This is a genomic window from Nocardia otitidiscaviarum NBRC 14405 (assembly GCF_000308635.1).
In the GTDB taxonomy this organism is placed as follows: domain Bacteria; phylum Actinomycetota; class Actinomycetes; order Mycobacteriales; family Mycobacteriaceae; genus Nocardia; species Nocardia otitidiscaviarum.
On sequence record NZ_BAGD01000043.1, the window covers coordinates 1 to 55,874 of the forward strand.

At 69.1% G+C, this 55,874-nt stretch carries 58 protein-coding genes and 1 rRNA gene (1 of these 59 running past the window's edge); 38 read left to right on the plus strand and 21 right to left on the minus strand.

Annotated features, from left to right (window positions below; translation table 11 throughout):
• The first annotated feature begins 30 nt into the window (after nt 1–30).
• The 3 genes from rrf (at nt 31) to ON31_RS35470 (ending at nt 1,256) form a co-directional block, all read left to right on the plus strand.
• Nucleotides 31–147: ribosomal RNA gene (gene rrf, locus ON31_RS07270) — 5S ribosomal RNA — on the plus strand.
• Between the two features lie 119 nt (nt 148–266).
• Nucleotides 267–944: an endonuclease NucS gene (gene nucS / locus ON31_RS07275; protein ID WP_039810709.1), complete on the plus strand. Its 678-nt coding sequence runs from the start codon at nt 267–269 to the stop codon at nt 942–944.
• Between the two features lie 9 nt (nt 945–953).
• A complete protein-coding gene (locus tag ON31_RS35470; RefSeq protein ID WP_081592280.1) occupies nt 954–1,256 on the plus strand; it encodes an Rv1322 family protein in 303 nt (100 codons plus the stop codon).
• Nucleotides 1,257–1,393: 137 nt separating this feature from the next.
• Here ON31_RS35470 and ON31_RS07280 read toward each other — a convergent pair whose 3' ends face one another.
• Together ON31_RS07280 and mce are read right to left on the minus strand one after the other, a co-directional pair.
• The gene (locus ON31_RS07280) at nt 1,394–2,386 is read right to left on the minus strand and encodes a coiled-coil domain-containing protein (RefSeq protein ID WP_029926480.1); all 993 of its coding nucleotides are present in this window, start codon (nt 2,384–2,386) and stop codon (nt 1,394–1,396) included.
• An 86-nt stretch (nt 2,387–2,472) separates the two neighbouring features.
• Complete coding sequence (mce, locus tag ON31_RS07285) at nt 2,473–2,943, minus strand: methylmalonyl-CoA epimerase (protein ID WP_029926482.1); 471 nt, start codon at nt 2,941–2,943, stop codon at nt 2,473–2,475.
• 114 nt (nt 2,944–3,057) lie between these two features.
• On the opposite strand from mce, the gene ON31_RS07290 reads away from it, so the two are divergent.
• The 3 genes from ON31_RS07290 to ON31_RS07300 are packed head-to-tail and all read left to right on the plus strand — an operon-like array spanning nt 3,058 to nt 5,619.
• Nucleotides 3,058–4,236, plus strand: a complete 1,179-nt coding sequence (locus tag ON31_RS07290) for an acetyl-CoA C-acetyltransferase (RefSeq protein WP_039810712.1) — start codon at nt 3,058–3,060, stop codon at nt 4,234–4,236.
• Between the two features lie 59 nt (nt 4,237–4,295).
• Entirely contained in the window at nt 4,296–4,709 is a 414-nt protein-coding gene (locus ON31_RS07295) for a DUF3817 domain-containing protein (protein WP_029926486.1), read from the plus strand.
• 58 nt (nt 4,710–4,767) lie between these two features.
• Nucleotides 4,768–5,619, plus strand: a complete 852-nt coding sequence (locus ON31_RS07300; protein ID WP_039810714.1) for a tetratricopeptide repeat protein — start codon at nt 4,768–4,770, stop codon at nt 5,617–5,619.
• A gap of 75 nt (nt 5,620–5,694) precedes the next feature.
• On the opposite strand, the gene ON31_RS07305 is transcribed toward ON31_RS07300, so the two are convergent.
• On the minus strand, nt 5,695–5,916 hold the full coding sequence (locus ON31_RS07305) for a hypothetical protein (RefSeq protein ID WP_029926490.1): 222 nt from the start codon (nt 5,914–5,916) through the stop codon (nt 5,695–5,697).
• A gap of 147 nt (nt 5,917–6,063) precedes the next feature.
• Complete coding sequence (glgB, locus tag ON31_RS07310; protein WP_039810716.1) at nt 6,064–8,217, minus strand: 1,4-alpha-glucan branching protein GlgB; 2,154 nt, start codon at nt 8,215–8,217, stop codon at nt 6,064–6,066.
• Between the two features lie 216 nt (nt 8,218–8,433).
• Here glgB and ON31_RS07315 point away from each other — a divergent pair, with 216 nt between their 5' ends.
• Nucleotides 8,434–9,300 carry a class II glutamine amidotransferase gene (locus ON31_RS07315; RefSeq protein ID WP_039810718.1) on the plus strand — a complete coding sequence of 289 codons (867 nt, stop codon included), beginning with the start codon at nt 8,434–8,436 and terminating at the stop codon, nt 9,298–9,300.
• Between the two features lie 23 nt (nt 9,301–9,323).
• Here the strand turns inward: ON31_RS07315 and ON31_RS07320 are convergent, their stop codons facing one another.
• Both ON31_RS07320 and ON31_RS07325 read right to left on the minus strand, forming a co-directional pair.
• The gene (locus tag ON31_RS07320) at nt 9,324–11,327 is read right to left on the minus strand and encodes an alpha-1,4-glucan--maltose-1-phosphate maltosyltransferase (RefSeq protein WP_039810720.1); all 2,004 of its coding nucleotides are present in this window, start codon (nt 11,325–11,327) and stop codon (nt 9,324–9,326) included.
• Nucleotides 11,328–11,385: 58 nt separating this feature from the next.
• Nucleotides 11,386–12,036: a PaaI family thioesterase gene (locus ON31_RS07325; protein ID WP_039810723.1), complete on the minus strand. Its 651-nt coding sequence runs from the start codon at nt 12,034–12,036 to the stop codon at nt 11,386–11,388.
• Between the two features lie 112 nt (nt 12,037–12,148).
• Between ON31_RS07325 and glgP the strand changes: the two genes are divergently transcribed.
• The 3 genes from glgP to ON31_RS07340 all read left to right on the plus strand — a co-directional run bounded on the left by glgP (nt 12,149) and on the right by ON31_RS07340 (nt 16,930).
• Nucleotides 12,149–14,722, plus strand: a complete 2,574-nt coding sequence (gene glgP / locus ON31_RS07330; protein WP_039810725.1) for an alpha-glucan family phosphorylase — start codon at nt 12,149–12,151, stop codon at nt 14,720–14,722.
• Nucleotides 14,723–14,850: 128 nt separating this feature from the next.
• Nucleotides 14,851–16,215, plus strand: coding sequence for an NCS2 family permease (locus ON31_RS07335; protein WP_039810728.1), 1,365 nt, complete (start codon nt 14,851–14,853; stop codon nt 16,213–16,215).
• A 166-nt stretch (nt 16,216–16,381) separates the two neighbouring features.
• Complete coding sequence (locus ON31_RS07340; protein WP_039810731.1) at nt 16,382–16,930, plus strand: DoxX family protein; 549 nt, start codon at nt 16,382–16,384, stop codon at nt 16,928–16,930.
• A gap of 165 nt (nt 16,931–17,095) precedes the next feature.
• Here ON31_RS07340 and ON31_RS07345 read toward each other — a convergent pair whose 3' ends face one another.
• Nucleotides 17,096–19,153, minus strand: coding sequence for an ATP-dependent DNA helicase (locus tag ON31_RS07345; protein WP_039810733.1), 2,058 nt, complete (start codon nt 19,151–19,153; stop codon nt 17,096–17,098).
• 125 nt (nt 19,154–19,278) lie between these two features.
• Here ON31_RS07345 and ON31_RS07350 point away from each other — a divergent pair, with 125 nt between their 5' ends.
• A complete protein-coding gene (locus tag ON31_RS07350; protein ID WP_039810735.1) occupies nt 19,279–20,139 on the plus strand; it encodes a metallophosphoesterase family protein in 861 nt (286 codons plus the stop codon).
• Between the two features lie 126 nt (nt 20,140–20,265).
• On the opposite strand, the gene ON31_RS07355 is transcribed toward ON31_RS07350, so the two are convergent.
• Together ON31_RS07355 and ON31_RS07360 are read right to left on the minus strand one after the other, a co-directional pair.
• Nucleotides 20,266–20,832 (minus strand): nicotinamidase, encoded by a 567-nt coding sequence (locus tag ON31_RS07355; RefSeq protein WP_039810737.1) that lies wholly within the window; start codon nt 20,830–20,832, stop codon nt 20,266–20,268.
• A 96-nt stretch (nt 20,833–20,928) separates the two neighbouring features.
• Nucleotides 20,929–22,242: a nicotinate phosphoribosyltransferase gene (locus ON31_RS07360; RefSeq protein ID WP_039810739.1), complete on the minus strand. Its 1,314-nt coding sequence runs from the start codon at nt 22,240–22,242 to the stop codon at nt 20,929–20,931.
• A 160-nt stretch (nt 22,243–22,402) separates the two neighbouring features.
• On the opposite strand from ON31_RS07360, the gene clpS reads away from it, so the two are divergent.
• From clpS to rdgB, 10 genes are all read left to right on the plus strand, one after another.
• Complete coding sequence (gene clpS / locus ON31_RS07365) at nt 22,403–22,759, plus strand: ATP-dependent Clp protease adapter ClpS (protein ID WP_029926511.1); 357 nt, start codon at nt 22,403–22,405, stop codon at nt 22,757–22,759.
• Nucleotides 22,760–22,781: 22 nt separating this feature from the next.
• On the plus strand, nt 22,782–23,351 hold the full coding sequence (gene aosR, locus ON31_RS07370) for an oxidative stress transcriptional regulator AosR (protein ID WP_039810742.1): 570 nt from the start codon (nt 22,782–22,784) through the stop codon (nt 23,349–23,351).
• A gap of 26 nt (nt 23,352–23,377) precedes the next feature.
• A complete protein-coding gene (locus tag ON31_RS07375; protein ID WP_039810862.1) occupies nt 23,378–24,442 on the plus strand; it encodes a P1 family peptidase in 1,065 nt (354 codons plus the stop codon).
• 86 nt (nt 24,443–24,528) lie between these two features.
• Complete coding sequence (locus ON31_RS07380; RefSeq protein WP_039810744.1) at nt 24,529–24,954, plus strand: M67 family metallopeptidase; 426 nt, start codon at nt 24,529–24,531, stop codon at nt 24,952–24,954.
• A gap of 47 nt (nt 24,955–25,001) precedes the next feature.
• Nucleotides 25,002–25,277, plus strand: a complete 276-nt coding sequence (locus tag ON31_RS07385) for a MoaD/ThiS family protein (RefSeq protein WP_039810747.1) — start codon at nt 25,002–25,004, stop codon at nt 25,275–25,277.
• A 4-nt stretch (nt 25,278–25,281) separates the two neighbouring features.
• Nucleotides 25,282–26,244 (plus strand): PLP-dependent cysteine synthase family protein, encoded by a 963-nt coding sequence (locus ON31_RS07390; RefSeq protein ID WP_039810750.1) that lies wholly within the window; start codon nt 25,282–25,284, stop codon nt 26,242–26,244.
• 64 nt (nt 26,245–26,308) lie between these two features.
• A complete protein-coding gene (locus ON31_RS07395) occupies nt 26,309–26,995 on the plus strand; it encodes a rhomboid family intramembrane serine protease (RefSeq protein ID WP_081592285.1) in 687 nt (228 codons plus the stop codon).
• Between the two features lie 68 nt (nt 26,996–27,063).
• Nucleotides 27,064–27,828 (plus strand): cyclic nucleotide-degrading phosphodiesterase, encoded by a 765-nt coding sequence (locus ON31_RS07400; protein ID WP_039810753.1) that lies wholly within the window; start codon nt 27,064–27,066, stop codon nt 27,826–27,828.
• A 41-nt stretch (nt 27,829–27,869) separates the two neighbouring features.
• The gene (rph, locus tag ON31_RS07405) at nt 27,870–28,637 is read left to right on the plus strand and encodes a ribonuclease PH (protein WP_029926527.1); all 768 of its coding nucleotides are present in this window, start codon (nt 27,870–27,872) and stop codon (nt 28,635–28,637) included.
• Nucleotides 28,634–29,242: an RdgB/HAM1 family non-canonical purine NTP pyrophosphatase gene (rdgB, locus tag ON31_RS07410; protein ID WP_039810756.1), complete on the plus strand. Its 609-nt coding sequence runs from the start codon at nt 28,634–28,636 to the stop codon at nt 29,240–29,242. Before rph ends, rdgB begins: the two co-directional genes overlap by 4 nt.
• Nucleotides 29,243–29,255: 13 nt before the next feature.
• Here the strand turns inward: rdgB and ON31_RS07415 are convergent, their stop codons facing one another.
• The 5 genes from ON31_RS07415 to ON31_RS07435 form a co-directional block, all read right to left on the minus strand.
• Entirely contained in the window at nt 29,256–29,612 is a 357-nt protein-coding gene (locus ON31_RS07415) for a DUF3817 domain-containing protein (RefSeq protein WP_029926529.1), read from the minus strand.
• A gap of 32 nt (nt 29,613–29,644) precedes the next feature.
• On the minus strand, nt 29,645–30,136 hold the full coding sequence (locus ON31_RS07420; RefSeq protein WP_039810758.1) for a glucitol operon activator: 492 nt from the start codon (nt 30,134–30,136) through the stop codon (nt 29,645–29,647).
• Between the two features lie 70 nt (nt 30,137–30,206).
• Nucleotides 30,207–31,082, minus strand: coding sequence for an oxidoreductase (locus ON31_RS07425; protein WP_039810761.1), 876 nt, complete (start codon nt 31,080–31,082; stop codon nt 30,207–30,209).
• Between the two features lie 122 nt (nt 31,083–31,204).
• Entirely contained in the window at nt 31,205–32,632 is a 1,428-nt protein-coding gene (locus ON31_RS07430) for a lipase family protein (RefSeq protein ID WP_255222015.1), read from the minus strand.
• A gap of 123 nt (nt 32,633–32,755) precedes the next feature.
• Nucleotides 32,756–33,625, minus strand: a complete 870-nt coding sequence (locus tag ON31_RS07435) for a sigma-70 family RNA polymerase sigma factor (RefSeq protein WP_039810764.1) — start codon at nt 33,623–33,625, stop codon at nt 32,756–32,758.
• A gap of 73 nt (nt 33,626–33,698) precedes the next feature.
• Here ON31_RS07435 and ON31_RS07440 point away from each other — a divergent pair, with 73 nt between their 5' ends.
• Nucleotides 33,699–34,364 (plus strand): TetR/AcrR family transcriptional regulator, encoded by a 666-nt coding sequence (locus ON31_RS07440; protein WP_039810870.1) that lies wholly within the window; start codon nt 33,699–33,701, stop codon nt 34,362–34,364.
• A gap of 61 nt (nt 34,365–34,425) precedes the next feature.
• The gene (locus ON31_RS07445; protein ID WP_039810765.1) at nt 34,426–36,453 is read left to right on the plus strand and encodes an MDR family MFS transporter; all 2,028 of its coding nucleotides are present in this window, start codon (nt 34,426–34,428) and stop codon (nt 36,451–36,453) included.
• 83 nt (nt 36,454–36,536) lie between these two features.
• Here ON31_RS07445 and ON31_RS07450 read toward each other — a convergent pair whose 3' ends face one another.
• Both ON31_RS07450 and ON31_RS07455 read right to left on the minus strand, forming a co-directional pair.
• Nucleotides 36,537–37,742: an FAD-dependent monooxygenase gene (locus ON31_RS07450; protein ID WP_039810767.1), complete on the minus strand. Its 1,206-nt coding sequence runs from the start codon at nt 37,740–37,742 to the stop codon at nt 36,537–36,539.
• Nucleotides 37,743–37,936: 194 nt separating this feature from the next.
• Nucleotides 37,937–38,608, minus strand: coding sequence for a PadR family transcriptional regulator (locus tag ON31_RS07455; RefSeq protein WP_039810769.1), 672 nt, complete (start codon nt 38,606–38,608; stop codon nt 37,937–37,939).
• Between the two features lie 114 nt (nt 38,609–38,722).
• Between ON31_RS07455 and ON31_RS07460 the strand changes: the two genes are divergently transcribed.
• Together ON31_RS07460 and ON31_RS07465 are read left to right on the plus strand one after the other, a co-directional pair.
• A complete protein-coding gene (locus ON31_RS07460; RefSeq protein ID WP_039810771.1) occupies nt 38,723–39,481 on the plus strand; it encodes an enoyl-CoA hydratase-related protein in 759 nt (252 codons plus the stop codon).
• A gap of 33 nt (nt 39,482–39,514) precedes the next feature.
• Complete coding sequence (locus ON31_RS07465) at nt 39,515–40,123, plus strand: NAD-dependent epimerase/dehydratase family protein (protein WP_039810774.1); 609 nt, start codon at nt 39,515–39,517, stop codon at nt 40,121–40,123.
• Nucleotides 40,124–40,135: 12 nt separating this feature from the next.
• On the opposite strand, the gene ON31_RS07470 is transcribed toward ON31_RS07465, so the two are convergent.
• Nucleotides 40,136–41,023, minus strand: a complete 888-nt coding sequence (locus tag ON31_RS07470; RefSeq protein WP_039810776.1) for a LysR family transcriptional regulator — start codon at nt 41,021–41,023, stop codon at nt 40,136–40,138.
• A 121-nt stretch (nt 41,024–41,144) separates the two neighbouring features.
• Between ON31_RS07470 and ON31_RS07475 the strand changes: the two genes are divergently transcribed.
• The 3 genes from ON31_RS07475 (at nt 41,145) to ON31_RS07485 (ending at nt 42,766) form a co-directional block, all read left to right on the plus strand.
• The gene (locus ON31_RS07475; RefSeq protein WP_039810778.1) at nt 41,145–41,648 is read left to right on the plus strand and encodes a nuclear transport factor 2 family protein; all 504 of its coding nucleotides are present in this window, start codon (nt 41,145–41,147) and stop codon (nt 41,646–41,648) included.
• Nucleotides 41,649–41,825: 177 nt separating this feature from the next.
• The gene (locus tag ON31_RS37415) at nt 41,826–42,329 is read left to right on the plus strand and encodes a hypothetical protein (protein ID WP_039810780.1); all 504 of its coding nucleotides are present in this window, start codon (nt 41,826–41,828) and stop codon (nt 42,327–42,329) included.
• Nucleotides 42,330–42,361: 32 nt separating this feature from the next.
• Nucleotides 42,362–42,766, plus strand: coding sequence for a hypothetical protein (locus ON31_RS07485; protein WP_039810783.1), 405 nt, complete (start codon nt 42,362–42,364; stop codon nt 42,764–42,766).
• Nucleotides 42,767–42,773: 7 nt separating this feature from the next.
• Here the strand turns inward: ON31_RS07485 and ON31_RS07490 are convergent, their stop codons facing one another.
• Entirely contained in the window at nt 42,774–43,499 is a 726-nt protein-coding gene (locus tag ON31_RS07490) for a VIT1/CCC1 transporter family protein (RefSeq protein ID WP_039810789.1), read from the minus strand.
• A 91-nt stretch (nt 43,500–43,590) separates the two neighbouring features.
• Between ON31_RS07490 and ON31_RS07495 the strand changes: the two genes are divergently transcribed.
• Nucleotides 43,591–44,682 carry a calcium:cation antiporter gene (locus tag ON31_RS07495; RefSeq protein ID WP_039810791.1) on the plus strand — a complete coding sequence of 364 codons (1,092 nt, stop codon included), beginning with the start codon at nt 43,591–43,593 and terminating at the stop codon, nt 44,680–44,682.
• A gap of 3 nt (nt 44,683–44,685) precedes the next feature.
• On the opposite strand, the gene ON31_RS07500 is transcribed toward ON31_RS07495, so the two are convergent.
• Complete coding sequence (locus ON31_RS07500) at nt 44,686–44,913, minus strand: hypothetical protein (RefSeq protein WP_039810794.1); 228 nt, start codon at nt 44,911–44,913, stop codon at nt 44,686–44,688.
• A 444-nt stretch (nt 44,914–45,357) separates the two neighbouring features.
• Between ON31_RS07500 and ON31_RS07505 the strand changes: the two genes are divergently transcribed.
• Genes ON31_RS07505 through ON31_RS07545 form a run of 9 tightly spaced genes read left to right on the plus strand, consistent with a single transcriptional unit; the run spans nt 45,358 to nt 53,709 of the window.
• Nucleotides 45,358–46,128: an MlaE family ABC transporter permease gene (locus ON31_RS07505; protein WP_373282973.1), complete on the plus strand. Its 771-nt coding sequence runs from the start codon at nt 45,358–45,360 to the stop codon at nt 46,126–46,128.
• On the plus strand, nt 46,125–46,991 hold the full coding sequence (locus tag ON31_RS07510) for an ABC transporter permease (protein ID WP_029926564.1): 867 nt from the start codon (nt 46,125–46,127) through the stop codon (nt 46,989–46,991). Before ON31_RS07505 ends, ON31_RS07510 begins: the two co-directional genes overlap by 4 nt.
• A gap of 2 nt (nt 46,992–46,993) precedes the next feature.
• On the plus strand, nt 46,994–48,028 hold the full coding sequence (locus ON31_RS07515) for an MlaD family protein (RefSeq protein ID WP_039810798.1): 1,035 nt from the start codon (nt 46,994–46,996) through the stop codon (nt 48,026–48,028).
• Nucleotides 48,025–49,020 carry an MlaD family protein gene (locus tag ON31_RS07520; RefSeq protein WP_039810801.1) on the plus strand — a complete coding sequence of 332 codons (996 nt, stop codon included), beginning with the start codon at nt 48,025–48,027 and terminating at the stop codon, nt 49,018–49,020. Before ON31_RS07515 ends, ON31_RS07520 begins: the two co-directional genes overlap by 4 nt.
• Complete coding sequence (locus ON31_RS07525) at nt 49,017–50,033, plus strand: MlaD family protein (protein ID WP_039810804.1); 1,017 nt, start codon at nt 49,017–49,019, stop codon at nt 50,031–50,033. The genes ON31_RS07520 and ON31_RS07525 overlap by 4 nt, the downstream gene beginning before the upstream one ends.
• Nucleotides 50,033–51,118, plus strand: a complete 1,086-nt coding sequence (locus tag ON31_RS07530) for an MlaD family protein (RefSeq protein ID WP_039810806.1) — start codon at nt 50,033–50,035, stop codon at nt 51,116–51,118. Before ON31_RS07525 ends, ON31_RS07530 begins: the two co-directional genes overlap by 1 nt.
• The gene (locus ON31_RS07535) at nt 51,115–52,176 is read left to right on the plus strand and encodes an MlaD family protein (protein WP_039810809.1); all 1,062 of its coding nucleotides are present in this window, start codon (nt 51,115–51,117) and stop codon (nt 52,174–52,176) included. The genes ON31_RS07530 and ON31_RS07535 overlap by 4 nt, the downstream gene beginning before the upstream one ends.
• Entirely contained in the window at nt 52,173–53,129 is a 957-nt protein-coding gene (locus ON31_RS07540) for an MlaD family protein (RefSeq protein ID WP_039810812.1), read from the plus strand. Before ON31_RS07535 ends, ON31_RS07540 begins: the two co-directional genes overlap by 4 nt.
• Before the next feature lie 13 nt (nt 53,130–53,142).
• A complete protein-coding gene (locus ON31_RS07545) occupies nt 53,143–53,709 on the plus strand; it encodes a hypothetical protein (protein WP_029926573.1) in 567 nt (188 codons plus the stop codon).
• A 13-nt stretch (nt 53,710–53,722) separates the two neighbouring features.
• Here the strand turns inward: ON31_RS07545 and ON31_RS07550 are convergent, their stop codons facing one another.
• Entirely contained in the window at nt 53,723–55,312 is a 1,590-nt protein-coding gene (locus ON31_RS07550; protein WP_051036960.1) for a GMC oxidoreductase, read from the minus strand.
• Nucleotides 55,313–55,421: 109 nt separating this feature from the next.
• On the minus strand, nt 55,422–55,874 hold the 3' portion of the coding sequence (locus ON31_RS07555) for a YdcF family protein (RefSeq protein WP_085996353.1). The gene runs 93 nt beyond the window's last position; only the last 453 of its 546 coding nucleotides appear in the window; its start codon lies off the right edge, out of view; the stop codon is at nt 55,422–55,424.

Sequence of the window (55,874 nt, forward strand, 5' to 3'; positions counted from 1 at the left end):
ACACGATTTTGTGTGACAGTTTCATAGAGTTACGGCGGCTATAGCGGTGGGGAAACGCCCGGTCCCATTCCGAACCCGGAAGCTAAGGCCACCTGCGCCGATGGTACTGCACTCGACAGGGTGTGGGAGAGTAGGACACCGCCGGAACATCCTTCGCGAAGGCCCCGACCACACGGTCGGGGCCTTCCGCGTTTCCGGAGAAAGAACCGTCGAATTCCCCTGCCCCCTGGCATTTCCGGCCGGGTTCGGGCACTAGAGTGGTCCCGGTGCGCCTCGTTATTGCTCGCTGCCAAGTGGACTACGTCGGCCGTCTCACCGCTCACCTCCCGATGGCTCGTCGCCTGCTGCTCATGAAGGCGGACGGTTCGGTGCTGGTGCATTCCGACGGCGGTTCGTACAAGCCGTTGAACTGGATGAGCCCGCCGTGCTGGCTGGAGGAGCGCGACAGCGAGACGGAGGCGGCCAAGCTCTGGGTGGTCACCAACAAGGCGGGTGAGGAGCTGCGCATCACCGTCGCGGAGATCGAGCACGACTCCTCACACGAGCTGGGTGTGGATCCGGGTCTGGTGAAGGACGGGGTCGAAGCGCATCTGCAGGAGCTGCTGGCCGAGCACATCGAAACCCTCGGCGCGGGTTACACACTCATTCGCCGCGAGTACATGACCGCCATCGGCCCGGTGGACATCCTGTGCCGGGACGCCGACGGCGCGACGGTGGCGGTGGAGATCAAACGCCGCGGCGAGATCGACGGTGTTGAGCAGCTGACTCGCTACCTGGAGCTGCTCAACCGCGACCCGCTGCTGGCCCCGGTCACCGGAGTCTTCGCCGCCCAGCAGATCAAGCCGCAGGCCAAGACCCTCGCAACCGACCGCGGGATCCGCTGCCTCACGCTGGATTACGACGCCCTGCGTGGCACCGAGAGCGACGAATTCCGGCTGTTCTAACCTCGGATCATGCCCCGTCGCAAGCCGAGACCCCAGCAGTCGGCGCGGTCCCACCCGGAACCGCGCCCGCTGGGTGATGTCTTCGGCCGCCAGGAGGAGGGGCCGGGCGGGGAGATGTATGTCGTCCGTACCGTGCCCGGCACCCGCGCCGTCAAGCGCTACCGCTGCCCCGGCTGCGATCAGGAGATCATGCCGGGTGTCGCCCACATAGTCGCCTGGCCAGCCTACGGAGGCCAGGACGACCGCCGCCACTGGCACACCGGCTGCTGGAAAGGCCGACATACCAGGCGAATTACCCGCCGTTGGTCCTAGTCGAAGCTGCTACGCGTCCACTGCGCGGTATCTGAAACAACAGGCGGAAACAGGCGCGGAAATAGGCGAGGCCGCCCCGGTGCGGGGGCGGCCTCGGAGTGGATGGGTGTCGCCCGGTCGGCGTCGAATGTGAGGGACTAGCTGGAGACCTCGGCGTTTTCACGCTGTTCTTCGTCGACGTTCTGCTCTTCCTCGGACTCGGACTTGGAGTCCTGGATGGCCTTGCGACCGGACTGCTTGCTCTGCAGTGAGCGCGGCTCCGGGTTGCCGTCGAGCAGTTCGCTCTCGCGGTTGACCGCGGCCAGCATGGCCGGAACCGAATCGAGCTGACCGCGAATGCCCAAGAGCTGAGCCAACACTCGTCCGCGCAGCACCCGCATTTCCTCGGCCAGCTCCTTGGCGTGCGCGATCTTGCGATCGGCCGTGTTGGTGGCGTTGGTGATGAGGCGGTTGGACTCGTCGGTGGCGTCCTTGATGCGCTGGGCGGCCTCGGCGCGGGAGGTGGCCTCGAGCTCCTCCATGGCGCGGGTGAGCTTGGTGCGCCGCTCGGCCATGGTGACCTCGAAGTCCTGCTGCGCGGCCTTGCGCTTGGCCTCGGACTCCTTGGTGATGCGGTCGGCCTCGGCATTGGCGGCGTCGATGATCTTCGCGGCCTCGGCGCGGGCATTGGCGAGGGTCTGCTCGAACTCGACCTCGAGCGCCTCGCGCTTCTCCTTGGTCTCGGAGAGCAGCGATTCGTACTTTCCGCGCATCTCGGCCGCCTGCTGTTCGGCGATCGAGATCATCTCCGCGGCCTCGGCCTGAGCCTGGGCGCGCACCTCGGATGCCTCGTCGGAGGCCAGGCGCAGCATGCGGGAAATGCGGTCGGACATACCTTCCGCGGTGGTCGGCGGCACCGAGAGCCGGTCGACCTCCTTGCGCAGCTCATCGATCTCGTCGCGCGCGTCTTCCAACTGCGCGGCCAGGTTTCGGGCCTGGGCGGCAGCGGCGTCGCGATCGGTAGCGGTTACCCTTAGCTCGGCGTCGAATCGGTCGAAGTAGTTGCGCACCTCATCACGGTCATACCCCTTCCGCACTACGGTAAAGGGCAGAGCGACGAAGCGATTACGATCGGGCTCAGTGGACGACATGCCCCACAAACTACAGCCTGTCGACCACTGATGGTGACCCGACCGCGAATGTTGTTACAGCCTCTTTCCCGTCGTGGATGTCGGTACTAGTGAGTAGTTTTCGCGGCGGGCTCGACCAGTTCGACCAGCACACCGCCAGCATCCTTCGGGTGGATGAAATTGATGCGGGAACCTGCTGTTCCGCCGCGCGGGGCCTCGTACAGCAAACGCAAGCCCCGTGTACGCAGATACTCGGAGACAGCTTCGATATCCGTGACACGGTATGCGAGCTGCTGCAGGCCGGGCCCATTTCGGTCGATGAACTTGGCAATGGTGGAGTCCGCGTTCAGCGGGGCCAGCAACTGGAGAGCACTCGAACCCGCGGGCGCGCCCGGGCACGACAGCATGGCCTCGTGCACGCCCTGGGCCTCGTTGATCTCCCGATGCGTCTCGACCATGCCGAGATTCTCGGCGTACCAGGCGACGGCGGTATCGAGATCGGGAACGGCGATGCCGACGTGGTCGACGGCGGTCACATACTCCGCGGGGACGAATTCGGGCTTTTCGGTGTTGCTCACGTACCGCACGGTAGCGCGCACCTGAGGAAGAGGGGCGGGAGGCAGCGGGTTACCTTTGAGTAGGGCCTCGACTGTGGCAGGGGTCCGATCATCCGACGTAAGCGAGGGCTCATCGTGACCACCACCGTCATCGTCTCCGGCGCCCGCACCCCGGTGGGGCGGTTGCTGGGATCGCTGAAGGACTTCAGCGGCTCCGATCTGGGCGGCATCGCCATCAAGGCGGCCCTGGAGCAGGGCGGCGTGACGCCCGAACAGGTCGACTACGTGATCATGGGCCAGGTGCTGACCGCGGGCGCGGGGCAGATCCCGGCGCGGCAGGCGGCCGTGGCGGCCGGAATTCCGATGGATGTGCCCGCGCTGACCGTCAACAAGGTCTGTCTGTCCGGCATCAACGCCATCGCCCTGGCGGATCAGCTGATTCGCGCCGGTGAGTACGAAATCGTGGTCGCCGGCGGTATGGAGTCCATGTCCCAGGCCCCGCACCTGCTGGAGAAGAGCCGCGAGGGCTTCAAGTACGGCGACGTGACGCTGCGGGACCACATGGCCTACGACGGCCTGCACGACATCTTCACCGACCAGCCCATGGGAGCGCTCACCGAGCAGCGCAACGACACCGACAAGATCAGCCGCGAGGATCAGGACGCCTTCGCCGCCGCCTCGCACCAGAAGGCCGCCGCGGCCTGGAAGAACGGTGTGTTCGCCGACGAGGTCGTGCCGGTCTCCATTCCGCAGCGCAAGGGCGACCCCATCGTGTTCGCCGAGGACGAGGGCATTCGCGCCGACACCACCGCCGAATCGCTGGCCAAGCTGCGTCCGGCCTTCCGCTCCGGCGGCTCCATCACCGCGGGTACCGCCTCGCAGATCTCCGACGGCGCGGCCGCGGTGGTCGTGATGTCCAAGGCCAAGGCCGAGGAACTGGGCCTGACCTGGATCGCCGAGATCGGCGCGGCCGGTGTGGTCGCGGGACCGGACTCCACCCTCCAGGACCAGCCCGCCAACGCCATCCTGAAAGCCTGTGAACGGGAGGGTCTCTCGCCCTCCGATCTGGATCTGGTGGAGATCAACGAGGCCTTCGCCGCCGTCGGCGTGGCGTCCACCCGCAAGCTCGGCATCGACCCGGAGAAGGTCAATGTCAACGGCGGGGCCATCGCCATCGGCCACCCGCTCGGCATGTCCGGCGCCCGCATCCTGCTGCACCTGGCCTACGAGCTGAAGCGGCGTGGCGGCGGCGTCGGCGCGGCCGCGCTGTGCGGTGGCGGCGGCCAGGGTGACGCCCTGATCGTCCGCGTCTAGCACTCCGGCGGACCATTGTGACCACCTCCACTACAAGGTGTCGTAGGTCTCAGGGCACAATGGTCCGCATGGGTGATTTCTTCGATCTCGGCACGGTGGCGAAGCGCTTCCGATTCTTCGCGGTGCTCGAGGCGGTGTCCTGGGCGGGTCTGCTGATCGGAATGGCGTTCAAGTGGATTCCGCGCCTGCTGGACGCCTTGAATCTCGGCGTGACCGATCCGCAGATCGTGGTCGGGGTGAAGATCTTCGGTCCGATCCACGGCGGCGTGTTCATCTTCTACGTGCTCATCGCCCTGCTGGCGGCGCGGGAACTGGAGTGGAGCCGCCGGACCACGCTGTTGGCGCTGGTCGCGAGCATTCCGCCGTTCGCCACCGTCTGGTTCGAGCGCTGGGCCGTCCGTACCGGGCAGTTGGGTGAACTGAGCGCGGGCGCCGCTGCGGAAGGCGCCGCCCCGGCCGCGACGCGTTCGTGACAGACTGGATGTCGTGACTCGACCTGCACGACGACCTTCAGCCGCCGTCGCCGCCGCTATGTCCGGTGCGGTGGATCTGTCCGCATTGAAGCAGCCCGCGGTGAGCGGGGACGCTCCCCAGGGGCATGCCGTCACCGAGGCTGACTTCGAAACCAAGGTGCTGCGCCGCTCCACCCAGGTGCCGGTGGTGGTGGCGCTGTACTCCCAGCGCAGCCCCGGCAGCATCGAACTGGTGAAACTGCTGGAGAAGCTGGCCGCCGAAACCACCGACTGGGATCTGGCCAGCATCGAGGCCGAGGCCAATATGCGCATCGCGCAGGCCTTCGGGGTGCAGGGCATCCCGACGGTGGTCGCGGTGGCCGCGGGGCAGCCGCTCGCCGACTTCACCGGCAACCAGCCGGAGGAGCAGGTGCGGCAGTGGCTCGCCGCCGTCGTGGACGCGGTGCGCGGCAAACTGCCCGGTGTCGGCGAGGGCGGCGAGGGGGAGCCGGAAGCGCCGGAGGACCCGCGCTTCGTGGCGGCCGAAGAAGCCTTGGAGCGTGGGGATTTCGCCACCGCCGAGGCCGCGTACCAGGCCATCCTCAATGCCGAGCCCGGCAATGCCGAGGCCAAGGCCGCGCTGCGCCAGGTGCAGTTCGTGGCCCGGGTCCAGGAGTTGGACCCGAGTTCGGTCGCCAAGGCCGACGCCGATCCGGCGGATCTCGACGCGGCCTTGGCCGCCGCCGATCTGGAAATGTTCAACCAGCAGCCGGAGCAGGCCTTCGAGCGTCTCATCGCGCTGGTGAAGCGCACCGCGGGCGATGATCGCACCCGTGTCCGCACCCATCTGCTGGAACTGTTCGAACTGTTCGATCCGGCCGAGCCCATCGTGGTGACGGCCCGGCGCAAGTTGGCCGCCGCGCTCTACTGACCCGGTCGGTAGCGGCCGCATCGACCAGCACCGGTTCCCCGGCTTCACCCGAAGTGGGGGAACCGGTGCGTTTCATCAGGCGTCCGGCGTCGTGCCCGAGTTGGCGCTCATGGTGCTGAGCGACTTGATCACGTCGACCAGGGCCGAGGACGAGCCGGTGCCGCTCGGGTCGGGCTCGCCGGGCGCGACGACCGGCGCGACGGTGACCGGGACGTCGGCGGCGGCCATACCGGCGCCCGCGCCCAGGAATCCGGCCGCGGCGGCGGCGATGAACATGGCGGTACCCAGCTTCTTCATGGAGATCTGTTCCTCTTCGGTGTATCTGAATGTGTTACGTTTCGGTTGCGACGCCGCACGGTCAAATCCACTACATGCCAACCGATCTCGGCAGACCCGAATGTCCGTGCCCCCGTTTCCGGGGGCCATGAGGGGTAGGCGGGAGACTCACTCCGGGGTGAGCCACAGCGCGCTGTTGGGGGCCAGCGTGACCGCCGCCGACACCGGACGGCCGTGGCGAGGCTCGCCGTCCGCGGACACCCCGCCCAGATTCCCGATTCCGCTGCCGCCGTAGGCTGTGGCATCGGTATTGAGAATCTCCCGCCAGCGCCCGTCGCCCGGTAATCCCACGCGATAGTCCGGGTGCTCGGCGCCGGAGAAGTTGTACACGCACGCGATGATGGTGCCGTCGCTGCCGTAGCGCAGGAACGACAGCACATTGCGGTCGCGGTCGTCGGCGTCGATCCACGAGTAACCGCCGGGTGAGGTGTCCTGGCTCCACAGCGCGCGATGCCCGGTGTAGAGCTCGTTGAGGTCGCGCACCAGCGTGTGGATGCCCCGGTGCAGCGGGTTGTCGAGTTCGTACCAGTCCAGGCCGCGGTCGTGGTCCCACTCCCGGAACTGGCCGAATTCCTGTCCCATGAACAGCAATTGCTTACCCGGATGCGACCACATGTACGCCAGCAGGGCGCGTACGCCGCTCGCTCTGGCGAAATCGTCGCCGGGCATGCGCGTCCACAGGGTGCCCTTGCCGTGCACGACCTCGTCATGGCTGATGGGCAGCACGTAGTTCTCGCTCCAGGCGTAGGTGAGCGAGAAGGTGATCTCGTTGTGGTGCCAGGTGCGGTGCACCGGATCGTGGCCGAGATAGCCGAGCGTGTCGTGCATCCAGCCCATATTCCATTTCATGGAGAAGCCCAGCCCGCCGACCTCGGTGGAGCGGGTGACGCCGGGCCAGGTGGTGGACTCCTCGGCGACGGTGAGCACGCCCGGATGGTGGCCGTGCACGGTGGCGTTCATCTCCTGCAGGAAGGCGACGGCCTCCAGATTCTCGCGGCCGCCGTGCGCATTGGGCTCCCAGCCGCCCTCGGGGCGCGAGTAGTCCAGGTACAGCATGGAGGCGACGGCGTCCACCCGCAGACCGTCGATGTGGAATTCCTCGATCCAGTAGCGGGCGTTGGCGACCAGGAAATTGCGCACCTCGTTGCGGCCGAAGTCGAAAACATAGGTGCCCCAGTCGAGTTGCTCACCGCGACGCGGGTCGGGGTGTTCGTAGAGGGCGGTACCGTCGAAGCGGGCCAGTGCCCATTCGTCGCGCGGGAAGTGGGCGGGCACCCAGTCCAGGATGACGCCGATGCCCTTGCGGTGCAGGTGATCCACGAACCAGCGGAAGTCGTCGGGGGAGCCGAATCGCGCGGTGGGGGCGTAGTAGGAGGTGACCTGGTAGCCCCAGGAGCCGCCGAAGGGGTGTTCGGCCACCGGCAGCAGCTCCACATGGGTGAAGCCTTGGGCGGCAACGTATTCGGCCAGCTGCTCGGCGAGCGCCCGATAGCCGAGGCCGGGCCGCCAGGAGCCGAGGTGCACTTCGTAGACGCTGATCGGCGCGCGGGTGGGATCAAGCCGGGCGCGGGCGCGCAGCCACCGGTCGTCACCCCACTCGAAGGTGCTCGCGGTGATCACCGAGGCGGTGGCGGGCGGTGGCTCGGTGGCGAAGGCCAGCGGATCGGCGTGGTCGACGACCCGGCCGTCGGCGCCGTGCACGCGGTACTTGTACTTGTCGCCCGGACCCAGCCCCGGCACGAACAGCTCCCAGACGCCGGAGCCGCCGAGCCGCCGCATGGGCGCGGTGTGCCCGCTCCACCCGTCGAAGTCGCCGATGACCGCCACCCCGCGGGCGTTCGGGGCCCAGACCGCGAACGAGGTGCCGGTCACCTCGCCGTCCAGCGTGGTGTAGCGGCGCGGATGCGCGCCCAGCGCCGCCCACAGCCGCTGGTGTCGTCCCTCGCCGATCAGGTGCAGATCCAGCTCCCCGAGGGTGGGCAGGAAGCGGTAGCCGTCGGCGTCCACGGTGGTGCGCCCGCCCGGATACGAGGTGACCAGGCGGTAGTCCCACAGCTCCGGGAACGGGACCACGCCCTCGAACACCCCGTGTTCGAGGTGCGCGAGCGGATGGTCGGCGTCGCCGATGCGGGCCGCCACGGTGTCGGCGTGCGGGCGCAGCGCCCGGATCACCGTGCCACCGGGGTGCGGATGCGCACCCAGCACCGTATGCGGGTCCGGGTGGGTGCCCGCCGCCAACAGCATGAGGTCACGACGGTTCATGCGGGGCGTTCCGGGCGAACGGGCTCACGGCTGGCGCACACATCTGCCAACTTACTGCGCGGCACTCGGCGCGGCGGGGTCGAACCGGCGCGCCGAGGCAAGCGGACGCCGCACCCGCAGCGCCGAGCGGGGGCGGGTTCGCCGGTGGGCGGGCCGCGGCGTTTACGATCGAGGGTGGATACGGAACGCTCGAACCACGCTCGGGTAGGAGCGCTGATGTGTCGATTGTTCGGATTGTCGGCCGCGCCGCAGCGGGTGAAGGCCACCTTCTGGCTGCTGGACGCGCCGGACAGCCTGGCGCGGCAGAGCCGGCGGGAGCCGGACGGGGTGGGTCTGGGCACCTTCGCCGCCGATGGCACCCCGCTGGTCGAGAAGCAGCCGCTGGCCGCGTACGAGGACGCCCGGTTCGGCAGGGAGGCGCGGGAGCGGGCGTCGGCCACCTTCGTCGCCCATGTGCGCTACGCCTCCACCGGGGCCGTGGAACCGCGCAACACCCATCCGTTCCAGCAGTTCAAGCGACTGTTCGCGCACAACGGGGTGCTGCACGGTCTGTCCGAGCTGGATGCCGAACTCGGCGCGTATCGCGAACTGGTGCAGGGGGATACCGATTCCGAACGGTTCTTCGCCCTGATCACCAAGCGCATCGACAAGTACGACGGCGATGTCACCGCGGGCATCGCCGACGCCGTCGCCTGGATCGCGGATCGGCTGCCGGTGTACGCGCTCAACCTGGTGCTGACCACCGCGACCGAGCTGTGGGCGCTGCGCTACCCGGCCACCCACGAGCTGTACGTGCTGGAGCGGGCCGCGGGCGGAGCGGGCGGCGACCGGCATCTCGACCATGCGGGCCGCACCGGAATCCGGGCGCGCAGCGGGCATCTCGCGCGGCATCCGGCCGTGGTGGTGGCCAGTGAGCGCATGGATGAGGATCCGGGCTGGCGGTTGCTGCGGCCGGGCGAGCTGCTGCACGTCGACGAGCGGCTGCGGGTGCGCTCCACCAGGGTGCTGAACCGCCCGCCCCGGCATCCGCTGTCGCTGGCACAGCTGGAACCGGCCGCCGCCGCTTCGCAGACCGGAGCCTGAACGCGCGCGGTCGGGTCCGGTGCTCAGTGGAAGCTGTGCCGGTACGCCAGTTCCTGGCGGGCCTGGATCGGCACCGAGGGCAGGTTCAGGATGTGCGCCACCGCGCGGGCGGGATCCAACCGCACGTAATTGGTCTGGCCCCAGTGGTATTCCTCGCCGCTCACCTCGTCGTACACCACCGGCCGGTCGTGCCATTCGCGGCCGATGGCGGGCAGATCCAGCGACACCATGCCCTGCTCGGCAACGAACGGGTTGAGGTTGACCACGATCAACACGGCGTCCCCGGTGGTGGGGTCGAATTTGGAGTAGGCCAGCAGCGCGTCGTTGTCGGTGTGGTGGAAGTGGATGCAGCGCAGCTGCTGTAGCGCCGGATGGGCGCGGCGGATCTCGTTGAGCCGGGTTATCCACGGCTCCAACGATTCTCCACGCGCGGCCGCCTCGGCGAAGCGGCGCGGGCGCAGCTCGTACTTCTCCGAGTCGAGGTACTCCTCGCTGCCCGCGTGCACGGCCTGATGCTCGAACAGCTCGAATCCGGAGTACACGCCCCAGCTGGGTGCGAGGGTGGCGGCCAGCACCGCGCGTATGGCGAACATGCCGGGCCCGCCGTGCTGGAGGCTCTCGTGCAGGATGTCGGGCGTATTCACGAACAGGTTGGGCCGCGCCTCATCGGCCTTGGCGGCCAGCTCTTTTCCGAATTCGATGAAATCCCATTTGCTGGTGCGCCAGGTGAAATAGGTGTAGGACTGGCTGAATCCGCGCCGGGCCAGGCCGTAGAGGCGGGCCGGGCGGGTGAACGCCTCGGACAGGAAGATCACGTCCGGGTGTTCGCGACGCACCTGGCCGATCAGCCACTCCCAGAAGTCGGCCGGTTTGGTGTGCGGATTGTCGACCCGGAAGATCCGCACACCCAGGCCGATCCAGTGCTTCACCACCCGTAGTATCTCGGCGTACAGCCCGTCCGGATCATTGTCGAAATCGACCGGGTAGATGTCCTGGTACTTCTTCGGCGGATTCTCCGCGAAGGCGATGGTGCCGTCGGGCAGGGTGGTGAACCACTCCGGATGCGCCGCCACCCACGGATGGTCCGGGGCGCACTGCAAGGCCAGATCCAGCGCCACCTCCATACCCAATTCCGCTGCGGCGGAGACGAAGTCGGCGAAGTCGGACTCGGTGCCCAGGGCCGGGTGGACGGCGTCGTGCCCGCCCTCGTCGGAGCCGATGGCCCACGGCGAGCCCACATCGCCGGGCTCGGCGGTGAGAGAGTTGTTGCGCCCCTTGCGGTTCACCCTGCCGATGGGATGGATGGGCGGCAGGTACACCACATCGAAGCCCATGGTCGCGATGCGGGGCAGCTCCTTGGCGGCGGTGGCGAAGGTGCCGTGCACCGGACTGCCCTCCGCGTCCCAGCCGCCCGTGGAACGCGGGAAGAATTCGTACCAGGCTCCATACAGCGCCCGCTGCCGTTCCACCAGCACGGTGTGCTGGGGGCCGCGCGTCACCATGTCGCGCAGCGGGGTGGCGCGCAGGATCTCGCCCACCTCGGTGCTGAAGGCCGGCGCCACCCGCGCGGGCAGCTGTACGTCGCTGCGCAGGGCTGCGGCCGCCGCCCGCAGCGTCTCCCACTGCTTCTTCGGCACCGCCTGGGCGGCGCGTTCCAGCAGTCGCGCCCCGATCTCCAGGTCGTTGGCCAGATCGGCCGCGCTCTGCCCGACCGCGAGTTTGGCCTCCACCGCCGCGCGCCAGGTGGCGACGGGATCGCTCCAGCCCTCGATGCGGTAGGTCCACAGGCCGGGTGCGGTGGGCGTGAACACGCCGTTGAACACGTCGGGCTGGTAGTCCGGCGCCATCCGGAATCGACGGGCCCGGGAGGAGCCGGGCGCCCGCACCGCCAGTGTCGCCGCCACCGCGGCGTGCCCCTCGCGCCACACCACCGCCCGCACCGGAAATACCTCGCCGACCACGGCTTTCGCCGGTCGGCCGCCGGGAATGGCAGGGGCGGTGTCATCGATGGCGATGCGGCCGGTCACGCTCCCGAACTTACCGGTTGCGCCACCGCGTCGCCGGAGTGGGCGGCATCGCGGCCCGCTACGCCTGTCCGGGCTTCAGCACGATGAACAGCCCGTTGGCCTCGGCGCACAGCCGGTCGCCGTCGGACATGGTGGCCCGGACGTACACCTTGCGGCCCTCCACGCGCTCCACCCGGCCGTGCACCCGCAGCTCGGTGTCGAGCGGGGTGATGGAGCGGTAGTCGATGGTGAGGGAGGCGGTGCGGGTGACCTGTTTGGTGTGCACGGCGGCGGTCATGCCGAGCAGGTCGTCGAAGGCGAGCGCGATGTGCCCGCCGTGCGCGGCCGCATTGCCGCCCAGATGGAAGGTACGGAAGGTGAGCCGGGCGTCCACCCCGTCGCTCGCGGCGCGGTCGATCCAGAACGGAGGCAGGGTGATATTGCCGCGCGAGGGCAGATCGTGTCGCCGCCAGGTCGGGGCCGACCACTCGTCCACGACGGCCTCGTCGAGCCGGTCGTTGAGCTGCTTCAGCATGGCGATGGCATCCAGGGCCACGTCATCGCTCGGCGAGCACAGTCGCACCTTGTCCATGAGCTCGCGGACCTGCTCGATCAGTTCCCCGTAGTGCGGTCCACCCGCGGAGTTGTCCCGCGCGAGTTCCGCCATCGGCCGGAACCCGCCTTCGTGGTGCTCGGCGGTCGGGACCGACTCGACCTGCTGCTCAGTCATGAGAACACGTTATCGGTTGCTCGCGAGAAGCTCGTGCCGAGGGCCGAACGCGCGGTGTGAGCCGTGCCGTCGCCCGCCCGCCGCCCCGCGGCCACCCGGTAGGGTCGAGCGGGTGAAGGCACTGCGTCGATTCACCGTTCGCGCCCATCTGCCCGAGCGGCTGTCCGCGCTGACCGAGCTGGCGACCAACCTGCGGTGGTCCTGGCACGGGCCGACGCAGGATCTGTTCGCCGCGCTCGACCCGGAGCTGTGGGTGGAGGTGGGCCGCGATCCGGTGCGGATGCTGGGCGAGGTGCCCCCGGCGCGACTCGACGAGTTCGCCGCCGACACCGACTACGTGCGCCGGGTGGACGCGGGGGCGGCCGACCTGCGTGACTATCTGACCCGGCCGCGCTGGTTCCAGCGGCAACCCGAACACGACCGCCCGCGCGGCATCGCGTACTTCTCCATGGAGTTCGGTGTCACCGAGGTGCTGCCCAACTACTCCGGCGGACTCGGCATTCTGGCCGGCGACCACCTCAAGGCCGCCTCGGACCTGGGGCTGCCGCTCATCGGAGTGGGCCTGCTGTACCGCTCCGGCTACTTCCGCCAGTCGCTGTCCGCCGACGGCTGGCAGACCGAGCACTACCCGGCCCTGGACCCGCAGGGCCTGCCGCTGCGCCTGCTCGCCGAGGGCGGCGCGCCCGTGCTGCTGCACGTCCCCATGCCGGAGGGCCGGGTGCTGCGGGCCCGGGTCTGGATCGCGCAGGTGGGCCGAATCCCGTTGCTGCTGTTGGATTCCGATATCGCCGACAACGACGCGGAACTGCGCGCCGTTACCGACCGGCTGTACGGCGGCGATCAGGACCACCGCATCAAACAGGAGATACTGGCGGGCGTGGGCGGTGTGCGCGCGGTGCGCGCCTACACCCGGGCGCACGGCCTGCCAGATCCGGACGTCTTCCACATGAACGAGGGCCACGCCGGATTCCTGGGCGTCGAGCGCATTCGTGAATTCATGGCCACCGGAATGGATTTCGACTCCGCGCTGGCCGCGGTGCGGGCCGGAACCGTCTTCACCACGCACACCCCGGTGCCCGCCGGGATCGACCGGTTCGCGGCCGGACTGGTGCGCCGCTACTTCGGCGGCTCCCATGGTGAGCGAGAATCGGTGCTGCTGCCCGGGGTTTCGGTGGACCGCATTCTGGCCCTGGGGCGCGAGCACGATCCGTCGGTGTTCAATATGGCCCATCTCGGGCTGCGACTCGCCCAGCGCGCCAATGGCGTCTCACGCTTGCACGGCGAGGTCAGCCGCGGCATGTTCAACCCGCTGTGGCCGGGCTTCGACACCGCCGAGGTGCCCATCGGCTCGGTCACCAACGGTGTGCACGCCCCGACCTGGGCCGCCCGCGAATGGATCGACAAGGCCCGCGAACTCATCGGTGACGAGCTGGTGGAGGAGGCGCGCGGCTGGGAGCGGCTCAGCGACGTCGACCTGGGCGAACTGTGGTCGACCCGCACCACGCTGCGCGGGATCCTGGTGGCCGAGGTGCGCCGCCGACTGCGGGCGTCCTGGCTGGAACGCGGCGCGGCACCGGCCGAACTCGGTTGGGTGGACGAGGTTTTCGATCCGAATGTGCTCACCGTCGGTTTCGCCCGCCGGGTGCCCACCTACAAGCGGCTCACCCTCATGCTGCGCGATCCGGACCGGCTGCGCGCCTTGCTGCTGGATCCGGACCGTCCGGTGCAGCTGGTGGTGGCGGGCAAATCGCATCCGGCCGACGACGGCGGCAAGGCGCTCATCCAGCAGATCGTGCGCTTCGCCGACGATCCGGCGGTGCGCCACCGCATCGTCTTCCTGCCCGACTACGACATGTCCATGGCCCGCTACCTGTACTGGGGATGCGATGTGTGGCTGAACAATCCGCTGCGCCCGCTGGAGGCGTGCGGCACCTCGGGCATGAAGTCCGCGCTCAACGGCGGGCTGAACCTCTCCATCCGGGACGGCTGGTGGGACGAGATGTACGACGGCGAGAACGGGTGGGCCATCCCCACCGCCGACGGCGTCCGCGACGAGCACCGCCGCGACGACCTGGAGGCCGCCGCCCTGTACGAACTGCTGGAACGCTCGGTGCTGCCGCGCTTCTACGATCGCGATCGCGACGGCATGCCGGTGCGCTGGATGGAGATGGTGCGCCACACCCTGCAGACGCTGGGTCCGAAGGTGCTGGCCTCCCGCATGGTGCGCGACTACGCGGTGGACTACTACCGTCCCGCCGCCGCGGCCGGTGCCGCGGTCGCGCGCGACGATTTCGGCGGCGCCCGCGCGCTGGCCAAGTACCGCCGCCGCGTCGAGACCGCCTGGCCCGCGGTGAAGGTCGTCCAGGTGGACAGCTCCGGGCTGCCCGACACCCCGGTCATCGGCGCGACCCTGGCGCTGCGCGCCCGCATCGACCTCGGCGGCCTCGCTCCGGTGGACGTCACGGTGCAGGCGGTGCTGGGCCGGGTCTCGACCATCGACGAACTGTCCGATGTCGTGACCGTGCCGATGGACCACGTCGGGTCCGAATCGGGCACCGAGTTGTTCGAGGTGCGGACCCCGGTCCCGCTGTCCGGCGCGGTCGGCTACACCATTCGGGTGCTGCCGGAGCATCCTTTGCTCGCCACGTCGTCCGAGCTCGGATTGGTCGCCACGCCGAGCCCGTAGCGGGCGCGCCACCCGGCCTGATAATTTGCCCACTATTCGCCGGGTCGGATGCGGTCGTCCGGTATGCGAGCGGCTAACGTGCCTGCGGGGCACTCCCGCACCATCCGGCCGACTGGAGCAGAACACCGATGACCACCGACGTCCTGTCGCGCGCCAAGGGGCGCATCGACGAGTATCTCGGCGTCAGCCGCCACGGCTCGACCATGAAGCGTGAATTCATGGCGGGCACCGTCACCTTCCTGGCGATGTCCTATGTCCTCGCGGTCAATCCGACGGTGCTCGGCGACGGCGGTCCGCTGGGCGATCAGGGCATGCCGATGCAGGCGGTCTTCACGGCCACCGCCGTGGCCGCCGTGGTCGGCACCCTGGTGATGGGCCTGTGGGCGCGTTATCCGGTCGCGCTGGCCCCGGGCATGGGCCTCAACGCGTTCTTCGCGTACACGGTCGTGCTGAGTATGGGCATCCCGTGGGAGGAGGCGCTGTCGGGCACCCTGCTGTCCGGCATCATCTTCTTCGTCCTCGCGGTCACCAAGGTGCGCGAGAAGATCATCGACGCCATCCCCATGCAGATGAAGCTGGCCGTGGGCGCGGGTATCGGCCTGTTCGTGGCCTTCCTCGGCTTCAAGAACGCGGGCATCGTGGTCGCGAGCGAGGCCACCCTGGTGCATCTGGGCGACTTCCATCAGGGCACCACGCTGCTGGCGCTGCTCGGGCTGCTGCTGACGGTCGTGTTCATGGTGCTGCGCTGGAAGGGCGCGGTGCTGTACGGCATTCTGGTCACCGCCGTCGTCGGCATGGTCTCGGGTCTGGTGGAGCTGCCGAGCGCGGTGGTCGACCTGCCGCACGGGCTCGACGAGACCTTCGGTCAGGCCATCGTCAATCTGCCGAACGTCTTCACCAACGAGAAGATGATCATCGTCGTGCTGACGATGCTGTTCGTCGACTTCTTCGACTCCTCGGGCACCCTGATCGGCGTCGCGCACCAGGCGGGCATGCTCACCAAGGACGGCAAGCTCGAGCGGGCCGGGCGGGCGCTCGCCGCCGACTCCATCGGCACCGCGGCGGGCGCGATCATCGGCACCTCCACCACCACCGCCTACGTGGAGTCCACCGCGGGTGTCTCGGCGGGCGGCCGCACCGGGCTCACGGCCGTCGCCACGGCGTTCTGGTTCCTGATCGCCATGTTCTTCTTCCCGCTGTTCGCCGTGGTGGCGGGCGTTCCGGCGGTGACCGCGCCCGCGCTCATCGTCGTCGGCGTGCTCATGTCCCGGGCGCTCGGGGAAATCGAATGGGACAAGCTGGAATACGCGGTCCCGGCCTTCATCACCGTCGTCATGATGCCGCTGACCTTCTCCATCGCGAATGGCATCGCCATGGGGCTGCTGTTCTACCCGCTGATCATGGTGGCGAAAGGCCGCGCGCGTGAGGTGCATCCGGTCATGTGGGCGCTGCTGCTGGTATTCCTGGCGTACTTCTTCTTCCTCGCCGAATAGCGTTCGTCTCGTCGCCGCGTCGGTGTAACGCGGATTACATCCGATTTCGGATGTTCCGGAATAGGCTCCCGGTCCCGTAGGTTGGCTACCACTGAATGCGAAGCGGACCACGGTCCGGATGCTTTGCCGAAGTAACGACCCGACGTCGACAGATGAGGAAAAGACGATGACCGCACCCACCACCGGTGGTACCAGTTTGACCCGCTCCCTGCTGGCGGCCCGGGAGGGCGTGGACGCCACCGCCACCGATATCGGTCTGCTGATCGCCCGCGTCGGCTTCGGCGGCCTGTTCGCCGTGCACGGCAGCCAGAAGCTGTTCGGCTGGTTCAACGGCTACGGCCTCGAGGCCACCAACGCCGGCTTCGACCAGATGGGATACAACCCCGGTGCGTTCTTCGGCACCCTCGCCGGGCTGAGTGAACTCGTCGGCGGCCTGCTCCTGCTGCTGGGGCTGTTCACGCCGCTGGCCGCCGCCATCGTGCTCGGCACCACCGTCAATATCCTCAACGCCACCTGGTCCGACGGCTTCGCGATGTGGGAGATGGGCGCGCTGTTCGCCCTCGCGGCCGCGGCACTCGCCTTCACCGGTCCCGGCCGGTTCTCGCTCGACCACGGTCGGCCGTGGGCCCGGCAGGGCGTGGTGTGGGGTATCGCCGCGGTGGCGCTGGCCATTGTGGCGGGCGTGCTCACGCTGATTCTGAAGGCGGTTCTCTAAGGATTGTGTGTCCCCGCGCCGCGTGCAGGGCTTGGCGCGGGGACCACGGATACTTCGATGTGGGAATTGGGGGTCATCGGAGTACCGCATGCCAATTTACTTCTGTTCGGAAGTATAGCGGCGCCGGTGTGAGTGGTTTCACACCGGCGTTTTTCGTCGATAGGTTTATTTCGAGGCGGCGGCGGGTGATCCGGTCAGGCGTCGCAAAGCCTGGGCAACCACCTCGGGATCGGAAGTCTCCCAATACGGCGGCAATGACGCACGCAGATATCCGCCGTAACGTGCGGTGGCCAAACGGGAATCGAGAATCGCGATAACCCCGCGATCGTCGACACTGCGTAACAGGCGGCCGGTGCCCTGCGCCAGCAACAGCGCCGCGTGATTGGCCGCCACCGAGAGAAATCCATTGCCGCCCCGCGATTCCACCGCGCGCTGCCGGGCCACCAGCAGCGGGTCGTCCGGACGCGGGAACGGAATGCGGTCCAGGATCACCAGACTCAGCGACGGACCGGGAACGTCCACGCCCTGCCACAGCGACAGCGTGCCGAACAGCGAGGTCTCCGGATCGTCGGCGAACTTGCGCACCAGTGCGCCGGTGGCGTCGTCACCCTGGCACAGCACGGGGGTGTCGAGCCGCTCGCGCAGGATCTCGGTGGCCGCCTTGGCCGCCCGCATGGAGGAGAACAGGCCCAGGGTGCGCCCACCCGCGGCGGTCACCAGACGTTCGATCTCGTCCAGGTAGGCGGGCGGCAGGCCGTCACGGCCCGGGGCCGGGAGATGCTTTGCCACATAGAGGATTCCGGCCTTGGCATGATCGAACGGGGAGCCCACGTCCAGGGAGTTCCAGCGCACCTGCTCCGCATCCGAGGGTGCCTGGGCGCCGTTGGCGAGCGCGGCGTCCACCCGTCCGGGGGCCTGCGGCGGCAGCCCCCAGGTGACTGCGAGATTGTCGAAGGAACCGCCCACCTGGAGGGTGGCCGAGGCCAGCACCACGGTGGCGGTGCCGAACAGGCGGCTGCGCAGCAGTCCGCCCACCGACAGCGGGGCCATGTGCAGGGTGCGGCGCGCGACCCCGCGCATCTCGTCCACGGCCAGCCAGACCACATCGCGGTGCGCGGCCGGATCGGACTCCTCGAACGTCTCCAACACCCGCACCGCGGCGTCGTGCACCTCCTCCACCGCGGCGAGGGCCTGATTGCGGGTGGCGGCCGTCTCCGGATCACCTTGCGGCACACCGGAACCCTGTGGATTGAGCGCGGTGCGGGCATTCCAGGCGGCGTCGCGCACCAGCGCCAGCACCGGAGCCGCGCCCTCGGGCAGGGTGTCCCAGCGGCCCCCGGGCAGCTCGTCCAGGAAGGCGTGCCACGCCTCGGCGGCGCTCTCCAGCCGATCGACCTCCCGCTCGTCGATGAGTTTGGCGCAGCGCTTGGCGGCGGCGCTGATGGCGGCGGTGGACAGCTCCGCGGTGGCCACCCCGGTGACCCGGTCCACCAGTTCGTGCGCCTCGTCCACGATCACCACATCGTGTTCGGGCAGCACCTGGATGCCGCTGATGGCGTCGATGGCCAGCAGCGCGTGATTGGTGACCACCACATCGGCCTGTCCGGATTCGGCGCGGGCCTTCTCCGCGAAGCAGTCCACGCCGAACGGGCAGCGGGATTTGCCCAGACATTCGCGGGAGGAGACGCTGACCTGCCGCCAGGCGCGGTCGCTCACCCCCGGGGCCAGTTCGTCGCGGTCGCCGGTCTCGGTGTCGGAGGCCCAGTCGTTGAGCCGCTGCACCTCGCGGCCCAACCGGGAGATGGCGAAGGCGTCGAACAACTCGGCCTCGGCGGGCTCGTCCGGAATGGCGCTGTTGATTTTGTTGAGGCACAGATAGTTGTTGCGGCCCTTGAGAATCGCGTACTGCGGCACCCGGCCCAGCGGCGTGGCCAGCGCCTCCGACAGCCGCGGCAGATCGCGATCCACCAGCTGCCGTTGCAGCGCGATGGTGGCGGTGGAGACCACCACCGTGCGCCCGGTGCGCACCGCGTGGCGCAGACTCGGCACCAGATAGGCCAGTGACTTGCCGGTGCCCGTCCCGGCCTGCACGGCCAGATGCTCCCCGGTGTCGATGGCGTGCGCGACCGCCGCCGCCATGGTCTGCTGCCCGGTGCGTTCCTTCCCACCCAGAGCCTCGACGGCGGTGGACAACAGTTTCGGCACGGGTGGGAGTTCGGGCACGGCCGTCAGCGTAGCGACTCCGGCCGACAAGCCGACGGTCCGTGCGAGACCGATCGGTCGGCGGCGCGGGCGTGTCGGTGCGAAACGCGAGTGACCGAATCGGGTGGCGCTGGGAGGATATGCGAATGGGGAAGGTGCTCATCATCGGCGACCTGCACGGCAATACCGAACACGCGCTGGCGCTCCTGCGGGAGGCGACGGCGCGCGGATGCGATCGGGTCTTCGCGCTCGGCGACTTCGGGGCCTGGGAACACGTGCCCTCGGGGCGGCGGTACTTCGACGTGGTGAACAAGGCCGCGCGGCGCGTGGATCTGACCGTGTACTTCCTGGACGGCAATCACGACAAGAGTTCGCTGGTGCACGAGTTGTACGGGGAGAAGCTCGACGACGAGGGATTTCTGCGGTGCCGCAGCAATCTGCGCTACGCCCCGCGCGGACACCGGTGGACGTGGGCGGACACCCGCTTCGCGGCCTTCGGTGGGGCGTACTCGGTGGACAAGCAGCGCCGCCTGCAGTGGGAGGCGCAGCGCGCGGCGAAGGGCGAGCGGCGGCGCGCCCGTGGTTCCCGCCGCGTCCGTCACACCGCCGGGACGCTGTGGTTCCCGGAGGAGCAGATGACCGACGCCGAACTCGACGCCCTGCTCGACGCCGACAGCTCACCGGTGGACGTGCTGTTCACCCACGACAAGCCCCGCGCCGCCGCGCCGGATTTCGACCGCAAGAAACACCCGGACTGCCTACCGAACCAGGACCGCATCCAGCGCGCGGTCGAAACTCTGCGCCCCGCGGTCCTGTTCCACGGCCATTTCCACTACCGCTACACCGACCACATCAGCCTCGGCGACGACGAGTGGACCCGCGTCGAGGGCCTGGCCGCCGACCCGGACGCCTCCCCGCGCCCGGATTATCACCGCGACGATTCCTGGTACGTACTGCCGCTGCCACACGCGCGCGACAGCGAGGAGACTTCCCGCGCGGCGAGCTGACGAGCCGGCCGCAGGCGCATCGGCTCCCGCGCGGGATCCGGCTGCCGACGTCACGCTGCGCAGGGCTGCGCTGCGGCGTTGTCCACGGCTTCGCCGCGCTGCGGCGTTGTCCGCGGCTTCGGTGACTCAGTTCTCCAGCGTGCCCGCCAGCTCCACCCCGGCGGCGCGCAGCTGTTCCAGCGCACGGTCGGCGGTCTCGGGTGCGACCGCGGCGGTGAGGCCCAGTAGCACTCGCGTGTCGAACCCGGCGGCGCGGGCGTCCAGGGCGGTCGCGCGGACGCAGTGGTCGGTGGCGATACCGCACACGTCCACGGTGTCGATGCCGTGGTCGCGCAGCCAGTCCGCGAGGGGGGTGCCGTCCTCGGCGCTGCCCTCGAAACCGGAGTAGGCCGCGCTATAGGCGCCCTTGGAGAACACCTGCTCGATGCGGCTGGTGTCGAGGTTGGGGTGGAAGTGCGCACCCGGCGTATCCGCGCGGCAGTGCGGCGGCCAGGTGTCCAGGTAGTCGGGCGTATCGGAGAAATGCGGTCCGGGATCGATGTGGAAGTCGCGGGTGGCCACGACGGCGGCGTAGTCGGAGACGCCGAGGTACTCGGTGATCCGGTCCGCCACCGCCGCCCCGCCCGTGACGGCCAGCGATCCGCCCTCGCAGAAATCGTTCTGTACATCGACGACGATCAGGGCTCGGCTCATGGGGCGACCTCCCGGTTGAACTGCGGCGGTGCTGCCTGCGCTATGCATTCTGCCGCCCGGGCGGGCAGGGGTCCATGCGGCGTGCGCCGCACCGGCTCAGCGGAGGAAGGTCGTCGGAATCGCCGGATCGCCCACCGACAGCTTCAACCCCTCCCACGGCAGGCTGACCAGCGCCTTGGCCAGCCGCTCCCGGCTGTCGCCCAGGGCGGGATCGCCGACCACCTCGCCGCCGCGCACCAGCGGCGTCTGCAGATCGCGCACCTCGAAACCGTTGGGGGCCGGGCGTTCTCCGGCAGCCGGGTAGACGATCTCCTCCACCATGGTTCCGGTGCGCCGGGACAGCCGCACCGCGCGCTTGGTGCCGCCCCGGGATTCCTTGTGCGAGCTGCGTTTCGCCACCGGCACGCCCTCGACCTCCACCAGCTTGTAGACCATGCCCGCGGTGGGCGCGCCGGAACCGGTGACCAGGGAGGTGCCCACGCCGTAGGCGTCGACGGGTTCGGCGCGCAGTGCCGCGATGGCGTATTCGTCCAGGTCTCCGGACACCACGATCTTGGTGCGGGTCGCGCCGAGCGCGTCCAGCTGTTCGCGCACCTGCCGGGCCAGCACCCCCAGATCGCCGGAATCGATACGCACGCCGCCCAATTCGGGTCCGGCCACCTCGATGGCGGTGGCCACGCCGCGGGTGATGTCGAAGGTGTCCACCAGCAGGGTGGTGCCGACGCCGAGCGCGTCCACCTGACTGCGGAAGGCCGCCGCCTCGTGCGCGCCGTCCGCCCCGCTGTGCAGCAGCGTGAAGGCGTGCGCGCTGGTACCCGCGCTGGGCACGCCGAAGGCGCGGGCGGCCTCCAGGTTCGAGGTGGCGTCGAATCCGGCCAGGTAGGCGGCGCGGGCGCTGGCGGGCGCGGCGAGTTCGTGGGTGCGCCGCGAGCCCATCTCGATCAGGGTGCGGCCCCCGGCGGCGCTCACCATGCGGGCGGCGGCCGCGGCGATGGCGCTGTCGTGGTTGTAGATCGACAGGATGAGCGTTTCCAGCAGGACGCATTCGGCGAAACTGCCGCGCACGGTGAGGATGGGGGAGCCGGGGAAGAACAGTTCGCCCTCGGGGTAGCCGTCGATATCGCCGCCGAAGCGGTAGTCGCGCAGCCACGCCACGGTATCCGCGTCCAGGAAGCGCTCGACCACCGCGAGTTCCGCCGCACCGAAACGGAAGTCGCGCAGTGCGTCGAGCAGCCGCCCGGTACCCGCGACCACGCCGTAGCGCCGCCCGTGCGGCAAGCGCCGGGCGAATACCTCGAAGGTGCAGCGCCGGTGTGCCGATCCGTCGGCCAGCGCCGCCGCCAGCATGGTCAGCTCGTACTGGTCGGTCAGCAGTGCGGTGCTGGAAGGAGTCCCGTTCACCGTGTCCATCTTGCCCGGTGTGGTGGCATCGTCTCGGCACTGCGCCCAGCGGTGGGAGCCGTGTCCGGCATGCCGGTGCTGTCGTGCGTGGCCGCGCGTGTTGCGGGGGAATCCACGGCGTGTTGTGGTGACTGTTGTTTCTCCGGGGTCAAGTCGTACCCTGGGTGTTATGGGTCTGTGCATAGAAGACGCTGTCCGGATCGCCGCCGGTCCGGTCGGCGCGAACCTGACACTGTCGGCGGCGCAGGCGACCCCCGAGGCGGTCGAGTACACCGAGATCCTGGAGGCCGAGGACCGGCCGTGGGTGACCGTGGTCTGGGACGATCCGGTCAATCTCATGCACTACGTCACCTACATCTTCCAGAAGCTGTTCGGCTACAGCAAAGGTAAGGCAACCGAGCTGATGCTCAAGGTGCACAACGAGGGCAAGGCCGTGGTGTCCTCCGGGTCGCGGGACAAGATGGAACACGACGTACAGCGCCTGCACGCGGCCGGACTGTGGGCGACCATGCAGCGTGACGACTGATCCGGACGACTACGGTAGGCCCGTGCGGAAGTGGAGCAGGAAGAACTCCCTGAGCGGGCCGAAACTACGCTCGGAAATGGACGCCCACGAGGCGGAGGTATTGCGTTCCCTCGTCGGCGCGGTCACGGGGCTGCTGACCGAACGGGCGGGTGAGGCCCCCGAGGACGATCTCGCGGCCCTCACCGGGCTACAGATGGGCAATGCCGCCCCGCCGGACGATCCCCGGCTGCGCCGCCTGCTGCCCGACTTCCACCGCCCCGAACCCGGTTCTCCCGACGCCGACCGCGCCGACCTCAACAGTGCGCTGCGCAGCCTGCACGAACCCGACATCATCGAGGCCAAGGTCACGGCCGGACAGGTGGTCCTCGACACCGTTCCGGCGCAGGGCGGGAAGATCAACCTCTCGCCCGAGCAGGCCGATGCCTGGCTGACCTCGCTCAACGACATCCGGCTCGCCCTCGGCACCGCCCTGGGCATCGACGCCGACACGCCCGACATGCTGGACCCGGACGATCCCCGGGCCCCGCACCTGGACGTCTACCACTGGCTGACCTGGATGCAGGACTCGCTGCTGCAGGCCCTGGCTCCCTGACCGCGGGCACCGCTAGCGTGGGCGGTGTGAACACGGCTGCGGGACCGCGCGATTCGCTCACCGATGTGACCGGCCTGCTGGTCGGGCACCATCACGTGCTCGACGCCGACGCCACCCTGGGCTCCGGTGCGGCGACCGGCTGCACCGTGGTGCGCGCGCCGGGCGGTGCGGTCGCGGCCGTGGACGTGCGCGGCGGCGGTCCCGGTACGCGGGAGACCGATCTGCTCGATCCGTCGAATACCGTGCGCCAGGCCAACGCGATACTGCTGACCGGCGGCAGCGCCTACGGTCTGGCCGCCGCCGACGGCGTGATGCGCTGGCACGAGGAACACGGCGAGGGCATTCCGATGGATCCCGCCGACCCGAGCCGAGTGGTGCCGATCGTGCCCAGCGCGGTGATCTTCGATCTTCCGGTGGGGGCGTGGAATATTCGGCCCACCGCCGACTTCGGCTTCCTGGCCGCCGAGGCGGCCGCCGTGGATTTCGCGCGCGGGTCGGTGGGTGCGGGCGTCGGCGCGCGGGCCGGGTCGATCAAGGGCGGAATCGGCACCGCCAGTGTGCGTTTCACCGACGGACCGGCCGCCGGGGTCACCGTGGGCGCACTCGTGGTCGCCAATCCGGTGGGTTCGGTCTTCGACCCGCGCACCGGATTGCCGTGGGGCGCGGGCACGGACGGTCCCGACTATTTCGGTCTGCGGCCCGCCACCGCCGAACAGCTCGCCGCCGCCAACGCCCTGCCGGTGAAGGGCACTGTGCTCAATACCACCATCGGCGTGGTGGCCACCGACGCCGACCTCGGCCCGGCCGCCTGCCGCCGCCTGGCCACCACCGGTCACGACGGCCTGGCCCGCGCCATCCGCCCGGTCCACTCCCCGCTGGACGGCGATACCCTGTTCGCCCTCGCCACCGGTACCGTGCAGGCCGCCGACCAGGGCGTTCGCCTGCCGCCCGCCTTCGGGGCGGAACTGCTGATCCTGGATCAGCTCTGCACGGCCGCGGCCGTCTGCGTCGAGCGCGCGGTGGTCGACGCCATCCGCAGCGCCACCGCCGTCGCGGGCGTTCCGGCCTACGCCGACCTGTTCCCGGGCTGACCGCCCGCGCCTCCCCGGTTCCGGTTCGTCGGGAATAGCCGCATATTCTCGACTGTTGAGGGCCGGTGAGCGGAAGGAATGCGACAGTGCTGGTGATCAAGGCCGACCTCGTCGACAAGATGGTGGCGCACGCGCGCGCCGATCACCCCGATGAGGCGTGCGGTGTCATCGCCGGTCCGGAGGGTTCCGATCGTCCCGAGCGGTTCATCGCCATGATCAACGCCGAGCGCTCGCCCACCTTCTACCGGTTCGATTCCGCCGAACAGCTGCGGGTGTGGCGTGAGATGGACGACCGCGACGAGGCACCCGTGGTCATCTACCATTCGCACACCGCCACCGAGGCCTACCCGAGCCGCACCGACGTCTCGTTCGCCTCCGAACCCGACGCCCACTACGTGCTGGTCTCCACCCGCGACCCCGAACAGCACGAACTGCGCAGCTACCGCATCATCGACGGCCGGGTCACCGAGGAGCCGGTTCAGGTCGTCGCCGACTACGCGGTGGACGTCTGAGCATTCCCCGCGCGACCACGCCAGCAGGAAACGAGCAAGGAGCACCCATGCCGGTCACCGTGTCCATCCCCACCATCATGCGGCCCATCACCAAGGGCGAGAAGCGGGTGCAGGCCGAGGGCTCGACCCTGGCCGCGGTCATCGACGATCTGGACTCGAACTACCCGGGGCTGAAGGATCGGCTGCTCTCCGATGGCAAGCTGAACCGCTTCGTCAATATCTACGTCGACGACGAGGACGTGCGCTTCGAGGGCGGGCTCGAGGCCGAGGTCACCGACGGCGGCACGGTCACCATCCTCCCGGCCGTCGCGGGCGGCGCGTAATACCGTGGCACGCTTCGAGTCGCTGATCGAGACGCTCGGCAATACCCCGCTGGTCGGGCTGAAGAACCTGTCCCCCCGCTGGGACGGCGACGACCATGTGCGGCTGTGGGCCAAACTCGAGGACCGCAATCCGACCGGGTCCATCAAGGACCGCCCGGCGTTGCGGATGATCGAGCAGGCCGAAGCCGAGGGCAGACTCACCCCCGGTTGCACGATTCTCGAGCCCACCAGCGGCAATACCGGTATCTCGCTGGCCATGGCGGCCAAGCTCAAGGGCTACCGGCTGGTGTGCGTCATGCCGGAGAACACCTCGGTGGAACGCCGGCAGCTGCTCACCATGTTCGGCGCGGAGATCATCGACTCCCCGGCGGCGGGCGGCTCCAACCAGGCGGTGGCGCGGGCCAAGCAGATCGCGGCCGAACACCCGGACTGGGTGATGCTCTACCAGTACGGCAATCCGGCCAACGCGCTGGCGCATTACGAGACCACCGGCCCGGAGATCCTGGCCGACCTGCCCGAGATCACGCATTTCGTGGCGGGTCTGGGCACCACCGGCACCCTCATGGGCACCGGTCGCTTCCTGCGCGAGAAGCTGCCCGAGATCGATATCGTCGCCGCCGAACCGCGCTACGGCGAACTGGTCTACGGGCTGCGCAACCTCGACGAGGGATTCGTGCCCGAACTCTACGACGAATCCGTGCTCACCTCCCGTTTCTCGGTCGGCCCCTACGACGCGGTGCGCCGCACCCGGGAACTGGTACTGGAGGAGGGCATCTTCGCGGGCATCTCCACCGGCGCGATCCTGCACGCCGCCCTCGGGGTCGGCCGGAAGGCGCTGAAAGCGGGCAAGCGCGCCGATATCGCCTTCGTGGTGGCCGACGCCGGGTGGAAGTACCTGTCCACCGGCGCGTACGACGGCACCCTCGAGGAGGCGGAGGAGCGGCTCGACGGTCAGCTCTGGGCCTAGCGCGCCCGGTACGCTCGAAGATACGAGCGTTCTAGGAGGTCGTGCCATGAGCGGCGGTGCCGGCATGGGTGCGTCGTTCGATCCGGACCGGATCGGGCGACTGCGCGGACAGCTGACCAACCCCGAGACCAGCACGCGGGGATCCGCGGCGCTGAAGCTGTTGTGGCAGCGCGCCATTGCGATAATTCTTGCGTTTACCGCGCTTCTCTACGGGGTAGAGGGCGTGGATTCGGTAACGGGGCACAATCTCGATTACGAGGGTGTGCGCCCGCGCACCGACGAGGGCCTGGTCGGCATTCTGTTCGCCCCCGTACTGCACGCCAATTGGGAGCACCTTTTCGGCAATACGGTGCCGGTGCTGGTTCTCGGCCTGCTCACGCTGCTCAGCGGAATCGGGCGCGGCTTGGCGGCGACGGCCATCATCTGGGTGATCGGTGGATTCGGCACCTGGCTCACCGGGGATGTGAATTCGGTGCACATCGGCGCTTCGGTGCTGGTGTTCGGCTGGCTCACCTATCTGATTTCCCGGGGCTTCTTCGCCCGGAACGCCACCCAGATCGTGATCGGTCTGGTGGTGGGGTTGCTGTACGGGTCCATCCTGGTGGGAGTGCTGCCGGGACAGGACGGAATCTCTTGGCAAGGGCATCTTTTCGGGGCGATGGGTGGCCTGGTTGCCGGGTGGGTACTCTCTGGTGATGCACGTCGTCATCGTCGCGGGGCTAACGCCGGCCGTCTCGCGTCGTCGGGGTGACAGCGGATCCGGTCGGCGATATGGGGGATCCCTCCTTGAATGAGACAGCAGCGTGGCAGCATGGGGGAATGCGCCTCACAGTCGTCGGGTGTTCGGGCAGCGTGTCCGGCCCGGATTCGCCGGCGTCGGGATATCTGCTCACCGGCCCGGATATGACGCCCACCGTCATCGATTTCGGTCCGGGTGTGCTGGGCGCGCTGCAAAAGTATCTGGATCCGGGTGAGGTCGACATCTTCCTCACGCATCTGCACGCCGACCATTGTCTGGATCTGCCCGGGCTGCTGGTGTGGCGTCGGTATCACCCCAATCCGCCGTCCGGCAAGGCGGTCGTGTACGGGCCGTCGGACACCTCGCTGCGGATCGGCAACGCCTCCGCCGAAATCGGCGGTGACTGCGACGACTGGTCCGATGTCATCGATATGCGGCAGTGGTCGGTCGGCGCACCCATCGCCTTCGGCCCCGGCCACACCGTCGAGGCCCGCCGCATGTTCCATCCGCCGGAGTCCTACGGTCTGCGCATCACCACCGCCACCGGGCGCACCCTCGTCTACACCGGTGACACCGCCCTCTGCGACGAGGTGTACGAGCTGGCCCGCGGTGCGGACATCCTGCTCTCCGAGGCGTCCTGGACCCACGACCCGGCCAATCGCCCACCCGGCATTCACCTTTCGGGCACCGAGGCGGGCATGATCGCCGCCGAGGCGGGCGTCGGCGAGCTGCTGCTCACCCACATTCCCCCGTGGACCTCCCGCGAAGACGTGATCGCCGAGGCCAAGGCCGTCTTCACCGGCCCCGTCCACGCCGTGTCGCCCGGCGAGACCTTCGACATCTGACCCACTGGGTCACCGAGTCCGCCGCGCACTAGGCTGTGTCCGTGTCGAAACGAGCCGATGGCAGGGCGGACGACGAGCTCCGCGACGTACGTATCACCCGGGGATTCACCACGCATCCGGCGGGATCGGTGCTGGTGGAGTTCGGTCAGACGCGGGTGATGTGCACCGCGAGCGTCACCGACGGCGTGCCGCCGTGGCGGCGCGATTCCGGCCTGGGCTGGCTGACCGCCGAATACGCCATGCTGCCCGCCGCCACTCACACCCGCAGCGGCCGGGAATCGGTCAAGGGCAAGGTCGGCGGCCGCACCCAGGAGATCTCCCGCCTCATCGGCCGCTCGCTGCGCGCCTGCATCGACCTGTCCACCATCGGTGAGAACACCATCGCCATCGACTGCGATGTGCTGCAGGCCGACGGCGGCACCCGCACCGCCGCCATCACCGGCGCGTACGTGGCGCTCTCCGATGCCGTCACCTATCTGGCGGCGGCCGGTCAGCTCACTGATCCGCAGCCCATCTCGTGCGCCATCGCCGCGGTCAGCGTCGGCGTGGTGGACGGCCGGGTGCGGCTGGACCTGCCGTACGAGGAGGATTCGCGCGCCGAGGTCGATATGAACGTGGTGGCGACCGATACCGGCACCCTGGTCGAGATCCAGGGCACCGGTGAGGGCGCGACCTTCCCGCGCTCCACCCTCGACAAGCTGCTCGACGCCGCGCTGGCGGGCTGCGAGCAGATCTTCGCCATCCAGAAGGAGGCGCTCGCGCTGCCGTATCCGGGTGTGCTGCCGGAGCCGGAGGAGAAGAAGAAGTGAGCCGCCGCGTGCTGGTCGCCAGCCGCAATGCCAAGAAGCTCGCGGAGCTGCGCCGCATTCTCGACGAGGCGGGTATCGCGGGCATCGAGATCGTCGGCCTGAACGACGTGCCGCCCTACGACGAGGCTCCCGAGACCGGCGCGACCTTCGAGGAGAACGCCCTCGCCAAGGCCCGCGACGGTTTCGCCGCCACCGGATTGCCCTGTGTCGCGGACGATTCCGGTATCGCCGTGGACGCGCTGAACGGTATGCCGGGTGTGCTGTCGGCACGCTGGTCCGGTGTGCACGGCGATGACGAGGCCAACAACCGGCTGCTGCTGGCCCAGCTCGGCGACGTGCCCGACGAGCGCCGCGGCGCGCGCTTCGTCTCCGCCTGCGCCCTGGTCGGCGACGGCGTCGAAGAGGTGGTGCGCGGCGAGTGGCCGGGCGTCATCAACCGAAAGCCGCTGGGTGACGGCGGTTTCGGCTACGACCCGCTGTTCGTCCCGGACGGCGGCACGGTCAGCGCGGCCGAACTCACCCCCGCCGAGAAGAACGCGGCGTCCCACCGCGGCCGCGCCCTGCGGCAGCTCCTCCCCGCCCTGGCGGCCCTGTCCGGGGCCTGAGCGCGGAGACGGCTCACAGACCGAAGGTGGTCTTCACCTCTCGGGTGCGCCTGTGCTCGAACACGAAGGAGAGGAAGGGAATGGTGCCCGCGAGGGCGGTGGCGAAGGTGGTCATGGGCTGCCAGCGGGCCTTGATCCCGAGGTCGATGGTGAAGACCAGGTAGAGCATGTAGAAGATGCCGTGGATCTGACCGATGTAGAACAGCCACTCGGGAGCGGTGCTGGAATCCTCCAGCAGCACGTACTTGTAGATCATCTCGCCGGTGAGGACGAGCAGCCACAGGCCGGTGATCCAGGCCAGTACCCGGTAGCGCAGCAGCGCGCCGCGGATCTTCTCGGGTGCCGCGGCTCCGGCGGGGCGGGGCGCCAGGGTGGGGGTGTCGGCGGAGTTGTCGCGGGTGCTCACCCGGCGCTCCTCTCGGTGTCGGGGCGCATGCCCGCACCGCGCATCTGCTCCTCGATATCGCGGGCGTGCAGGTCGGCCAGGTACTGGTTGTATTCGGCGAGGACGGGGTCCTCGTCGCGGGCGGCGGTGGGGCGCTCCGGCAGCAGGCCCGCCGGTATTTCGCGCGGTCCGGACCGCGCGGCGCGCCACGTCGCCAGGACGCCCCGGATACCGCCGCGTGCATCGGTGGTCTCGGTCCGCGGCGTCGGCTCGGATCGGTCGTCGGCCTCGGACCCGGCTTCGGCGTCGCGTTCCAACCGCACGAAGCGGAAATACGCCCACAGCGCGAACCCGGCGAACAGCGGCCACTGCAGGGCGTAACCGAGGTTCTGCGCGGTGCCGTTGCCTGACTCGAATCGCGTCCACTGCCAGTAGCCGAGCCCCAGACAGGCCACGGCCGTCACGACCACCAGGATGATGAGCGCCGGGCGGCGGTGGGGAGCGGACACGCCCTCCACGGTACCCGCCTACTACGCACCCCGTAGTAGGCAGGTGGCGCAGCGGACACCGTGCCCGGGATCAGAACTTGTAGGTGACGCCGGTGAGACGCTCGGACTCCTCCCACAGCCGCTTCCAGAGTTCCCGATTCTGCGACAGGCGGCTGGAGGGCGAGGGCTCGACCGGCCCCTGGCTGCCGAACAGGCGGGTCGGACCCCAGTACACGGTGGGGTCGGCGTCGGGCATGGTGGCCGCGAAGAGGGAGGAGTGCGCGGCGCGGGCGGGGGAGTGGCCGATCATACGGACGAAGGGCTTGGAGATCTTGTCCAAGGGGGTCTCGGTGCGCGCGAACAGATCGGTGGCCGAGACGCCGGGGTGCACGCCGTAGGAGCGCTTGGCGGAGCCGGATTCGCTCAGGCGGCGTTGCAGTTCGCGGGCGAACATGAGGTTCGACAGCTTGGACTGCGCGTAGGCGAGGTTGCGCTGGTAGCGGCGGTGCTCATAGTTGAGGTCGTCGATCCACAGCTTGGGGGTCTGCCGGTGCGCGATGGAGGCCAGCGTGACCACCCGGTCGCCGATCCGGTCGAGCAGCAGCCCGGTCAGTGCGAAGTGCCCGAGATGATTGACGCCCCACTGGGTTTCGAATCCGTCCCGGGTGCGCGAGAACGGAATGTTCATCAGGCCCGCGTTATTGATGAGCACGTCGAATTCGCCGCTGTTGTCGGCGAATCGGCGTACCGAACTCAGATCGGCGAGATCCAGTTCGGCGACCCGCACATCGCCGGGGATGCGGTCGGCGATCTCCGCTGCCTTGGCGGTATTGCGGCAGGCCATGATGACTGTGGCACCCTTGCTCGCGAGGACCGTGGTGGTCTGCTCGCCGATGCCGCCGTTGGCTCCGGTGATCACGACAGTACGTCCGGACTGGTCCGGGATCTCGCTGGGCTTCCACGCCATGGGTCAGACCTCACTGGGGGTTCCGATTCGATGTGGGGCCGCCGACAGCGGCCCACACTCGACCTTACTCCAGAGTAAGTTTCATGGGTAGACGCGAGCCGCCAAATTGGCGGGACGGGCCGTCAGCGGCTGCCGATGGGCTGGCCGAAGGCGGCGGCGAGGGTGGTGCCGACGGTCTCGCCCCAGATCTGCCAGGTGACCGGGTCGAGGGTCATGGAACCGACATCGGTGGTCCGGCACCCGGGGCTGGCGGGGACTCCGGCGAAGCGATCTTTCAGCCAGAGCAGGGCGCGGGGCGCGGCGATGGGGTCGAGGGTCAGGTGTTCGCTGAAGTGGTCGCGGGTGTAGTCGACGCTCGCGTTCGGATCGGCGCAGTAGGTGTCCACCAGGTCGTTGACCGGGCCGACGGGGATGAGCCAGTCCATATTGGCCTGATACAGGAACAGCGGCATCTCCGGAACCGCCCGGCCCATCCGGGTCGCGTCGAGCACGTCCAGCACCCCCTGGTCCTGGAAGGGATCGGCGTCGAGCATGCCGAGATTGTTCGCGAACGGCAGCAGGTAGGACTGGTAGCTCGCACACAGCTGATCCTTGATCGCCAGCAGTCCGCGCCCGAGCGGATTGATGTGCCGCTCCAGGAAATTCGCCAGCTGCGGGTACTCTCGCGACACTCCCAGCACGGCCGCCAGAATGAGTCCGGAGGACAGGTTTCCGTTGGCCAGTCGCAGTGCCGCCGCCAGATCGGCGGGCACGCCGCCGTAGGCCGCGCCGACCACATTCAGCTCCGGTGCGTAGTCGGCCTGCGATTCCGCGGCGTGCCCGGTGGCGATGGCTCCGCCCGAGTAACCCATGAGCCCGACCCGGGTCGCCGTCCCCGGCAACTCCATGGGTGCGAATCGTTGCGCCGCCCGAATGCCGTCGAGGGTGATGTGCGCCGCCAAAGGACCTGCGGCATAGGCGGAATCGGGCCCCTGGTGATCCGGCACCACGGCGGCCCAGCCCTGCGCCAGCGCGGCCTGCACCTCCAGGAACTGCGCGGGCACCAGCAGTGAGCCGGTGATCGGCGCGGGCACCGAGCCCATTTGCAGCTGATAGGAGGGCATGCAGTAGTTGCCGGTGGAGTCCTCGGCGATCTGATACGAGAACAGCGGCCGGTCGGCGACGTGGCCGCGCGGCTTCATCACGGTCGCCACGGCCGCGATCGGTTCGCCGCGCGAATCGCTGGACCGGTAGGACAGCTGCCAGGCGTCGATGTTCACCGGCAGGAGCGACAGGTTGGCGAGGTTGACCTGTCGGGCCGCGATGATGTCGCCGGGCTGTTTGTCGCGGTAGGTCTCGGGCGCGGGCCGGTAGAAGTCCGGATCGAAGCCGGGCGGCAGCGGTAGCTGCGGGAAGGGCAGAGCCGGACGGACCGGAACTTCGACCGGCTGGGCCGGCGGGTCCGGGACGGGGTCGGCCGCCGCCGTCCCGGACAGCGCCAGCGGCAGCGCCGCCGCGATGGCGGCGACGGCGACCAGCGTTTTCGATGCGCGGATGCGGGGTGGTGCCACGGTGAACCTCTCTGAGCGGGCTCATGTGAGTCCGCTTGGTCTCAAAAGTGGGTTCGAGTATGCACCAGCCATGACGCGGGTCACAAGAGCGCCTGGTCATGATGTGACCCAGACGGGTGTGACCTACCCCAGCAGATCCGCGAGCAGTGCGCTGCGTCCCGGCTGTCGCAGCGTCCGCATCGCCTTGGCCTCGATCTGCCGCACTCGTTCCCGCGACACCCCGAAGATCCGGCCGACCTCCTCCAGGGTGCGCGGTTCACCGGTGTCGAGCCCGTACCGCAGCGCGAGCACCTGCGCCTCCCGCTCGGGCAGCGTCCGCAGCGCCTTGGCCAGTTGCTCGCGCAGGGCGCCCGAGGTGACGGTCTCCGACGGATCCGGGGCCTGGTCGGCGATGAGCGCACCCAACTCCGCATCATCCTCGCCCACCGGCGTGTGCAGCGAAATCGGTTCTCGCCCTTGGCGCATGAGCTCACGCACCCGCTCGGGTTCCAGTTCGAGTTCGGCCGCGATCTCCGCGGCGGTGGCCTCGCGCCCGAGTTGCTGTGACAGCATCCGCCCGGTGCGCACCACCCGGTTGAGCACCTCCGAGACGTGCCCCGGCAGTCGGATGGTGCGGCTGCGGTCGGCCAGCGCACGCCCGATGGACTGCTTGATCCACCAGGTCGCGTAGGTCGAGAACTTCAGTCCCCGTTCGTGTTCGAACTTCTCGACCGCCCGCATCAGCCCGAGTGTGCCCTCCTGGACGAGATCCAGCAGCGACCATCCGGCCGGAACCGGATAGTGCTTGGCGATGGAGACCACGAGTCGCAGATTGGCCCGGACCATGTGGTCCGCCGCGCGGCGGCCGTCGGGACCGCCACGCGCGATGCGCGCACCCAACTCGTACTCCTGTTCGGCGGTGAGCAGGGCCGTGCGCCCGATCGTGCGCAGGTAATCCCGGACGGCATCGGTGCTGATGGAAGCGGTGCTGACGGTCGCGGCGCGGTGGTTCATGACGACAAACTTAGATCAGACCTAAAAATATGTCAACATCGAATTTATGACGAGATCGGATATGCTGGTCGGTATGAGCACACGGACTTCGACTCCGACGGCGGCCCCGCTCGGCCTCCGGGAGCGCAAGAAGCTGCAGACCAGGCAGAACATCTCCGATACCGCCACCCGCCTGTTCCTGGAACGCGGCTTCGACCCGGTGACCATCGCCGAGATCGCCGCGGCGGCCGACGTCGCGAAGATGACCGTCACCAACTACTTCCCCCGCAAGGAAGACCTCGTCCTGGATCTGCACGACGAGTTCGTGAGCGGACTCGCCCGCACCGTGCGGGAGCGGCGCGCGGGTGAATCCGCCCTGGCCGCGCTGCGAAGCGCCTACCTCGCCGACGCCGCCGCCCGGAACCCGGTGGTCGGCTTCTCCGGCCTGGAGTTCGCCCGCCTCATCACCGGCAGCCCGGCCCTGGTGGCTCGGTTGCGGGAATTTCACGAGGAGCGCGAGCGCGCCCTCGCCGAGACCTTGGCCGCGGAGACCGGCGTGGACGGCGCGGTCGACATCACGCCGCGGATCGCCGCCGCTCAACTCGGCGGCGTGCACCGGGCACTGTTCGAAGAAACCTTGCGCCGCACGCTGTCCGGTGAGGACGACGACACTGTCGCCACCGCGATCCTCGGCTGTATCGGCACCGCCTTCGATCTGCTGGAGCCGTCGCTGGGGAACTACGCCGTGCGCGCCGCCTGATACCGGTGTATTAGCCGTGTCGTTGCTGTAGATCGGTCGCGCCGCCTCGGATACTGGGCCGATGACCGGTGCCAGCGTGGCCGCGCCCCCGTCCGTGAGCCGAGCCGGTGTGAACCTCGTCTTCGCGACGGTGGTGCTCGGCATGCTCATGGCGGCGCTGGACCAGACCATCGTGTCCACCGCCCTGCCCACCATCGTCGCCGACCTGGGCGGCGCGGGCCATATGGCCTGGGTGGTGACCGCCTACCTGGTGACCGAGGCCATCGCGACCGCGCTGGCGGGCAAGTTCGGCGACCTGTTCGGCCGCAAGCTGGTGTTCCAGGTGAGCGGCGCGATCTTCATCCTCGGCTCGATCGTCGCCGGCATGGCGCAGGACATGACCCTGCTCATCGTGGCGCGCGGCATCCAGGGCGTCGGCGCGGGCGGGCTCATGGTCACCTCCATGGCCCTCATCGCCGATGTGATCCCCCTGCGCGAACGCGGCAAGTACCAGGGCGCGCTGGGTGCGGTCTTCGGCCTGACCACGGTGCTCGGCCCGACACTGGGCGGCCTGTTCACCGACCATCTGAGCTGGCGGTGGTGCTTCTACGTGAACGTGCCGCTGGCCGTGCTCATGATCCTCATGGCGGCCCGCTTCATTCCGACGCTGCGCGCCGAGGTGAAACCGATCGTCGACTATCTCGGCATCGCGCTGGTCGCCATCGGCGTCACCTGTCTGATCCTCGGATTGGAATGGGGCGGACAGGAATACGCGTGGGGATCGCCCACCATCATCGGCCTGTTCGTCGGTGCGGCGGTGGCGCTGGCGGCCTTCGTCGCGGTGGAGTTGCGGGCCGAGGAGCCGATGCTGCCCATGCACCTGTTCCGCAGCAATGTCTTCACCGTGTGCTCGGTGCTGAGCTTCATCGTGGGTTTCGCCATGCTCGGCGCGATGACCTTCCTGCCCGCCTTCCTCCAGTACGTCATGGGCGTTTCGGCCACCGCGTCCGGACTGCGCACGCTGCCACTGGTGGTCGGCCTCTTCGCCACCTCGATCTTCTCGGGTGTGGTGGTCGGCCGCACCGGCACGTACAAGATCTTTCCCATCCTCGGCACCGCGGTGATGGCGGTCGGCCTGTTCCTCATGTCGACGATGGACGAGAACACCGGATTCTGGGAGCAGTCGGCGTACATGATGATCCTGGGTCTGGGCATCGGCCTGACCATGCAGGTGCTCACCATCGTCGTGCAGAACACCGTGCCGTACGCCGATCTGGGCACCGCCACCTCCGGGGTGACCTTCTTCCGGACCATCGGCAGCGCCTTCGGCACCACGGTGTTCGGCACCCTGTACACCAATCAGCTCACCCCGAACATGGCGGCGGCGCTGGAGGAGGCGAAAGTCGTTTCTCCGCAGGTCGCTTCGAATCCGGAGGCGCTGTGGCGGCTGCCGTTCACCGAGATCGCGCCGATCGTGCACGCCTACGCCGAATCCATCGGCTATGTGTTCCGCTGGGTGGTGCCGGTGGCGGTGCTCGGCTTCCTGGTGGCGTGGCTGCTCAAACAGGTTCCGCTGCGCGACAGCGTGCGCGCCGAGGCATCGGATGTGGGCGGCGGCTTCTCGGTGCCGGACTCCCCGGATCGCCTGGTGCAGTTGGAGAACGCCGTCGCGCGGGTGATCCGCGGCCTGCGCGAGGACGCCGTCCCCACACCGCGGATCGCGGCCGCGGCGGGCAGTTCGCTCACCCCGGACGAGGCGTGGGCACTGGGACAGGTCCGGCTGTACGAGCGGCTGCGCGGGGCCGCGACGCTCACGGATATCGCTCGCACGCACTGGATCCCGCCGGAAGTGATCGCCCCGCTGTACGAGCGGGCGCGACGGCACGGCCATCTCGAGATCGACGGCGACCGGCTGACCCTCACCGACACCGGCCGGATCGAAGCCGAGCGGATCAAAGGGGCGTGGCGCGCCTGGCTCGACACCCAACTGGTGGATTGGGATCTCAGCGACCCCGACGATCGCGCCCTGCTGGACCGGGCCTTGGACAATATCGCCACCAAGCTGCTGGACGAGGCCGATCGCCCGGATGTGCTGCCGCTGAAGACCTAGCGCACGCGGCCGTGACCCTGACGGAAAGGGCCACGGCCGCACTGCTTTCAGCGTTCAGATCCGACGGCGGTGAGAGCCCTCGATCATCCGGCTGCCGCCGCGACGGGGCGCACCGGCGCGTCCCAATCGATCCGGAACCGTTGTTCGGGTCCGAGAGTCTTCTCCGGATCCATCATCTTCACCACGAGCGGCAGCAACAGGTACATGGCCCGCCGGGCGATCGGCCCTGCCGCCTTGGTTCGGTTCATCCGCGCCACCCGGGCCGCCACGCCTTCCACCCGGGGGCGGCGCATGGCCTCGTAGGTGGCGAAGGCCGTTGTCGGATCAGCGATGTCGCGTAGACACCGAGCCAGCTCGAGCGCGCTCTCGATGGCCAGGGACGCACCCTGCCCGGAGGTGTTGCTCGGGGCGTGGATCGCGTCCCCGGTGAGCACCATCCGGCCGCGGTACCAGTGCGGCACCGACGGCATGATGTGCAGCGCGCCGGCCACCTCCAGGTCCTCGGCCCGGGTGTTCGCCGCCAGTTCCGCGCCGGGGGTGTCCTCGGCGTAGGTCTCGCGCAGTACGCGCAGCCACTCGGCGGTAGGCACCTGCCGCGCCTCGGTGAGCGACAGGTACCGGTCGTAGGGCAGGTTCGCGCCCCAGCCCACGCGTCCGTCCGGCAGCGCCCAGTACAGGTAGTACGCCTTGGTTCCGAAGGCGAAAACCACGCTGTCGGAAAGGATCTCGGCCGAGCACTCGGAGACTCCGCCGAAACCGAGCATGTGCAGGAACCTGGGCCCCGGCGCCGCGGGATCGATGATGCCCCGAACGGTGGAGCGAATGCCGTCCGCCCCGACGAGCACGTCGGCGGTCGCCGTACCGCCGTCGCCGAAGACCGCGGTCACGCCGTCGGCGTGCTCCTCGACCCGGACCAGGCGCTTGTCGTATTCGATCGGAACCCCGGCCGTGACCGCGTGATCGTGCAGTACCCGGTGCAGGTCGCCGCGATCGATCTGGCGCATCGGCTCGATATCGGCGAGCGACGGCGCGGGCACCCGCTTGCCGCCGACGCTCATGAATTGGTGCCGAATCGGCACGGCGAGTGCCCGCACGGCATCGCCGGCCCCGATGATGTCGAGTGCGGCCACCCCGTTGGGGGCCAGCCCCAGGCTGGAGCCGATGCCATAGGCGGGGCCCGGGTACGCCTCGAAGACGCGGGCGTCGATACCCGCCCTGCGGAGCGCGGTCGCGGCTACCGGGCCGGAGATGCCGCCGCCGATGACGATGGCGGTGCGAATGGGGGACATGGGTTCTCCTCGGGTGTGTCTACCCGAACCGGCTCATGCCAGGTGAACCCGGTTATCCTGTGGTTGCCAAACTCGGATCCGGTTTCACCCGTACGGGTCGGTTCGAGACGGTGTTACCCGGGCCTCGACGCAGGTGTTGCCGCACCTCGTCGGGGCTCGGTCGGTATCAGGGGCGTTCGCCCCGGACGTATCGTTCAGTTCGTGTCGGGCCTGGTCGGCTCTCCCTTCTCGATCCGGTCGTTCACCTCGGCCGTGATGTCGGCGGGGGAGGCGCCCTCGCCGTACCAGCGCCGCCACAGCTCCACCTCGGGGAAGCTGCCGTCGGCGAAGGAGTCGCGCAAGGCGCGCACCCAGGCCGCCTCGGCCTCCAGCATGGCCAGTTCGAAATCGTTCTCGACCAGGAACAGTCGCGGCAGGGTGTCGTCGTGATCGGCCAATTGCGCTCGGCCGGAGGTGATCTCGGCCTCCAGTGTGGTGAGGCGCTGTCCCAGCAGATCGATCACCTCGTCCGGGGGCAGTCCCGACATGACGGAGAGCCCGGCCACGAAGCGGCGCGGCTCGGGCTGTGGGTCGGCGATGAGTTCACGGGTCCAGTCGGCGAGTTCGGCGCGCCCGGCCGCGGTGATGCGATAGATGACGCGTTCGGGTCGGGCGCCGTCGCGTTCGCTGCCCACGACCTCGAGGAAGCCGTGCTTCTCCAGATTTCCGACGACGGTGTACAGCGATCCCCATTTGATCGCCATATCCCGGTCCTTGCCGCGGGCCTCGAGCGTGGCGGCGATCTCGTAGCGGTGCATGGGTCGCTCGACCAGGACCGACAGCACGCCCAGGGCGAGCAGATTGCCGACCTTGCGCTTGCGGGCCATCCTGACACCTCCATACTCGTAAACGAATATACGGCTACGAGTACGTACCGGCAAGCAATCACCGATTCCGCTTTCCCGGCGGCTCGCACCCCCGCTCCGGTAGCCTGCGAAGGCATGGTTGACGTGCAGCGATCCGGATCCACCCTCCGCATCACCATGAATCGCCCCGCCAAACGCAACGCCCTGTCCCACCAGCATCTGAAGGAGTTGCTGGCGGCCTTCCGAGCGGCGGGCGAGTCGGATGCCACCGGCATCGTGCTGGCCGCCGAGGGGCCGGTGTTCTCGGCCGGACACGATTTCGCCGATGTGGCGGCGCGGGACCTCGCGGGTGTGCGGGACCTGCTGCACCTGTGCACCGAACTCATGCGCACCGTGCAGAGCGTCCCCCAGGTGGTGATCGCCCGCGTGCACGCGCTGGCCACCGCGGCGGGCTGCCAACTGGTGGCCTCCTGCGACCTCTCCATCGCCGCCGACACCGCCGCCTTCGCCCTGCCCGGCGGCAAGGGCGGCTGGTTCTGCCACACCCCGGCGGTACCGGTCGCCCGCTCGGTCGGCCGCAAACGGTTCATGGAACTCGTCCTCACCGGCGACCCCGTCGACGCCGCCACCGCCGCCGAATGGGGCCTGATCAACCGCGCGGTGCCGCTCGCGGATCTGGACGCCGCCGTGGACGAACTGCTGGCCCGCGCCACCCGGGGCAGCCGCGCCAGCAAGGCGCTGGGCAAGCGCACCGTCTACGCGCAGTTGGATCGTCCGGAGGCGGACGCCTACGACATCGCGCTCGAGGCCATGGCCCAGGCATCGCAGCTCCCCGCCGCCAAGGAGGGCATGGCCGCCTTCCTCGAGAAGCGTCCGCCGGTCTGGCCGGAGTGATCATCGGTCGTCACGTCCCCTAGGGTCGGTGACATGCGCATCTTCCTGGCGGGCGCGACCGGCGTCCTCGGTGGTCGGCTGGTTCCGCTGCTCATCGCGGCGGGATATCAGGTGGCGGGTATGACGCGGTCGGCGGACAAGGCGGCCGGTTTGCGCGCCGCGGGCGCGGAACCGGTGGTCTGCGACGTGTACGACGGCGCGGCATTGACCGATGCCGTCGTCGCCTACGCTCCGGACCTGGTCATGCACCAGCTCACCGATCTGCCCGACGATCCGGCCCGGATCGCCGAGGGGCGGGGTGCGAACGCGCGGATTCGCGTCGAGGGCACCCGCAATCTGCTGGCGGCCGCCGCCGCGGCCGGAGCGCCGCGGGTCATCGCCCAGAGCGTGGCGTGGGAGTTGGGTGGTGAGGGGCAGCGGGCCGCCGAGTTCCTGGAGGAGTCGGTGCTGGCGGCCGACGGCGTGGTGCTGCGGTACGGGCAGTTCTACGGCCCCGGGACCTACTACCCCGACGGGATGCCGGACGATCCGCGCATCCACATCGACGAGGCCGCCGCTCGCACCCTGCTCGCGCTCGACCTGACACCGGGTGTCTACCGCCTGGTGGACGGCGCGGCCCGCGATATCGAACCCGCCGAGTAGTGTCCGATCCGGCTACGCCGCGATATCGGCTGCGGCGCGCGCGAATTCGCGGACCGCGGTGATCTCACCGGCGGTGCGCCACAGCAGCGCCCAGCGCACCGGCGGTGCGTCGCGGATGGGGACGAACGCCACGTCGGGCCGGGCGTTGTAGCGGCGCGCGTGCGCCCCGATCGGGAAGACGCCCTGCCCCGCGGCCACCAGGGTGAGCAGTTCGCTGTAGGTGGCGGCGGTGGGTCCGGCCGGAATCGGATGGCCCGCGGGCGTGGCCGGGGGAGTGCGGATATCGCGGATGGCCGCGGGGATCTCGGGCGGCAGCCGCAATACGGTGACCCGCGCCAGATCGGCCAGGGTGATCGCGGTGCGGTCGGCGAAGGGGTGGGCGGCCGGCACCGCCAGCAGGCGCGCCTCGGTGACGAGGTCGGGTCCGGCGGTGATGCCCTCAGCCGGGAACGGCACCATATCCAGCGCCATATCGATCTCTCCCGCGTGCAGCCACGGGATCACCTGTGCCGGTTGGGCTTCGCGCAGCCGCACCGCGACATCGGGCAGGCGTGCGCGGAACAGTTCGGCGGCGCGCACCAGCAGCTGTCCGGTCGCCGCGTCCACGAAGGCGACCTCCAAAGTGCCGGCGCGGCCGCGGCCGGTGTCCATCGTGCGGCGCACGGCGGTGGTGACGCGATCCCAGGCCGGGCGCAGTTCGGCGTACAGTTCCCGCCCGGCCGGTGTCGTCCGCACCCGGCGGCTGCTGCGCTCGAACAGCGGAACCCCCAGTCGCCGTTCCATTTTCGCGATGGTCTGGCTCACCCGCGCGGTGGTGACGCGCAGCCGTTCGGCGGTGCGGCCGAAATGCAGCTCCTCGGCGAGGACGAGGAACGTCTCGAGTTCGTGCCGCTCCAGCATGCCGGGCCATCTCCTCGATCGTTAATCCAGGCTTGATGATCATTGCGCAGGTGCTCATTGTTCCCGATCGCGTGGCGAGCGAAGTTGTAGGTGTCCGATAAACGCTCCACCAGGAGGAACCATGTACGTCACCGAGACCCGCGCCCTCGCCGCCGACACCGCCGAGGCCACCGTTCGTGAACTCGCCGACCGGGCCGAGATTCTGGATGCGCTGTACCGATTCGGTCTCGGCCAGGATCTCCAGGACAAGGAGCTGTTCGCCTCGGCCTTCGCCGTGGACGCCGAACTCGACTTCCAGCCGGCCGCCGCGGCGTGGGGTGGCGTCGTCCCGCTCATGACCGGTCGCGACGCCATCGTCACCACCATCCTCGACGGCTTCGTCGGCCGCGTGGACACCACCCATCAGGTCACCAATCCACGCATCGTCGTCGACGGTGACACCGCACGCCTCACCGCCCTGGTGGAGGCGCAGCATCTGCTCACAGTCGAGCACGACACCTTCGCCCTGCTGAAGAACCTCTACGACGTCGAGCTGGTGCGAGATGGCGGACGCTGGCTGCTGCGGCGCATCCGCATCGACAATGTCTGGTACCAGGGTGATCCGCGCGCGATCTTCGGCGCGTGAGCACGGCTCGGCGAATGCCATTGCGCTAATTTCTCGCAAACGCATGCAATAGATATTCAGCTGGAATATTAGCGTTGGGATCTGTTGCCTCTGTCTTGCAGCAAATCTGTGTAGCGTCTGGGGGAAGAGCTTTTCGGATCACTGGAGCAGGTGTTTGGAACCGAGGGAGTCTCAGCAATGGCAGGCGGCACACAGGGGCGCGGCCCCCGGGAGACCGAGGGCATGCTCGGCGTGTCCGCCAACGGTGCCGTACCGCCGCGTGCCGTCGGTCTCATGGTCGCGGCGGCGCTGGTGCTCACCTTCGCCGTCCTCGGCGGCAATCCGCTGACCTGGTTCGAGGGCAGTCACGGTCGGACCGAGGAGGGCACCGTGCCCCCGGCGTCGAGTGCGACGCGGACCGCCCCCGCCGAACCCGCCCGCTCGCCCGCCGAGGCCCCGCCCGCTCCGGCCCCGCCTCCCGCTCCGGCCCCGCCTCCCGCTCCGGAACCGGCTCCCGCGCCGGAACCGGCTCCCGCGCCGGAACCGGTCTACGTGGAACCGGCGCCCGAGCCACCGCCCGCCCCCGAACCGGCTCCCGCACCCCCGCCGCCCCCGCCCCCGCCGCCACCGGTCCCGGAGGTGCTGGTGCCGTTCCTGCCGCCGTGGCTGGTGCCCCCGCCGCCCCCGCCGCCCGCCCCGTAGTCCGGGCGGCCGCGCATCGAAGGAGTCCAGGTATGACCGAAGGACACAGCGATGGTGACATCACACCGCGCGCCCTCGCGGTGGTCGTGGTGATCGCGGGCGTGCTGGTGCTCGCCGTCGCGGCGGGCATGCTGCTCACCGGTCGCGACGACACGCGAACGGGCGGTGAGCGAATCCCCGCGAGCGTGCCCGCGCCGTCCACGACCGCGGTCGCGCCGACGACCACCGCGTCGGCCCCGGAACCCGCACCCACCGTGCGGATTCCCACCCCGGTGGCGCCGCCGATAGACCTGGCCGACCGTCGCGTGGGTGACGACTGCACGCGCGACAATGTCATCTCGGCGTGGGAGTTCCGGGACGGCGACTGGGTCTGTGTGCCCAAGCCGCCGGGCACCGAGAACTACATTCCGGCCGAGGCGGTGTACCCGAATCGCTGACCGCGCGTCAGATTCCGGAGATCCCGGCGAGCTGGCCGATGCCGTAGGTGACGGCCATGGCCAGCGCACCGCCGATCACCACGCGCAGCACCGCGCGGCGCGGGTTGCCGCCGCCCAGCCGCGCACTCACCGAACCCGTGATGGCCAGTGCCACAACCACTGCCGCGAAGGTAACCGGAATCCGCCATGACACCGGCGGCAGCAGGATGGCCAGCAGCGGCAGCAGCGCGCCGACGGTGAACGCCACGGCCGAGGAGAGCGCGGCCTGCCACGGATTGGTGAGTTCGTCGGGGTCCAAACGCAGTTCGGCCTCGGCGTGCGCGGCGAAGGCGTCGTGGGCGGTGAGTTCCTCGGCGACCTTGCGCGCGGTCTCCGGTGAGAGTCCCTTGGCCTGGTAGATCTCGGTGAGTTCGGCGAGTTCGTAGTCCGGCTGCTCGGCCAGTTCGCGTTTCTCCTTGGCCAGCAACGCCTTCTCGGAGTCGCGCTGGGTGCTCACCGAGACGTACTCACCGGCCGCCATGGAGATCGCCCCGGCGGTGAGTCCGGCGACGCCCGCGGTGAGGATATTGGTGGCGTCCGTGGTCGCCGCCGCGACGCCCACCACCAGACCGGCGGTGGAGACGATGCCGTCGTTGGCGCCGAGCACCCCGGCCCGCAGCCAGTTGAGCTTGGACGCGAACCCCTCGCCGTGCGGTTCGTGCGGGTGTGCCGGCGTCCCGGTTGTCTGGTCCACGACCGCAGCCTAAGTGATTCCTCCTATGAATCAAGCGAGGTAAAGCTCTCCTTTCCGGGGATGCACCGGATTAGCTGCGAAACTGGACAGTATGGCCCGCTTCTGTCTGCGTCACTGGTCCACGCTCGTTCCCCTCTTCGCCGCCCTGGTGCTGGCGGTTTCCTGGGGTCGCGATCTGAACGGGGCAGCGGTGATTCTGGTGAGCGCGGCCCTGATAGGGGCGGTGCTGTCGGCGGTGCATCACGCCGAGGTGGTCGCGCACAAGGTGGGCGAACCGCTGGGCGCGCTGGTGCTCGCGGTCGCCGTGACGGTCATCGAGGTCGGCCTGATCGTCACGCTCATGATCTCCAGCGGTGACAAGGCGGCATCGCTGGCCCGCGACACCGTCTTCGCGGCGGTGATGATCACCTGCAACGGCATCGTCGGTCTGTCGCTGCTGGTGGGTGCGTTGCGGCGGCGGGTGGCGGTCTTCAATGCCGAGGGCACCGGCGCGGCGCTGGCCACGGTGGCGACCCTGGCCACCCTGTGCCTGGTGCTGCCGACCTTCACCACCAGTGAGCCGGGTCCGGTGTTCTCGGGTGGGCAGTTGGCCTTCGCGGCGGTGGCCGCGCTGGTGCTCTACGGCGTCTTCGTCATGGTCCAGACGGTCCGGCATCCGGACGATTTCCTGCCGGTCGAGGGCGGTCCTGCCGCCGTCGTTCACGATGAGCACGCGGAGCCGCCGACCGGTGGGCGGGCGCTGGCCAGCCTGGGCCTGTTGCTGCTGGCCCTGGTCGGCGTGGTCGGTCTGGCCAAGACCGTGTCCCCGAATATCGAATCCGCCATCGCGTCGGCCGGGCTGCCGCAGTCCGCGGTCGGTGTGGTGATCGCCCTGCTGGTGCTGCTGCCGGAGGCGCTCGCGGCGGTGCGGTCGGCCCGGCGGGGCCGGGTGCAGATCAGCATGAATCTGGCGCTGGGCTCGGCCATGGCCAGTATCGGGCTGACGATTCCGGCCATCGCGCTGGCCTCGATCTGGATCGAGGGGCCGCTCATGCTGGGTCTCGGCGCCACCCAGATGGTGCTGCTGGCGCTGACGGTGGTGGTCGGCGCGCTCACGGTGGTGCCCGGCCGGGCCACGCTGCTCCAGGGCTGTGTGCATCTGGTGGTGTTCTCCGGCTTCCTGTTCCTGGCCGTCAGCCCTTGAGGTTCACGAGGTCCAGCGGTACACCTGTCCGTCGCGTAGCTCGTAGGCGCGGGCGGGTGGTGTCGAATCGCCGTTGTGCGGACGTCCGGCGAGCATGGCCATCACCCGGGTGCGGCCCCGGGTGATGTGGCCGCTCTCGGACCAGTGCACGTAGGGGTGAACGAGTTTCGCGAATGTGGTCCAGTCGTCGGCTTCGATGGCCCCCAGGATCGCGGTCACTGTCTGATCCACACCGTCAGTGAACTCCTCCCAGCGGTGCGGGGGAGCCGATTCACGCGAATTCGTACGGCGCTGAGCACGGCCATCGCGATTGCTGACAGTTCACTTACTGCGCGGCCGAGGCATGACCGAGGGCTCCGAAACCTCGATGCCGGCGGTTCGCCGGGGCGGTGATATCCGCCACAGCGATAGCTGTTACCGCTGATAACAGGTTTCAGAACACGCCTTAACATGCGGATATAGTCTCTTGACCTGGGGGTCGACGTTGATACCGGCCGGTAGCTTGGCGGTGTCGGTCACACCGTAATCCGATTTGTTGTAACTGCCCGTAACCATTAGCTTTGATGGCAGGCAGTGTTGCCGATCACGGAGAAGAATGATTTGAAGCCCGACACCCGGTCGCTACCGACCCCATCCGCCGCACGGATCGTGCGCGACAACTTCTCCGGAACCGTCGTGTCCTCCCTGCGTACCTTCGGACGGGCCGCCGGTATCGCCCAGGAGACCGTCACCGGAGCGGTGAGCGATATCGCGCGCGGGCAGTTCCAGTGGCGGGAGGCCATCATCCAGGCGTGGCGGCTCATCACCGTCACCGCGCTGCCCGCGATCCTCATCGCCATCCCCTTCGGCGTCATCGTCTCGGTGCAGGTCGGCAATATCATCCACACCCTCGGCGCGGATTCGCTGCTGGGCGCGGCGGGCGGGCTCGGCGTCATCAAGCAGGGCGCTCCGCTGGCCACCGGCTTCCTGCTCGGCGGCGCGGGCGCGGCGGCCATCGCCGCCGACCTGGGGGCGCGCACCATCCGCGAGGAGATCGACGCGCTGAACACCATGGGCATCAGCCCGATTCACCGGCTGGTCATCCCGCGCATGGTGGCCATGCTGTTCGTGGCCCCGCTGCTGAACATCCTCATCATCTTCGTCGGCGTCCTCGCCGGATACGCGGTCGCGGTCGGCGGCCAGAACGTCACGCCGGGCAGCTACTGGGCCACCTTCGGCTCCTTCGCCACCACCGCCGACGTGTGGGTGTCGCTGGTGAAGGCGGTCATCTTCGGCTTCCTGGTGGTCGTCATCGCCTGTCAGCGCGGACTCGAGGCCAAGGGCGGCCCGCGCGGTGTGGCCGACGCCGTGAACGCCGCGGTGGTGCTCTCGGTGGTGTCCATCGTCGTGGTGAACCTGGTCGCCACCCAGATCACCGCCATGTTCCTGCCCACGAGGCTGGCATGACCACATCGACCTACGTCCCCAAGGGACTCGGCTGGTTCGCGCGCTTCTATCGCCGCCGCGGGCTGATTCTGCGCCGCATCGAGAATCTCGGCTTCGTGCTGGCCTTCGTCTGGCAGGTGCTGTCGTCGATTCCGTTGACGCTGCAGCGCTATCGCGACGAGACCATGCGCGCCATCACCAATATGACCTGGGGCCGCGGCTCGGTCATCGTGGGCGGCGGCACCGTCCCCATGATGATCGTGCTCGGCCTGGTCATGGGCGCGTCGGTGGCGGTGGAATCGTTCGCCACCCTGGACATGCTCGGCATGGGACCGGTGACCGGTCTGGTGTCGGCCTACGCGACCACGCGCGAACTCGCGCCCATCGCGGCCGCGATCGGCTTCGCCGCGCAGGCGGGCTGCCGGATGACCGCCGAGATCGGCTCCATGCGCATCTCCGAGGAGATCGACGCCATCGAATCGCTCGGCCTGCGCTCGGTGCCGTTCGTGGTCACCACCCGCGTGCTGGCCGGTGCGGTCGCCATCATCCCGACCTTCCTGATCGCGCTCATCCTGTCGTACCTGTCCTGCCGCGGCCTGATCACGCTGGTGCACGGGTCCGCCGCGGGCGTGTACGACCACTATTTCTTCCAGTTCGTCACCGGATTCGACGTGATCGCGGCGGTGATCAAGGTGGCCATCTTCGCCACCGTGGTCATCCTCATCCACTGCTACTACGGGTTCTTCGCCACCGGCGGCCCGGAGGGCGTGGGCATCGCGTCGGGTAAGGCGGTGCGGGCCAGCTCCGTGGCGATCGTCGCCATCGACATGGTGCTGTCCATCGCGCTGTGGGGCTTCAACTCGGCGATCACGTTCACGGGGTAGGGATGCCGAATTACGGAATGCCCGGGGTCGCGGTGGACCGCGGCCGGGCGATGAAGGTGGGAGCCGTCGCGGTCGCGGTGGTGCTGGCCGTGACCGCGGCCTGGTACGGGATTCGCGCCATGACCGCCGATACGGGACTGCGCATCTCGCTGCACACCGAGCAGATCGGTGACGGCGTGCTGGCGGGCACCCAGGTGCGCCTGGACGGCGTGCTGGTCGGCAAGGTCGTGGAGATCACGCCCGCCGCGCGCGGCACCCAGCGCATCGCCCTGCAGCTCGACGAGTCGCGGTTGTACGGTCTGGACGACTCGCTGCTGGTCGACTACGCGCCGCAGAATCTGTTCGGCATCAGCGAGATCGAGCTGCGCCGTGGGGCGGGCGGCGCGCCGCTGCGCACCGGCACCGAGATCGACCTCACCGGCGCCGAGTCGGCGGCCGTCTACGACGCCACCATGGGTTCGCTGCTGCGCAGTATGTCGCAGGTCGGCGATACGGTGCTGACTCCGCAGCTGGCCACGGTCATCGCGCAGGTCGCGGCCGACGTGGAGGCGTTCACGCCGCTGGCGCAGGCCATCGTGACCGCCTCGCGCACCGTGGTGGACAACCAGAAGATGCCGCCCTCGCAGCTGTTCGGCAATCTCGGCCCGGCCTTCGACGGCGGTGGCCGGTTCGCGGGCGCGGCGGTCGAGGTGGTCGACGTGATCCGCAGTATCGAACGGCTGCAACAGGATCGCGAATCCTACGACCACGGGGTGGACATCGTGGTGAACAAGCTGCTGCCCACCCTGTCGGAAACGCTGGGGCAGGCCGGAACCCAGCTCTCGGCCACCACCGACACCCTCGCCGCCATCCTGTCGGTGCTGGCGCGGATGGTGCCCGCGCCGCAGCGCACCGCCGCCGAGCTGACCGAACTGCTGCACCGGCTGCGCGCCGCCATGCCGGACACCCCGAACGGTCCGGTGCTGAATGTCGAAGTGGATCTGCGCGGCGTGCCCGCCGTGGCGGTGCCGCTCCTGGGTGCGGGAGGTGGCCGATGAAGGTGGGGGCCGCCGCCTGGCGGCTGGGACTGTTCGCGGTGGTGATCGTGGCCGTGCTGGCCATGGTCATCCAGCTCATCGAACGGCCCGTCGCGGGCGAGACCGAGGCGCACGACGCGCTGTTCACCGATGCCAACGGCCTCAAGGTGGGCGATGACGTGCGCATGTACGGCGTGCAGGTGGGCAAGGTGCGCAGCATCGACCTGGACGGCACCCGGGCGCGCGTGCGCCTGACCGTCAAGACCGACGCGGCCATCTACGACAACAGCAAGCTGGCCATCCGCTACCAGAACCTGACCGGTCAGCGCTACATCGACCTGCAACAGCAGCCGCGGCCGGGGGTGCGCCTGCCCGCCGACGCCACCGTCGGCGTCGAGCAGACGGTGCCGTCCTTCGACGTCACCAGCCTGTTCAACGGCCTGCGTCCGGTGCTGGCCACCATTTCCCCCGAGGCGATCAACCAGTTCACCGCCAGCATGGTGGCGGTGATCGAGGGTGACGGCAGCGGCGTCGGCCCGGCCCTGGACGCCATCGGCCAACTCGCCTCCTATGTGGACAACCGCCAGCAGGTGATCGGCACCCTGATCCGCAATATGTCTGAGCTGTCGGACAAGGTCGGCGGCCGGGTGCACCACCTGGTGCCGCTGCTGGCCCGACTCTCGGACATCTTCGAATCGTTGCGCGAGAACATCGGCGGCCTGGCGCAATTCGCGGTGACCGCGCCGTCGGTGCTGGCCCCCGTCGACTCGCTGCTGCGCACCCTGGGCCTGGCCGAGGGCAATGACGTGGACGAGCTGATCCGTCGGCTGTTCCCCGATCCGCAGGAGGCGGTGGCGGTGTTCGGGCGGCTGCCCGCGGTGCTGGCCGCCGCGGACGCCGCGCTGCCGTCGGCCTCGGGCTGGACACCGCAGTGCAGTAGGGGAACCGCGGAGCTGCCGGGTCTGCTCCAGGTGCTGGTTTCCGGACAGCGGGTGGTGTTGTGCAACGGATGAGACTGTCGAGCCTGCTGCCCCGCGAGAGCAGGGTCATCGACGACCACACCCGCAAGCGCCGGGAGCTGCGCCGCGGCGTCGTCGGCGCGATCCTGCTCGCCATCTGCCTGCTGGCGGTGGGCGCGCTGTACGTGGTGCCGTTCGGAAAGCACACCTACACCGCGGAATTGACCGAGGCACAGTCGGTGAAGGCCGGTGACGATGTGCGCATCGCCGGCATCTCGGTCGGCGAGGTGGAATCGCTGGAGCTGAAGCCGGACCGGGTCGTCATGCGCTTCACCGTGAATTCCAATGTGTTCGTGGGTGATCAGACCTCGCTGGACATCCGCATGCTCACCGTGGTCGGTGGCCATTACGTGGCGATGTTCCCGGCGGGGGAGCGGCCGCTGGGCGACGCCCCGATCCCCGCGGACCGAGTCCGGCTGCCCTACAGCCTGATCCAGACCTTCCAGGCCGCGGCCGCGCCGTTGCAGCAGCTCGACGGCGACTCGCTGCACCGCAATCTGACCGCGCTCGGCGATTCGCTGGAGACCGCGCCGGACACCCTGCGCACCACCCTGGACACGCTCGGCACCTACGTCGACGCGTTGAACCGGCAGCGCACCCAGGTCTCGAACGCCGTCGCGGTGCTGGACGAGTACGTGCGCATGTACGACGGCGCGAAGACCGATCTCGGCCGTCTCATGGACAATGCCAACCTGCTGGTCACGGTACTGCTGGACAAGCACGCCGAGATGGCAGAGGCGATCCGGCTGCTCAGCGGCGTGCTCGACCGGGTGGCCGTGCTGGGCCCGGTGTGGAACGACCAGCTGAAGACCAGGGTCACCGACGCGGTGGCGGCACTGCGCGGCCTCAGCGGCGAATTCCAGCCCATGCTCACCGCCGCGCAGGGTTTGCAGGACAAGTTGTCGCAGTTGGTGATTCCCGACGGCGGGGTCGGTGTGGACCGGTCCGACCGGACCATCACCGCGCCCGCCGCCATCTGCGTACCGCTGCCCGGGAGGGACTGCTGATGTTCAAGCGGATGCTCGGATCGCAGGCGTTCATGTCGGTCGCCGGGGCGCTGGTGATCGTGCTCGTCGCCCTGGTCGGCTATGTCGTCATCTTCGACCCGATGAAGAAGACCATCTCCTACACCGCGATCATGCCCGACGCGGTGGGCCTGTACGTGGGCAACAAGGTGACCATGCGCGGCATCGCGGTCGGCACCGTGGATTCGGTCGAGCCGGAGAACGGCAAGGTGACCGTCGGTTTCTCGGTGGACGCGGACCATCCGGTGTACGCCGACGCCGCCGCCACCACCGTCGCCGAATCGATTGTGGCCGACCGGAATCTGGCGGTGCTGTCCAGCGGTGCGGATCGGGCGCTGTGGGATCCGGCCCGGCCCATCACCAATACCCTCACTCCCAAGAGCATCACCGAGACGCTGACCGCGCTGGCGGATCTGTCCGCCGAGATCCAGCGCCCCGACGCCCCGGACGCGCTGGGCCGCGGCCTGATCGCACTCGACGACGCCACCCGGGGCACCGGCCGCGAGATCAACGACATCGTCAACAAGCTGGGTGCGGCCATGGCCGCACCGGACGCCGATATCGCGCATCTGGTGGGCATTTTCGACTCCTTCGCCTCGGTGGCGGAGAAGGTGGAGACGCACTGGGGCGATCTGCGCAGCATGCTGCTGCGGCTGGCTCCGGCGCTCACCATCGCCAGCGACGAGCTGATCGGTCCCGGTGCGGTGCTGGTCGACCGGCTCGGCGCGGTGCTGCCGATGCTCAACGACCTGGTCGTGCTGGCGGGCGATCCGATCATGGACGCGCTCAACGACGCCGTGCCCATGGTGCGGCTGCTGCGCGCGAATATCGGCTCGCTGTCGGAGGTGGTGCGCAAGCTGCCGGTGATCACCTCGGTGGCGCAGGCGGTCACCGGTCCCGACGGCATCACCTACGGGTCGCCGCGGGTGGCGCTGCCCGCGCCGGACGCCGAGCAGGTGTGCGCGGCGATCGACGCCGTCGCACCCGGTCGGTGTGCGAGCGCGGCGAACGGCATGGTCGAGATTTCTCTGGTTCAGCTGGTGCTGGGAACGGCGGGTGCGCGATGACGGCGAAACTCTTGCGCCGCACCGGAATCGCGGTGCTGGCGGCGGCGCTGCTGGCCGGTGTCGGCGGCTGTGGCTTCGATCCCGCCTCGGTGCCGGTGCCCGGCACCACGGTGTCGGGGCCCACCTATCGGCTGCACATCGAGTTCGACAATGTGCTGAATCTGCCCGCGAAGGCGAAGGTCATCGCCAATGGCGCGATGGTCGGCACGGTGGCCGGGGTGCGGGTGGTGGACGCCGCGCAGGCCCCCGCCGGTCGCGGTGGCTACGTGGTGGTGGATGTCGACATCTCCCGCGCGGTGCGGCTGCCCGCCACCACCGTGGCCGAACTGCGGCAGAACACCGTGCTCGGCGACATCCACCTGGCGCTGACCACTCCGACCGACGGTTTCGGCGATCTGCTGTCCGACGGCGGCACCATTCCGCTCGAGCGCACCGCGCCGCCGGTGCAGCTCGAGGACACCATGGCCGCGCTGGCCACCTTCACCCAGGGCGGCGCGATCGACCAACTCCAGGACATCATCCACCGGTTCAACGCGGTGCTGCCGCAGGATCCGGCCGAGACCAAGCGGATCGCGCAGGTGCTCGCCGCCGACGCCGTCGATCTGGCCGCCAACCTGGACCAGGTCGATCTGCTGCTCAACGGACTCGGCACCAATGCGCAGGTGCTGCACGACAAGATGGGCTTCCTGGACCATGAGCTGAGCCAGGTCTCGGTGGACCAGATGAACGGCATCACCCATTCCATCGACGGGGTGGCGGGCCTGTTCACCGCGCTCGGCACGCTGGGCACCTCGCTGACCTGGCTGGCCCCCATCGCCACCTCGGGTGATGCGGCCGCGCAGGCGTTCGTGCCGCTGGCGGTGTCGGGTGCGCCGCTGGACCTGTCCGCGCCGGGCAATCTGAATCTGCTCATCGCGCTGTTGCGGGACAAGGTGATTCCGTTCTTCGAACAGGGCGCGAAGGTGAACGTCACCGGGGTGTCGGTGAATTCGGTCGGTAGGGACGAGCAGGTGGATCGCATGGTCGCCACCCTGCGCATGATCGGAGCCGTGCGATGAAATGGGGATCGCTGGCCTCGCTGGCCGGTATCGGCGTCGTCACCGTGGTCGGCGCGAGCTATCTGACCTTCGGTGTGGTGCGGGCGGATCCGTTCGCGGAGTTCACCGACGCCGCCATGGTGCTGCCGAATTCGGGATCGCTCGAGGTGGGTTCGCCGATTCTGCTGACCGGTGTCGAGGTCGGTGAGGTGACCGCCGTGCGGGGCACCGCCGACGGGGTGGAGGTGCGCTTCCGGGTGGCCGCGGATCGGCGGGTGCCGACCGACAGCACCGTCGTCATCGAACACCTGTCGGCGCTGGGCGAACCGTACGTGGAGTTCCGGCCCAACGGCTCAGGTGGCCCGTATCTCGCCGACGGCCAGCGATTGGACGCCTCCACGGTGCGTCCGCCGCTGTCCATCCCTGAGGTCGCCCGGCTGGTCACCAAGACCATGAACCAGCTCGACCCGGAGGCGGTCGGCTCCCTGGTGAGCACCCTGGGCGATGCCTTCATCGGCACCGACGGCGCCATGCCCGCCCTGCAACGGTCCGGTGATCTGCTGGCCGCGGCCATTATGAGCCGGGAGCCCAAGATCGCCCAGCTACTGAACAGCTTCCAGGCCGCGGCAGCCGATATCGACGGTATGGGCGAGGCCACGGGAGCCGCCGCCCCGGCATTCGTCGAGTTCTCGCATGCTCTGACCGCCCTGGTCGAGGCGGTCGGTAGACTGGTCGACGGTGCCCCCGGACCCGATGCGTATCTGGCCGACAACGGGCTGGCTACCTTCCTGGCCCGGCTGAACGACTGGTTGCGGCAGGCCGGACCCGAATTGAAGACCCTCGCACCCGCCCTGCAACCCCTGGCGGACGCGGTGCGCAGCACGGGACCCCAGATCGATATCAGCACCCTGATCTCGCAGGCGCTCGCCGACACCGGTGACGGTGCCGTGCGCGTGCGGGTGACTGTGAAGTAGTAGGAGGAAGCGGATGTCCGAGGACGCCGAGAAGCGCGACGCCACCGCGGCGACCGCGCGCAAGACCGTGTCGCTGCCGGTGTCCACCCTGGTGGCGGGGGCCGTCGCGGCGGTGCTCGTCGCCGTGGCCGTCGTGACCACCGGCCTGTGGCTGTCGGCGCGCGGCGACCTCGACGACATCCATGCCGCGACCGCCGCCGAGCAGCACGCCGAGCAGGTCGCCACCGACTACGCGGTCGGTGCGTCGAATATCGACTTCGCCGATCTCGGCGCCTGGCAGGGCCGCTTGAAGGCGAACACCACCGGCAAGCTGTCCGAGCAGTTCGACGCGGCGGGGCCGAAGCTGTCCGAGGCGCTCACCGTCCTGAAGTGGACCTCCAGTGCCACGCCCATCGCGGCCAAGGTGACCGGTCGGGACGGCGACGCGTACCTGGTCGACGTCTTCCTCGATGTCACCAGCACCAATGCCCAGAATCCCCAGGGCGTCAAGACCACCGTCACCTACAACGTGACGGTCAACCCCGACGGCTGGACGATCGCCGACGTCGGCGGCATGGATATGACGCTGCCGCAGAAGTAGGGGCCGGGCTCCCTCACCCTGTGCGCAGGGTGTCCGCGAGCCGGATCGCCAACGCCACGATCATGAGTGTGGGATTGGCGTGCCCGTTGGTCGGGAAGACGGAGCTGCCCGCGATATACAGGTTGTCCATCCCGTGCACCCGGCACCGCGCGTCCACCACGCCGGTGCGCGGGTCGGCGGACATGCGGGTCGCGCCGGTGGGGTGCGCCCAGTCGGTGAGTTGCACCGGCTCCGAACTGTTCTCGCACACCCACCGGTGCAGGTGCGGGGGATCGAAGCCGAGGCGCGCGAATTCGCCGGCCGCCAGGGCGGCGGTGCGCCGGACGGTGGCGTCCTCTATGTCGTGCACCTTCCAGTCCACCCGGGCCAAGGGAATGCCGAGCCGATCCACCTTGTCGCTCAGGGTGACCCGGCTGTCCGGATCGGGTTGTTGCTCGACCATGCAGCGCAGTTCCACTTCGGCGAGTTTGCGCGGCAGTCCGGTGCCGTGCACCAGGCGGCGGCGCACCCCCGACAGCAGCAGGCCGGGATGGGCCGACACGATGCGCGTATCCCGCAGGGTCAGCTGTCCCCGCAGCAGCCGCTTGACCGATTCCCACGGGTCGTCGTCGGCGGGCACCTCCTGAATCCACAGGGCGCAGTTGAGCAGTCCCTCGCGTTCCTGGATCGCGGGGGAGAGCGCGACGCCGTGCAGGAAGGTGTGCTTCCCGCCGCGACCCTTCACGACGTACTTGCCGAAGCGGTCGCGTGCGGTGGCGGAGGTGGCGGGATCGAGCGTTCCGACCGTGCCGCAGCGATGGTCGAGCAGATATCTGCCGACCATGTCGTGCCGGTTGCCCAGTCCGGCGGGCACGATGCGGTTGGCGGCCAGCAGCAGGCGCGGATTCTCGAGTCCCCCGGCCGCCAGCACGATTCGCTGGGCGACAACCAGACGTTCGCCGCCCTCGGCGTCCAAGACGCGCAGCGCCCGCACGTGGGTGCCGTCCGGATCGGTATCGATATGGGCCACGGTGGCATTCAGGACGACTCGGACATTCGCGGCGGAGATCGCCGGGGCATGTCTGCCGAAACGCTTGCAGTCGAAGGGATCCGCGGGGTCCTTGCTGATCTGCCAGAAGTAGGGGCGCAGCCAGCGCCGGTCGAGTTCGGCCGCGGGCGCGGAACGTCCGGCCAGGGTCCAGAACCGGTCGTCGGTGAACCCGACCCCGTGCCCGAGCCCCAGATGCGCGCCCGCCCGCTCCAGATACGGTTCCATATCGCTCGCGCCGATCGGCCAGCCGGAGTCCGGAATCCATTCCCGCCGGGCGAAGTCCAGCTCGTCGAGGGGCGCGCAGCGCCCGGCCCAGGTGTGCGAGCTGCCACCCAACACCCGATTGCGGGCATGGCGGTGCGGTAGGGAGCGCGGCGCACCGACATTGTCGATGTCGTTGAGCTCCTCGGTGTCCGGCTGCTCCGCGCGGCCTCCGCTCTCCAGCACCAGTACCCGCAGCGCTGTCCCCGCCAGTTCGGTGGCGATGGTCAACCCGGCCGGTCCGGAACCGATCACGCAGACATCGGCGGAGAGCTCCTCGTCCCGCAACCCCCGCAGGTCGTCGATACGCACCGGAATGTCCTTCCGATCCCCGCATCCACCCCCGAGACGGACGCGCAGTGACTGTCCGGGCTCATCGTAACCGCTCGATTGCGCGTTCGTGGCCCATCTTTCACCCGGCTCAACAGCCGGGCTGCAGAAACGCCCGGACGTACCCCGCCGACTGGCGCACGTACATCCACGCCCAGAACAGCGGACCGGAGTCCGCGGGGCTGGCCACCATGGTCAACTCGCCGCGAAAGCACTTGCCCACGATGTACCGGGCGCGGGAGACGTGCGGGGTGTAGGTGATCACGATGATGTGCCGCCAGTGCCCGGTGTCGGCCCGCCGGGCGATCTCCTGCGCCTCGCCCTGGGTGGTCCACGGCTCCGGCACGAAGCACGACACCCGGAAGTCGAACGTCCCGTCGCAGTAGCGGTCCATCACGTGGTCGTCGATGCCGGTGGATCGCGAGATGACCAGTTCCGGCGCGTAGCCCTGGCGCGCCAGCCGCAGGCCCAGATCGAAGCGCTCGTAGGCCGTGCCGCCGAGCACCACGATGGCGTCGGCGGGCCGCAGCGGGTCCACCTGCGG

Coding starts and splice junctions, on each gene's coding strand:
- ON31_RS35470 (WP_081592280.1), top strand. CDS start 954: ATGCCCCGTCGCAAGCCGAGACCCCAGCAGTCGGCGCGGTCCCACCCG.
- ON31_RS07280 (WP_029926480.1), bottom strand. CDS start 2,386: ATGTCGTCCACTGAGCCCGATCGTAATCGCTTCGTCGCTCTGCCCTTT.
- ON31_RS07295 (WP_029926486.1), top strand. CDS start 4,296: ATGGTCCGCATGGGTGATTTCTTCGATCTCGGCACGGTGGCGAAGCGC.
- ON31_RS07300 (WP_039810714.1), top strand. CDS start 4,768: ATGTCCGGTGCGGTGGATCTGTCCGCATTGAAGCAGCCCGCGGTGAGC.
- ON31_RS07305 (WP_029926490.1), bottom strand. CDS start 5,916: ATGAAGAAGCTGGGTACCGCCATGTTCATCGCCGCCGCCGCGGCCGGA.
- glgB (WP_039810716.1), bottom strand. CDS start 8,217: ATGAACCGTCGTGACCTCATGCTGTTGGCGGCGGGCACCCACCCGGAC.
- ON31_RS07315 (WP_039810718.1), top strand. CDS start 8,434: ATGTGTCGATTGTTCGGATTGTCGGCCGCGCCGCAGCGGGTGAAGGCC.
- ON31_RS07325 (WP_039810723.1), bottom strand. CDS start 12,036: ATGACTGAGCAGCAGGTCGAGTCGGTCCCGACCGCCGAGCACCACGAA.
- ON31_RS07335 (WP_039810728.1), top strand. CDS start 14,851: ATGACCACCGACGTCCTGTCGCGCGCCAAGGGGCGCATCGACGAGTAT.
- ON31_RS07340 (WP_039810731.1), top strand. CDS start 16,382: ATGACCGCACCCACCACCGGTGGTACCAGTTTGACCCGCTCCCTGCTG.
- ON31_RS07350 (WP_039810735.1), top strand. CDS start 19,279: ATGGGGAAGGTGCTCATCATCGGCGACCTGCACGGCAATACCGAACAC.
- ON31_RS07355 (WP_039810737.1), bottom strand. CDS start 20,832: ATGAGCCGAGCCCTGATCGTCGTCGATGTACAGAACGATTTCTGCGAG.
- ON31_RS07360 (WP_039810739.1), bottom strand. CDS start 22,242: ATGGACACGGTGAACGGGACTCCTTCCAGCACCGCACTGCTGACCGAC.
- clpS (WP_029926511.1), top strand. CDS start 22,403: ATGGGTCTGTGCATAGAAGACGCTGTCCGGATCGCCGCCGGTCCGGTC.
- ON31_RS07385 (WP_039810747.1), top strand. CDS start 25,002: ATGCCGGTCACCGTGTCCATCCCCACCATCATGCGGCCCATCACCAAG.
- ON31_RS07395 (WP_081592285.1), top strand. CDS start 26,309: ATGGGTGCGTCGTTCGATCCGGACCGGATCGGGCGACTGCGCGGACAG.
- ON31_RS07400 (WP_039810753.1), top strand. CDS start 27,064: ATGCGCCTCACAGTCGTCGGGTGTTCGGGCAGCGTGTCCGGCCCGGAT.
- ON31_RS07425 (WP_039810761.1), bottom strand. CDS start 31,082: ATGGCGTGGAAGCCCAGCGAGATCCCGGACCAGTCCGGACGTACTGTC.
- ON31_RS07435 (WP_039810764.1), bottom strand. CDS start 33,625: ATGAACCACCGCGCCGCGACCGTCAGCACCGCTTCCATCAGCACCGAT.
- ON31_RS07440 (WP_039810870.1), top strand. CDS start 33,699: ATGAGCACACGGACTTCGACTCCGACGGCGGCCCCGCTCGGCCTCCGG.
- ON31_RS07445 (WP_039810765.1), top strand. CDS start 34,426: ATGACCGGTGCCAGCGTGGCCGCGCCCCCGTCCGTGAGCCGAGCCGGT.
- ON31_RS07450 (WP_039810767.1), bottom strand. CDS start 37,742: ATGTCCCCCATTCGCACCGCCATCGTCATCGGCGGCGGCATCTCCGGC.
- ON31_RS07455 (WP_039810769.1), bottom strand. CDS start 38,608: ATGGCCCGCAAGCGCAAGGTCGGCAATCTGCTCGCCCTGGGCGTGCTG.
- ON31_RS07460 (WP_039810771.1), top strand. CDS start 38,723: ATGGTTGACGTGCAGCGATCCGGATCCACCCTCCGCATCACCATGAAT.
- ON31_RS07465 (WP_039810774.1), top strand. CDS start 39,515: ATGCGCATCTTCCTGGCGGGCGCGACCGGCGTCCTCGGTGGTCGGCTG.
- ON31_RS07470 (WP_039810776.1), bottom strand. CDS start 41,023: ATGCTGGAGCGGCACGAACTCGAGACGTTCCTCGTCCTCGCCGAGGAG.
- ON31_RS07475 (WP_039810778.1), top strand. CDS start 41,145: ATGTACGTCACCGAGACCCGCGCCCTCGCCGCCGACACCGCCGAGGCC.
- ON31_RS37415 (WP_039810780.1), top strand. CDS start 41,826: ATGGCAGGCGGCACACAGGGGCGCGGCCCCCGGGAGACCGAGGGCATG.
- ON31_RS07485 (WP_039810783.1), top strand. CDS start 42,362: ATGACCGAAGGACACAGCGATGGTGACATCACACCGCGCGCCCTCGCG.
- ON31_RS07495 (WP_039810791.1), top strand. CDS start 43,591: ATGGCCCGCTTCTGTCTGCGTCACTGGTCCACGCTCGTTCCCCTCTTC.
- ON31_RS07510 (WP_029926564.1), top strand. CDS start 46,125: ATGACCACATCGACCTACGTCCCCAAGGGACTCGGCTGGTTCGCGCGC.
- ON31_RS07515 (WP_039810798.1), top strand. CDS start 46,994: ATGCCGAATTACGGAATGCCCGGGGTCGCGGTGGACCGCGGCCGGGCG.
- ON31_RS07520 (WP_039810801.1), top strand. CDS start 48,025: ATGAAGGTGGGGGCCGCCGCCTGGCGGCTGGGACTGTTCGCGGTGGTG.
- ON31_RS07525 (WP_039810804.1), top strand. CDS start 49,017: ATGAGACTGTCGAGCCTGCTGCCCCGCGAGAGCAGGGTCATCGACGAC.
- ON31_RS07530 (WP_039810806.1), top strand. CDS start 50,033: ATGTTCAAGCGGATGCTCGGATCGCAGGCGTTCATGTCGGTCGCCGGG.
- ON31_RS07535 (WP_039810809.1), top strand. CDS start 51,115: ATGACGGCGAAACTCTTGCGCCGCACCGGAATCGCGGTGCTGGCGGCG.
- ON31_RS07540 (WP_039810812.1), top strand. CDS start 52,173: ATGAAATGGGGATCGCTGGCCTCGCTGGCCGGTATCGGCGTCGTCACC.
- ON31_RS07545 (WP_029926573.1), top strand. CDS start 53,143: ATGTCCGAGGACGCCGAGAAGCGCGACGCCACCGCGGCGACCGCGCGC.